This is a genomic window from Pseudoalteromonas sp. DY56-GL22 (assembly GCF_041414715.1).
GTDB lineage: Bacteria > Pseudomonadota > Gammaproteobacteria > Enterobacterales > Alteromonadaceae > Pseudoalteromonas > Pseudoalteromonas simplex.
In genome coordinates, this window is record NZ_JANHZR010000004.1 from 287347 (window position 1) to 345017 (window position 57671).

Here is a 57671-nt window from a genome sequence, read left to right on the forward strand (position 1 = left end):
TGATATTACCTCTGTTAAGCAAAAACCTTTAAAAGCACTTATGGCGGCTCATAGCGGCCCTGTAGTTGGCTTACACCCCATGTTTGGCCCAGATATTTCACATTGGGTAAAACAAACGGTGGTCGTGTGTGAAGGGCGAGATCATGAAGTAGCTAAAGGGTTAATGGCACAACTACAAGTTTGGGGCTGCCAAGTAGTTGAAATGGATGCTAAAAAACACGATGAAGCAATGCAGATCATTCAGGTTATGCGTCACTTAACAACTTTTGTATATGGCCAGTTTCTTGCCAAGCAAAGCCATACACTTGCAGAGCTTCGCAGCTGCTCATCACCCATTTATCAGTTAGAGTTAATGATGGTCGGGCGCTTATTTGCCCAATCGCCAGAGCTTTACTCTGACATCATGTTAGCACAATTCGACGATGTAGAAGCACTGCTTGCCAACTACCAAGGTACTTTTGCAGACACGCTAGAAAAGCTAAAAGCAGGGGATAAAGCATCATTGATTGCCGCATTTGCTGATGCAAAAGAATACTTCTCTGATGCAACTGCACATTTCTTAACGCAAAGCCGCAGCTTACTCAACAAAGCAAACGACGCGAAAGTGCTTGATTAAACAGCTAATCTAGCAAAAAAGAGCTCTATCAAAAAAGCCCGCATCAAGCGGGCTTTTTAGTTTCAAATGTTTTGTTTTAAATAATCGTTTTAATGACCACCTAATGAGCCAGGTAACGCACCGCTATGGTGATTGATTAAGCCCCATTGATACAGTAAGTCAGTCATATCTGAAAGGCTGAATAAGGTCATGCTCAAGCCAACAATCGTCAACACTATGGTATAAGGTAGCGCCATGTATACCATGCGTCCATAAGATAGTCTTAACACAGGGGCTAATGTTGATGTAAGCAAGAATAAGAAGGCAGCTTGTCCATTAGGCGTAGCAACACTTGGTAAATTAGTACCTGTGTTAATTGCCACAGCTAATAGGTCAAATTGATCACGGGTAATTTGACCTGCCTGTAACGCAGCAGCCACTTCATTGATATACACAGTACCCACGAACACGTTATCGCTGACCATCGACAGAATACCGTTGGCAATGAAGAACATCACCAGTTGCAGCTGACCTTCGAAAGTAAGTACCCATGCGATCACAGGTGTAAATAAATGCTGGTCGATAATAACTGCAACAATTGAGAAGAATACACAAAGTAACGCTGTGAATGGTAGAGCTTCTTCAAATGCTTTACCTAATTGGTGCTCTTCAATAATACCTGCACTGGCCGTGGCAAAAATAATAACAGACAAACCAATTAAACCAACAGTGGCTAAGTGAAGGGCTAAACCTATGATCAACCAAACAGCAATGAAAGCTTGAATCGCTAGGTTTACTTTGTCGCGTGTAGTGCGTTTTTTCTCTAGCTTTTTAGCATGATCCGATAAAATCGTGTGGATGGGGGCAGGGAGTTTTGCGCCGTAACCAAAGGTTTTGGTTTTTTCGAGTAAGAAAGTAGTGGCAATACCTGCAATCATAACGGGTAAAGTAATAGGCAACATTCGGAAGAAAAATTCGCCAAATAACCAGCCTGCACGCTCTGCAATGATCAAGTTTTGTGGCTCGCCTACCATAGTACAAACACCGCCTAAGGCAGTACCTATGGATGCATGCATTAATAAATTACGAAGAAAAGCACGAAACTCTTCAAGCTCTTGACGATTGACTGGGCGAACTTGGTTATCGTCATTAATATCATGCTCACTGCTGGAGTCTTTGCCTGATGCTACCTTGTGGTAAATACTGTAAAAGCCCATCGCGACGGCAATAACAACGGCCATCACCGTTAACGCATCTAAAAAGGCAGATAAAAATGCGGCAGCTATCGTAAACGACAGGGATAATACGGTTTTACTTCGTACCGAAACAACCAGCTTTGTAAAGATATATAAAAGTAAGTCTTTCATAAAATAGATACCAGCAACCATAAAGATAAGTAACAGGATCACATCGATATTCTGTACTATCTCATGTTCAACTTGACCTGCTGTTGTCATGCCGATAAACAAGGCTTCAATTGCCAGTAAACCACCCGGTTGTAGCGGGTAACATTTAAGTGCCATGGCGAGTGTAAAAATAAACTCTAACACTAATACCCATCCTGCCAGATAAGGGTTAAGTTGAAATAACACCGGGTTGATTAGTAAAAACGCAATAATGGTGTATTTATACCACTTTGGTGAAGTTCCTAAAAAATTTTTAAATAGAGCTGGTAAAACGCGCTGCTGCATGGCCATACCTATATCAGTGCTGGTTATTATTGTTAATAAATAGAAATTGATTATATCGATAGTATTGTTATTTGATGTACTTTTAATCCAAAAGGCCATTTATTTAACTAGATCTTATAGATTTTTATGTACTGCCGAGTTAGTTTACTTGTTAGTTGCTTATCATCTGGTACAATCAGTGAGTTGAACACCAAATGCGGTAAAAGTAGTTGCTAACTCAAGTGGAAAGTGAATGAGAATTTTTAAAGCGAAAAGCCCAGCAGGTTTTGCTGAAGAATACATTGTTGAATCTATTTGGAATGGTGACTTTCCGCCTGGCTCAATTCTTCCAGCTGAGCGTGAATTATCTGAGCTGATAGGTGTTACACGTACAACCTTACGTGAAGTACTTCAGCGTCTAGCCCGTGATGGCTGGCTAACGATTCAGCACGGTAAACCTACCCGTGTAAATAACTTCTGGGAAACCTCGGGCCTGAACATTTTAGAAACGCTAGCGCGACTAGATGAAGACAAAATGCCAGAGCTTACAGATCAATTACTTTCTGCACGCACAAATATCAGCGCAATTTATACCCGTGCGGCTATTAAGCTTGCTCCTGAGCGTGTAATTGAAATTTTATCGCAAAGTGAAGAGCTAGAAGACAGTGCGCAAGCATTTGCTGATTACGATTATAAAGTTCACCATGAATTAGCAGTTGCGGGTAATAACCGCATTTACGTTCTTATCCTAAATGGCTTTAAAGGTTTCTACTCAAAAATTGGCTGCCACTACTTCTCTGATTCTCGAACTCGTGAATTAGCGCGTCAATTTTATAAAGATTTAACAGAGCTGGCAGAGCGTCGTGAACACGACGGTGCGATTTCAATGATGCGTAAATATGGTCATCAAACAGGTGAAATTTGGCAACAAATTCGTGGTGATATGCCAGAAGATATCATGGACTAAGCGACCGTAATTAATATTCATTTAAGAACCCAGCTAAAAGCTGGGTTTTTTGTTAGTTACTTTTAAGCACCGGGAGTACTTCAGCGCTTTCATCATCAAGCATTGCTAAAACACTATTAAAATCATGTTTGGGATGCCAGCCAAGTTGCTGCTGCGCTCTAGTTGAATCGTATACTCGGTCTAAACTCGTTGGTAATAGCCAGCCTCGCTCCTTGAATGCATCTGCTAATGCTGGGATTTTTTCAATAATGACTTTATCTGCTTGCTTATAAAGCGACTGGCAATCTTTTTTTGAATAAGGCGTAACGCCTGAAATAATAAAGCGATTAAAACCACTTAGTTTTTTCTCGATTGCACATAAATGAGCATTGGCAACATCGCGAGCGTCGATGCCACGGCTATTACGAAATAGCGCCATCGTATCTGCAGGTTCAGGAAAACAGCGAGACATCTGTAATACTGTGATTGGTAATTTGTGCTTTACTGAAATAGCTTCAAGCTTGGCTTCGGCGGCAATTTTAGTTTTATGGTAAATGGATTTTGGCTTTGGAATAATATCCTCGTTTACCCAACCCGCTTGACCTAATGGCGTTGAAGCTGAACCATAGAGCGCTGTGGTGCTGGTAAAAATAAACTGTTTTACGCCTGCTTCTATACCTAACAGTGCCAGCTGTTCTGTCGCCTCCACATTTATAGTGTAAAAATCGTCGTCAGAGTGCAGGCCAACATGAGGGGCATGTAAAGCGGCTGTATGGATTATCACGTCGATGTCTTGAAGAGCTCGCTGAATTAAGTGTTGGTCACGAATATCACCCACAAAGTCAGCTGTAGAGCAGGGCGCTTTATCCATCCCAACGACATTATAATTGCTCATTAACTTGATATAAATTGCACGGCCAACCCGACCTGCTGAACCTGTGATCAAAACTTTCATTTTTCTACCTAGTTGCTTAGCTAGGCATATTTTATCAGATTTTAGCTGCTGATTTTGCAGCTCTGTGCGATTGTTTGCTTCAAGAGTTACGTAATATTTTAATAAATCAATTTTTCCGATTAGGCATATCGCTTTTTTCGATTGTTCATTTGTCTGTAACCTCATTACACTATCTTGCAATTTATCAATACTTACACTTGGTTTTTGCGTTTTAGTAACCATATCTATGTGAGTATTGCTTAGGCAATTGGAAATAAACTCAAATATTTGGAGATAAAAATGGGTGTATTAGTTGGCCGTCAGGCACCAGACTTTACTGCAGCAGCTGTTCTTGGTAACGGTGAAATCGTTGAAAACTTCAACCTAAAAGAAACTATCAAAGGTAAAAAAGCAGTTATCTTCTTTTACCCGTTAGACTTCACTTTCGTTTGTCCTTCAGAGTTAATCGCTTTCGACAAGCGTTTTGAAGAGTTCCAAAAGCGTGGCGTTGAAGTAATTGGTGTTTCTATCGATTCACAATTCTCACACAATGCATGGCGTAACACTGCCGTTGCTGACGGTGGTATTGGTCAAGTTAAATATGCACTAGTTGCAGACGTTAAACACGAAATCTGTCAAGCATACGATGTTGAGCACCCAGAAGCAGGTGTTGCTTTCCGTGGTTCTTTCCTTATCGACGAAGAAGGTAACGTACGTCACCAAGTAGTTAACGACCTTCCTCTAGGCCGTAACATCGACGAAATGATCCGCATGGTTGACGCGCTAGCGTTCCACAGCGAGCACGGTGAAGTATGTCCAGCTGGTTGGACTGAAGGCAAAAAAGGTATGGACGCAAGCCCTGAAGGTGTTGCTAAGTTCCTTTCTGAAAACGAAGGCGACCTATAATTTAGGCCTTAGTTAAAGAATTAAAAAACCCGCCAATTTGGCGGGTTTTTGTTTTTAAGCTCAATGAGATTTAGTTAAAGCGCATTGTTAGCTTAGTATAGAAATAACGACCACGTGGGTTATGTACGCTTGATACATAGCCATATAAGTCGCCATCACCATCACCGATTGCAAACGGAGGATCTTCATCAAACACGTTATTCACACCCACAGAAAGTTTAATTTTCTCTGAGAAGTTATACGCTGTTTGTAAATCAACCAGCGTTTGTGAATCAACCATACGTGATGTGTTGCTATCAAAGTCTAAATTACCGTCAAAGTCGATATCTGGCGTATCTTCAAACTCGCCCGTGTAACTAACGTTCACATTCGTGTTGAAGTCACCCATTTCCCAGTTTGTTGAGAAAATCCAACGGTTTTCAGGATAACGATACTCGCCAGTGTAATCGCGGCCATCTTTCTTAAATTCGTTTTGGTAAGCCCATTCTAAATTGAATTTTAAGAAGCCGTAATCGTTCATCGCATGTGTGTAGTTAGCCGATACATCGACACCTGATACTTCTTGTGATGAGACGTTTTCAAAGGTGCTATAAACTTTTTGGATCACACCTAAGCTTTGACCATTTTGTGGTGCTAAACGCACGCAGACTGTGCTGTTTTGATCATTACAGTTTTCATCATAGATAGGGCCGAACTCTTGCTCGTCAATCTTATTATCTTGTGTAATGCTCCATACATCGATTCCAAAACCAAATTCAGCGGTTGGTGCCCAGATAAAGCCAACATTCCATGACTCTGACTCCTCAGCTTCAAGGTTTGGGTTACCTGCAAATTGGATATTGTAATCTAGAGCGTTACAGTCAAGCCCTGTTGCCTGACAGCGGTAAGTATCTACAAAGAATTGACTTTCTTCCGACGGACCTAAACCAATTTGTGCCAGTGAAGGCGCGCGGAAACCTTGAGCCCACGAACCACGAACAGTGATTGAATCAGTTGGTGCCCAGCGAACAGCTACTTTAGGGTTTGTAGTTGAGCCAAAATCGCTGTAGTCATCGTATCGACCAGCTAGTTGCAGTTCTAGGTTATCAGCCAGCGGAATTGAAAACTCAATGTAAGCTGCGTATTGGTCGCGTTCAGCAGCGGCTGATACAGACTCAGTACCAAAAATTAAACCACGCTGGAATTGGTCGTCTGGAATATCGCTCACATCTTCTTCACGGTATTCAATACCTGCAGCCATCATTACTACATCATCGCCAAAGCTGAATGCTTCACCACTAATATTTGCATCAAATGAGGTCATATGAGACTCACCACGGCGCACTAAGCTTGTGGTGATACGGTCAATCACTGCCTGGTCATTATAGGTGCCACCAAATGGATTATAGTTACCTGCATCGATTTCTTGTTGTAGGAAATCAGTGCGCACCCAACCTTGGCTTCTATTACCTGTTTGCATTGATTCACTGCGACCTTTTTGAACAGCAGCTTCCCAGCTCCAGTCACTGATCTCACCTTTTAGACCGGCAACAAAGCGAAGCGTATCAGATTCAATATCCCATTGGCGAGGGCCGGCATCTACGGTTCTGTAGCGACCAATTTCGATATCTTGGCCAAATGGGTTGTTGGGGTGGCTTGCAGGTACTGTAAGGCCTGCATCTTCATCAAGCGGGGTCGGTGCACCTGCTGCTTGCGACGTATTATGTTGTACTGCAACCTCTAAGAAAGCTGAAATACCATTGTCGAAGTTATATTCAAATTGTGAGATAGCACCGACACGCTCAGATGCTGGGGTTACGTACCCATACGGGCCGTAGTCAAATAAGCAGCTGCCACTTGCGGTTGCATTTTCTGCTGGGCAGGCTGGATCAATGGTTTTTTCACCATCTACATAGAAGTAGCCCGGAAAGCCACGCGATGAGCGAAAATCCATACCACCGTATGGTTCTTGGTTGGCAGTGCCTAGGCGGCCCATTTCATCAGATGAGAGTGCTGTGTTGTTAAAGTAATCAATAATAATTGATGCGCTGCTTTTCTCTGTACTAGTACCCCATACTAAACTTGCTGTTTTTTCTTCGTAGTTAGGACCATCAGTACCGCCATATCCAAGGTTTACCTCTAGGCCGTTAATATCTTTCTTTAAGATAATATTAACTACACCAGCAACTGCATCAGAACCATAAATAGCTGATGCGCCATCTTTTAAAATATCAATACGTTCAATCGCAGAGACTGGAATCGAGTTGATATCAACAAATGAATTGGTAATGCTCTCAGCAAAAGCGCTAATAGATACACGACGGCCATTAATAAGTACCAATGTAGCGTCTGAGCCTAAACCTCTAAGGCTAACAGCTGCAGCACCATTGGCTGTAGAGTCTTGGTTATTACCGCGAGTAGAAAAAGTACCATTACCGGCAACAGGCATACGCTCTAATAGTTGTTGTAGGTTGTCGTAGCCCATGTTATCGATGTCTGCACGACTGATTGATTGAACCGGTGATGGCCCCTCAATGTCCGAGCGCTTGATGCGAGAACCTGTAACTTCAATACGCTCGACCTTTTCAGCTCCATCTTCTTGTGCAGCAACAGACATAAAACTGGTGCCTGCTAATGCGGCAACTGTAAATGCGTAGAGAGGTCGTTGTATAAAGCGATGGGTGTTCTTCATATATTTCAATCCTTGTATAATTGTGAAAGTGTTGTGAATTAATCACGACAAAGATTGATACCATGTAAATAGCGGTGAATGAAATAGCAAAAAAGTATGGGTTTGTTAAGGTGTCAAGGTTCTTAAGTGGTAAGAGTCAGGACTGGTAGGGGGTACGAGCCTAACAAAAAGGTTAGGCTCATTTCATAAATTAAGCTTTATGTTTCATTAGGCGCTCTTTTTCACGTGCCCAGTCTTTATTTTTTCCGTCTTCACGTTTGTCGTGCATCTTTTTACCTTTAGCAAGGTGGAACTCCAACTTCACCCAGCATTTTTTCCAGTACATTGCAGTTGCGATTAATGAAAAACCTTCGCGTTCTGTAGCACCGATAAGACGATCGATTTCGCGCTTATTTAAAAGTAACTTACGATACCTTAAAGGATCGCAAATTACGTGAGTAGAAGCACTGTTGAGAGGCTGAATTTGACTGCCAAGTAAAAATGCTTCGCCGTTTTTAATGTGAATATAAGTCTCAGAGATGTTTACTTTACCAGCTCGGATACTTTTTACTTCCCAGCCCTGTAGTTCAACCCCTGCTTCGAACTTATCGTGTAAAAAATACTCATGACGCGCTTTTTTGTTTAGCGCGATGGTATTACTTGTCGATTTAGATGATTTTTTCTTAGCCATAGTGGCTCATATTATACGTAAAAACAGCGTTTTTACATCGCTTTTTTAAGGCTTTGCAGAAATTTTCGCGTCACTAATATTTGGGTAAATAGTCAAAGCTTGCTAAAATTCGCCGACAAAGTTGGGAGTGAATATGCCGCAAATAGAAAAAAGTGCGCTGGTAATGTACAGCAGCAAAGAAATGTTTGATTTAGTGAATGATGTAGATGCATATCCAGAGTTTTTACCACATTGCTCTGATGCTAAAATCATTACACAACAAGCCAGTGGTATGACAGCTAGTCTAGAAATATCGAAAGCAGGTTTAAAAAAGTGGTTCACTACCGAAAATACCTTTATTGATGAGCAAACGGTTGCGCTACGCCTAGTTGATGGCCCATTCAAAAAGCTACAGGGTAAATGGCATTTCTTACCGCTGGACGATAAAGCTTGTAAAGTGCAACTGCATCTTGAGTTTGAATTTGCTAGTAAGCTTATTGAGCTGGCTTTCGGAAAAGTATTTAACGAAGTCGCTAAGAATATGGTTAATGCATTTACTCAACGCGCTAAAACTGTATATGGAGTTCGCCCATGATCACTGTTGAAGTGGTTTTCGCCTTACCAACAACAGCAACCAGTTTACTGGTCGAAGTGCCTGTAGGTACTACCGCTGAGCAAGCGGTGATTAAGTCGGGCATTATCGAGAAGTGCCCAGAAATAGACGCAAATAATTTAACGCTTGGGATTTGGAATCGTACTTGCAAACTGAATCAAGAAGTAAAAGATGGCGATCGTATTGAGATTTATCGACCGCTTATTGCTGATCCAAAGGATGCACGCAGGCGCCGTGCTGAAAAAGCCAAAGAAGAGGGCCGAGCTAATAAAATTACAGGCGGGCGTCCGCTTAATAAGGCATAAAAAAGGGTAGCCTAGGCTACCCTTAATAATTTGCGCTGCTATTACTCTTGTTCAAGCGGCGTATTAAATTCGCTAGGTTGTTCATAGTCACCCGATAACGAAACAAGCTTATCGTTTTCGAAGTTAATAGTGAGTGATTTACGTTGCTCGTTGCTACGACCAAGATTGAATACGTAAAGGTAGTGCCAGGTATTTTTATCAAATGAGTCTTCAGCGACTGGCTTGCCTAGTACATACAGTACTTGCTCGCGGGTCATATTAACACGTAGCTTATCTACATCTGATTGCTCTAAGAAGTTACCTTGAGGAATGTTGATTCGGTAAACCCAGCTTGAACACCCTGCTGTAGCACTTAAAGTAAGGGTAAGTACTAACCAAAAAGAAAAAGTTTTAAACGACTGCATTATTTGTTTGAATCCTTATTTTTTATACACTGCATGATACCGATTAGTCACTGAAGGTAAAACCCTTTTCAGTAATTGTTTTTACACAAATGCGATTAACAATCAAGAGGCACAAATTTGACCACAGCAAACCCAGAAAGTTTACAGCAGCCTATAAAAAACAATGATAATTCAGAGAGTCTGTGGCATTTGTACATAGTGCAAACACGTTTGGGTCATTGGTATACGGGGATCACCACCAATGTTGAAAAGCGATTTATGCAGCATCAAGCGGGAAAAGGGGCTAAAAACCTCAAAGGCAAGGGGCCTTTAACACTTATCTATCAACAGCAAGTGGGTAACCGTAGTGAAGCAACTAAACTTGAAATAAGCGTAAAAAAGCTTAGCAAAGCGCAAAAAAGGCAGTTTGTTTTAACCTCTGAGCTACCCAAATAGCTAACTTGCAAGCTTTTCAATAAATAGAGCTATTTTCTTCATCGCAGCTTCAAATAAAATAAAGTTGATATGTTCCGTTGTATCGGTAGTTTGATGATGATGTTTATCGTGCCCGATACCAAAGTAAATGTATGGGATCTTCGCTTTAGCGAATGAATAGTGGTCGCTTGCTCTGCGCCAATCAACTTTGAGATCAAATAATCGATTCAGCCTCGCCGACGAGCTAGTTGCCATAAAGGTTAGCTGCTCATCAGACAAAGCTTTAATGTCATCTTTATAGTGCGCTAATGATTGCTTATCTAAAAACGCATAGATACGCGGTTTTCGTGGATTCACAACAAGCATATCTAAATTTATGTTAAGTTTTATTTTGTCTGTATTAAGTGTCGATACCAAGTAATCGCTACCATGTAGGCCATTTTCTTCGGCATCGGTTGCAACAAAGACTAACTGATAGCGTTGAGGGCTTTGTGCAAAGTGGTCAGCTAAATAAAGTAAAGCTGCAACGCCGCTGGCGTTATCATTGGCACCCGGGTAAAGCCGACTGCCTTGTTGCCCAAGGTGGTCGTAATGGGCTGTAAAAATAATTTTTTTACACTTTTCACAAGGGCTATTTTTTATCGCAACAATGTTTCTCCCAACCGCCTCACTAAAGAAACCTGATTGATAAGTAAAAATTTGTTCATTTACTGAATAGCCAAGAGCGACAAAGCGCTCTGCTATGAAATCGGCGGCTAATTTAGCGCCCTCGGTATTCGTTTTTCGCCCAGCAAATTGAGGCGATGTTAGCGTTATAACGTCTTGTACTAAGTTTGTATGGGCAAAAGCGTGCCCTGTGCTTATCAGTGCAGCACTAGCGGTAATCAATAAGTTTTGCAGTATGCGAGCGAAGCGCTTGTAATTTACTTTCGTAACGCTGTTTATCATGATCAAAGTCAGCTTTATTGTTTGCCATAGTTAAATACTTTTTAGCCAGTTTTAAGTCACCCAATTGATAATAGGTTCTGGCTAAACCAAAATCAGTATCATGCAGGGTTGAATTTAAGTCACGGGCTTTTTTGTAGTGTTTTATGGCATCTTGGTAACGGCTGGTTGTATAGGCATCATTACCTAAAGAAATATGGTAATAAGGGTTTGCTTGGCGTTTCTTGTCAAGCATGGCTAATATAGCTTGGCCTTGCTCTTTACGATCGGTCAGGTTATAGAGTCTTGCTAAATTGCCTAGCGCGGTGTTGTTGTCAGGATCTAAACTAATCGCATACTGATAGGCTGTTTCAGCACTTTGGTAGTCACTCGTTAATCTGAATAATACCCCAAGGTTGCCCCATGCACCTGAGTAGTTGCTATCAATATCAACTGCTGCTTTGTAATAGCTAAAAGCAGTGTCGTAATCATGTTTTAACATCGCAGCTGCGCCCTTATTGTTATAAAACATCGCTGTGATGCGGGCTTTGTTGATGTTGCTGGTTTTAAACGCCTCTTGGCGACTGTTAGGGTCAAAGTCTATCACCAAAGAGCGCTCTTGAGGGTATATAACTTTACGATTTAACACTTGTTTTGTTGATTCACTCACTTTCAAATTGATATGCCCTGTGAGTAAGTTAAAACCATTATCCAGCGCCCAATACTCTGGGATATGCACTTTTTGAAATTGCCCTTCGAGGCCAAGATAGTCAGCGAGGCTGTAGGCTAAAATCGATAACGATAAACAGTTAGCATTTAAATTTTCGTAGGCTTGATTGGCCGTTAAGGTCGCACCAGATTGATAAGATAAAGACGCATCGCCATTTTGTAATAGAAACCTGAGTAAGCCTTTAGTACTTTGCAATGATCGACCATCTTTGGGAAAAGTACTGTCAAGTTGTTGTTTGACATGTTTGCTTAATGCAAAAATTTCTTGTTGGGTTTCAACTGAGGTTTGGGTAAACGTATTACTTTGCACCAAAGCAAGTGGTGGTGGGGCGGTGTTATTTTCTGTACTACTACACGCTGTTAATAAGCAAAAGGTTGAGGCGAAAACAATGCTAGGTAATTTCATTTGACCCTCTTAATTCTTGGCCTAATACCATTAAAGTATAGGCCGTGAATGAAAAAGGGTCAGGGTTAACTGTTACAAAACGTGTCAGCGTTTATCAAAAGTTGCAACAAGGTCATCAAGGGTTTGCGCACTGTTTGCTAAGTCTTTGATTGCTTGTTCACTATCAATTTGTTCACGCATAACGTTATCACTAATGTCACTTATTTGCTCAATGTTACGACCGACATCTGCCACTACATTACTTTGCTCTTCAGTTGCAGTTGCGATTAAGGTTGCCATATCGTTTATTTCATTGGCAGCATCGTTAATGGCATTAAGTAATTCAACAGAACTCTGCATTGCATCAACGCTCAATTGAGCTTGTGATTTCGAATGATTGATATGATTAACCACTAAATCAGACGTATTTGTTAGTTCACTGATCATGGTTTGAATTTCAGTTGTTGATTGCGACGTGCGATTTGCAAGCGCTCTTACTTCATCAGCTACAACAGCAAAGCCTCGACCATGCTCACCCGCACGAGCAGACTCAATCGCTGCGTTGAGCGCTAACAAGTTGGTTTGCTCCGAAATCCCTCTGATAGAGTCGACAATACTGGCAATCGCTTGTGTTTTGTTTGCCAGCTCGTTTACTTGCTCGGTGATATTATCGATATCACATGCCAATTCAATTATTGCTTCTTTACTTTGCGTTACCTGAGTATGGCTTTGTTCAGTGTTCTGCTTGCTATTCTCAGTGAGCTTAGCCGTGTTCGCTGCGCTTGAGGCAATTTCTTGCACTGTTGCACCCATTTCATTAATCGCCGCAGCAACCGAGATAGTTTGCTCTTTTTGATTATCAAGCGCCACTGAGTTCTTTTGTGCTTGCTGAAACACATGATCGGCGCTTTGTCTAATTTCACTACTTTCTTGAGCAACTTGGCTAATTGCAGTTTCAATCTTAGAGATAAATTGGTTAAAGCCCGCTGATAAGTTTGCAAGTTCAGGTTGCTCAGAGTCAGGAAGTCTATACGCTAAATTAGCATCACCAGAGCCTAAACGGGTGAACAACTCAGCCATTTTCGACAGCGGCGATGAAAGCGTACGTGCCAGTACTAAACCTGCAAAGCTTGCAATCAACGCAATCACAATCGCAAAGCTGATGATTTGCCATTGTAAAACTTGAATGCTCGAAAACACTTCGTGCTTTGGCACTTGGGCAATAACAAACAAATCAGTGTTTTTAATTGGGCTTGCCGCCACTAAGGTTGCTTCACCATTAAGGTTGATTTCTTGTAAATTGAAGTCGCTTTGCGTTAGTAGGGCCCGTGTGATGTCCGTTTTGTAAACGTCATCCAACTTAGCTTTAGCGACTTTGTTTTCGTCTTTATGCAGCTGAATTAGGCCGTTTTTATCTGCAACAAATACAAAACCGGTTTCTTCTATTTGAAAGCGTTTAAGCATGCCCTGCATATCGTCGATACTTTTTGCAAGGCCTGCTAAACCAATGCCATTAGTTTGCTGGTGGTTCACAAACATTTTTACATCAGTCGGTGACTCTTGATAGATACTGATCGAAAAGGGTTGTGCGGTGTTAGTAAACGCGAAAAACCAACCATCTTGCTCTTTAGTTAAAACGCGCAAGAAACCGTCTTGGTTCCAATATTGTGCTGTTTCACGGTTAGCCCAAGAAGCCGTTGCTAGATCGTACTGGGTAACAAGGCGGTTAAGCTCTTTTAGCAGTGTTTTATCATCTGTATTGCCAGAGTTAGCCCACTCTAATACAAACTCGTTACTGGAGAGTTGCTCAGCTGCACTGATCATTTGATTTATATCGTGAGTAATATAATTATCAATTGCTTGTAGTTTGCTCGGTAGTTCCGATTCAATCATTCGCTGTTCAATGATTTGTTTTGCACTGTATATCGCTGTTGCGCCGATTAACGCAGCAACAATGAGGGCGATAGAACTGCCAAGTAGGGTAATTTTTTTAGTGATGGTGAATTGATTTAACGCCATGAAAGTGTCTTAGTTTACAACATTTAAGTCAGTAATTTTAGCATACACTTTACAGATGACGAATCAATGTAGGGACAAAAAAAAAGCCCAAAGCATATAAGCAATTGGGCTTGGTTTCTAACAAGCGAAACTTACTTTCCAGGGTTAAACAATTTTCTTCATTGCTGACATGTAACCACGTAGTTTGCTACCAATGATTTCAACCGGGTGCTCGCGTAGTGCTTTATTCACGGCAATCAAGGTTTGGTTATCGACTTGGTTGCTTGCACTATCAAGACCTTTACCAATCACATCTGTATCGATGTCTTTCATAAAGTCTTGTAAAAGTGGTAAACACGCGTGGTTGTATAAGTAACAGCCATACTCTGCAGTATCTGAAATAGTTCGGTTCATTTCGAAAAGCTTCTTACGAGCAATAGTGTTTGCGATAAGCGGCGTTTCGTGTAGTGATTCATAGTAAGCAGATTCTGCGATGATACCTGCTGCAGTCATGGTTTCGAAGGCAAGCTCAACACCTGCTTTAACCATTGCAACCATTAAAATACCTTGGTCGAAGAATGCTTGCTCGCTGATTTCTTGGTCGGTATTTTGTTGCTTTTCGAATGCAGTTTCGGCAGTTTCTGCGCGCCATGCGAGTAATTTTGCGTCATCTTCAGCCCAATCAGCCATCATACCGCGTGAGAATTCGCCACTGATGATATCGTCCATATGCTTGTTATAAAGTGGGCGCATGATTGTTTTAAGCTCTTCACTTAATTCAAATGCTTTCACTTTTGCTGGGTTTGATAAGCGGTCAAGCATGTTAGTTACACCACCATACTTAAGTGCTTCAGTGATCACTTCCCAACCATATTGGATTAGTTTTGACGCGTAACTTGCATCAATGCCTTTTTCGACCATTTTATCGAAGCAAAGTAGTGAACCAGTTTGTAACATGCCACATAGAATCGTCTGCTCACCCATTAAGTCAGATTTAACTTCTGCAATGAATGATGATTTTAGTACACCCGCACGATGACCACCGGTACCTGCTGCATACGCTTTAGCTTGCGCTAAACCATGGCCTTGAGGGTCGTTTTCTGGGTGAACCGCGATTAATGTTGGTACGCCAAAGCCACGTTTGTACTCTTCACGTACTTCTGAACCAGGGCACTTAGGTGCAACCATAATAACAGTTAGATCTTCACGGATTTGCATGCCTTCTTCAACAATGTTGAAGCCGTGTGAATAAGCAAGTGTTGCACCTTGTTTCATTAATGGCATGATGGCATTAACAACAGCCGTATGTTGTTTATCAGGTGTTAAGTTTAAAACTACATCTGCTGTTGGAATAAGCTCTTCATACGTGCCTACAGTAAAACCGTTTTCAGATGCGTTTAAGAAAGATTGACGGCGCTCAGTAATTGCTGATTCACGTAATGTATAAGAAACATCTAAGCCTGAGTCACGTAAATTTAAACCTTGGTTAAGGCCTTGTGCGCCACAACCGACAATAACGAGTTTTTTCCCTTTTAAAGCGTCTACACCATCAGCAAACTCTGCTGGGTCCATAAATTCACACTGCGCTAATTGCGCTAACTGCTCTCTCAAAGGAAGAGTATTAAAATAATTCGCCATTGTTAGTGTCCTATAAATACAATTTTGTTAGAAAATCAAAGAACCGACGTGATGTTCTTTGTATGTATTAACACTATGCAATTTTTTACCTTGCGTAAAATGATATATTTGAATTAAAGTATTTCATAAAATGAAATGGTGGCGGTATGGATCACAAACATCTTAATTACTTTTTAGCGTTAGCCAAGACGCTACACTTTGCCAGAGCGAGTGAGCTTTGCCATATCAGTGCGCCAACTTTGAGCCGTAATATTAAACAGCTCGAAGAAGAGGTTGGGGTGGTACTGTTTAATCGGGATAATCGCACTGTCAAATTAACTCGCGAAGGTGAGTCATTCATTGAGTACGCAAATGCGACGCTGGCTAACTGGCATCGTTTTAAGGCTAATGTGCAAGAGCCGCAACAGCATGTTTATGGCAATGTCAGTATTTATTGCTCTGTAACTGCCTCATATAGTTTTTTACATCAAATACTCGAGCAATTGCGAATGCAACATCCATATATTGAAATTACCCTTAATACCGGTGATCCCGCTCTTGCAATAAACCGTGTTTTAGATGGCCATGAAGATATGGCAATTGCCGCAAAACCTTTAAAGCTACCTGGGCAAATTGCCTTTACCAGTGTCGGGTACTCACCATTAGTATTGATAGCACCAAAAATAACGTGCCCGATCAGCGAAAAGCTTTCTGCCAGTGAACAAATTGATTGGTCAGATTTAGAGTTTATTGTTGCTGAGCAAGGATTATCAAGGCAACGTCTTGAGCAGTGGTGGCGTAAAAAGAATATTCACGGCCGAATTTACGCTCAGGTTGCAGGCCATGAAGCGATGGTGTCTATGGTGAGCTTAGGTTTAGGTATTGCCATGGTGCCAAAGATAGTTTTGGACAACAGTCCGCTTAAAGATAAAGTGCAAATCGTAAGTGATGCTGAGCAGACTGTTGCTGGTTTCGAAATTGGTTTAGCTGTTTTGAATAAAGAGCGCCATGATCCTGCGCTCAATGCTATCTGGAGCATTGCTCAATCACTTACTCAGCAAGCTATTTAGCGTTAACGATTTGATGTTGGTATAAAAGGTTTAATTTTTAATAGTTATTTAGTATTGGTTTTTGCATTTATTTTTCGTGTTTTTTACTGGTTTTAAATGGATAAAATCCATTTTTATTGCTTTTTTTCAAGGTGTTGTTAACGTAATTTAAAATAATAAAATTTTCATGGCCTAGAATCATGATACTTTCTGCGCAAGCCGAGCATTCACTAAGTTATTCAAGTCACTGTTTAAAACAAGCTATTCCTCTCATGGTTAAGTACAAGATGCCAATAACACCGCTAAATTATGCGATTTGGTATGCGTATGTCAGCAATAAAACCCCCGAACTTAATGATGCTTTAGATAAAATTATTGATGAATTTAAAACGTGCAGCCACGAGCATGCTAAAGCGCTGTTCAACCAGTTTCTATCTAGTGATGATTTAGCATTGTTTTATCAGTTATCAGGTGGTTTTAATGATGTTGTTGGAAAGGTACATCAAGACATCAATGAAGCAATAAATTACTCAACAGAGTTTAACCAAACGCTTCAAGAATGCCATTTGAAACTAAAAAATGCAGATATCAGCCAAGAAACAGGCTTTGATGATGTACTTGATTGTGTAGAACGTCTAAGTGATGAGTCAGCGACCTTACAAAGTAGGGCACAGGACTTTCAAAATCAACTAGCACAAGCTTATGCAGAAATTACCGACTTAAAACAAGAGTTGATTAGATCGAAAGATAAAGCGCAAAGAGATCCATTAACAGGGTTATTGAATCGTGGCAAGTTTGATGAAGATATAAAGCGTTTTTGTAAAAACAATGAATTAGCTCAAGTATCAGTATTAACCATGATAGATATTGATCATTTCAAATCATTTAATGATAACTTTGGACATCAAAAAGGGGACCAAGTTTTACGAGCAGTGTCTGCTAAGCTATTAAAGCATGTTTCCAGTATTGGCCAAGTCTATCGTTACGGTGGTGAAGAGTTTTGCTTTACGGCCCAGTTTGCAAGTATTAGTGATATGACTAATTTCACACAGCTACTTCGCCAAACTATCGCTAAATTACAAATCAAGAAGCCAAATTCTGATAAGGTGTTGAGTCAAGTAACGGCTAGTTTTGGTATTGCGATAAAAGCTAAAAATAGTAACCCTGAACAGCTCATTGCTAAAGCTGATAAGGCGCTTTACTTAGCTAAAGAACATGGTCGCAATCGCATAGAGATTGTCGAGGAGTAACAAACTTAATCGAAATATGTATCAAATTTGTGAATACTTGTAACCTGCTGAGGACAGTTTGTTCACATCTTGATATTATGCTGACATTGCAAAATTTTCTTTGGTCGTAAAATAATAATGAAGTTTCTAACGATCAGGTTCTGCGTAGTTTTCTATGCTTTGGCGCTAGTATGTGTGGGTCAAGCGTATGCTGATGATTCTACTCGCACTGAACGTGAAAGCCGTATGGCAAATCAACAAATTGATACTGAGCAGTGGCACTTAAGTGTTAATACTGGGGCTGGGGTAATTACAAACCCATTGCATGGAGGTGACAATTTACCTTTAATACTGCTACCAGAGGTTGCTTTTTATGGTGAACAATGGTTTTTTGATAATGGTCGCTTAGGCTATTCCCTTCATGAAAGCGACACACATGTTGTTAACATTGTCACTGAATTTAACCCCGAGACCCGTTTTTTTATAGATTTTCATCCTAGTAATGTATTTGCCTTGCAAACGTCAAATAGCTTCGTTATTGAATCAACGAGTAGTGATGAATTAGTTGAAAAGTCTGTTGTCACAACAAATGACGTAAAAAAAAGACGCTGGGCTTTAGATGCGGGCTTGAGCTATCACTATATCCGCAGTAATCATGTATTCTCTGTTCAGGTTCTAGCTGATGTCTCCGGGGTTTATAAAGGGGCTCGCAGTGCCTTACAATGGCAATCTCACCATCAGTTAGGTCGTTTAAGTATCGCACCGAGCTTAGGTGTTTGGTATAAATCGAACGAATTAAATGATTATTTTTATGGTTTATCGGCCGAAGAATCATCATACGGAGAAATAGAGGTTGGCAGTAGCTGGCAACCTTATGCTAAAATCGACGCCCGTTGGCCTCTAGGTGAGACTAACTCTCTTCGTTTTCATTTAGCATATTATGACTACTCAGCCGTGGATGACAGTCCGCTTTTTGAACACACGTATTCGATGACTGCTTTTATAGGATTCAATCATATTTTTTAATATGAAGTATTTTGTTTTTAGTCTGTGTGTGTTTGTTGCTGTTATTTGGGCTCCCCCAAGCTATGCACAAGCGACTCAGTTTGATATCACACCAAAAGTGTGTGTTGTATTACAACAGCACGAATTTTGTGATCTTGAATTAAAAATTAGCTGGAAAACTGCTCAACCTCAAGATCTGTGTTTATACCAAAATAACCAGCAAATTCAATGCTGGACTGATAGTAATAATGGGCTTTATAGCCATAAAGCGCGGGTTCAGGTTGAAACAATATACTCCTTAGTCAATCCGCACACGGGGAGCAAAGTTGCGACCACAAAAGTCGAAGTGCAAAGCACTGAAGCAAAAACAACGAGGCGTAGGTTACGTTCACCGTGGAGCTTTTTTTAAATCAGGAGCAACCAATGGCAAAGATTTTACTTGTTGAAGATGATCTCGGCTTACAGCAGTTAACACGCGATTACCTTCAGCATAATGGATTGGATGTTGCGGTCCTTGAACGCGGCGATGAAGTTTTCGAATACCTTGAGAACAATCCAGTTGATTTAATGATTTTAGATGTCATGTTACCGGGTAAAGATGGCTTTAGTGTTTGCCGTCAGGTACGCGATAAATTCAACTTACCAATTCTAATGCTTACAGCAAAAGGTGAAGACTTTGATCAAGTAATTGGGCTTGAACTAGGTGCAGACGATTATGTTATTAAGCCTGCAGAACCACGCGTATTATTAGCGCGCATCAACGCATTGTTACGCCGTGGTCAAGCTACAAACAAAGCACCAGAAGAGCTTAGCTTTGGCGATTTAACCATTGATAAAACTAGCCGCATTGTTACACTTAAAGGCAGTGAAATTACACTGACTTCTCATGAATTTGAGCTGCTTTGGTTGCTTGCTTCAAATGCAGGTGAAGTATTAAGTCGTGAGCATGTTCATCAACATATGATTGGTCGTCAATATGATGGTTTAGACCGAACCGTTGACGTACGTGTATCGCGTATCCGTAAGAAATTAGGTGATAACAGTGATAAACCATACCGAATTAAAACAGTTTGGGGGCAAGGTTACCTGTTCGTTTCTGATGCATGGGATATGTAATCATTAATGGGGAAACTGTTTGCTAGCTTATATCTTTACATAATAGTTTCTCTGTTTCTTGTTAGTGGGGTCATAGAGCAGTTATGGCCCTATGAAGACACACAGCAACAAATCGCTCTAGATCAAGAGTTTGGTAAATCATTATGGCTATTAAGTCAAACTGACAATGGCTTAGCTAAATTACAGCAAGAGTTTAATAGCGAGCTAATTGATTTAACTGATCTCGCTCTACCAACAAACCTCAAAACACAATTACAAAATGATCACTATCTGTATCTTTTTAATCAGCAGCAGAAGGTAATTTGGTACATTACTATTAATGAGACTCAGCTATTACAAGTTGGTCCACTCTCAATATCAAATCCTAACTTTAGCTCTGTTTGGCCCTATTTTTTATTACTAGCCATTATTGGTCTTCCTATTGGTCTTTGGAGCTTGTTACTTTGGCGAGACTTTAACAAACTCACTTTAGCTTGTGAGGCGGTAGGCGGCTCGCAAGATTTCGAATTGCGTGATGCATCTAAATCATTTTTTTTGCCAATTACAGGCACGCTTAATGCTATGCAAGAGCGTATTCAGTACCTACTAGCTGCGCAGCAAGAACTGACTTCTTCTGTTTCTCATGAGTTTAGAACGCCGTTGGCGCGTTTAAAATTTGCCGTTGCTATGCTTGAAGAGCAAATTGAAAATGAGAAATCTTATAGTTATATAGATAATATGCAGGCTGATATTGCTGAGCTTGAAGCGCTAGTGTCTGAGATGCTTGAATACGCACGACTTGATTCGCATCAACCAAGCTTAAAGCCACGTTCGTGTGACCTTACAGCGCTTATTAACAGTGTCGTGAATAAGCTCGAATTTGCTACTGATATCGATGTAGCAGTGAGTGCGCCTAGGCAGCTTTACTATGAGTGTGACGAGCATTTTATGGCGCGTTGTATTCAAAATTTATTAGGCAATGCACAAAAATACGCAAACCATAAAATTCATGTCAGCCTTGAAGAGTTGGGTGATTCAATACAAATAAGTGTTGAAGACGACGGCCCAGGGATAGCTAAGTCTGAGTGGCAAAGTATTTTTAAGCCATTTACTCGTCTAGATAAAAGCCGTGACAAGAAAACCGGCGGCTTTGGCTTAGGCCTTGCGATTGTTGCTAAAATTGTTAGTTGGCATCAAGGGCAGTCTGAGGTGTGTGATTCACCATTAGGTGGAGCTAAATTTACTATTCATTTATTTAAAAGTAACTCGCTTTAAATTGCAGGCATAAAAAAAGCGCCTAGGGCGCTTTTTAAAGATTAAAACCAAAAATAAACAAGTAGCAAAGTAATAGACCGCACCAATTTATAAAAGTTCGTAAAAAGTTTAATTATTTTCATTTAATAATGGCATGAGCATTTTTTCTAGGCCATTTAGCTTCACTTCATACATCATCGCCAGTTGTGCTCCTAATTTAGAGTCTGGAAATCCTTGCTGTTTAAACCAAACTAAATAAGGCTCAGGGAGTAACAATAAAGGACGGCCAGCATACTTTCCAAATGGCATCTTAGTATTTATGGCACGTTTGAGTTCAGCTGTATCCATCTTTATCTCAAAGAAACTTTAAAGTTAGATGATACGGTAAAAATAAGAGAGAAAATAGGCTGTGACGGGCAAGAAACAGCCTATTTAGTGAGGGAGGTAGGCCCTCAGAATAGATACTACTAGAGTAATGCCTAGTAGTTAGTGTAATTGATATCGAGGTTTTTTTGAAAAACCGAGCTGTTGCAATTGCAATGCAATAGACGGATCATCAATTCTTTCTGGTGTTTCTGCATCTCTCAGAAAGTGATCATTAGGTACCTGATAGATATCGAGCATCTTGTTAAAAAGCACCGCCCTTATATCCATTGGGGTCATGCCATTTTGTTGTAATTCATCAAGCTGCTGCTGAATGTCTGAAAGTTTCCCAGAACGCGCATCATCCGTGTCTGCCAAAACTTCGTTGGTAAACTTATTCTTCATTTAAACAACCCTAATCAGTTTACAGTTACGCATATGCTAGTCGTAATATGCTTATACTGTGTCACTTCTTTGTGTTAAAAATAGATACTAAGCTATTAGTACTCTTAGGATTCTACTCTTTTTTTATTGGTGATTGCTAATCTACATGTAAAGCTTTGTAAATAGAGTTGACCTAATAAAGGGAACTAAAAAACAGGTGATTTTAACCTGACTATGCAACTTGCTGAAAATTTTAGAGATAATTATTGGCACCATCCTTAAGTACCAATAATTATTTTAGGTGCTAAGAAAAAAGTTTTTGCTTTACATGCTCTGCAAAACCACTTCCTGCCTCTAAATAAAAGTTATAAGTAGAGTCAACGCCCATATCTTCTAGTTCTTTTTGCTGATCTGGATAATTGGCAATTGCAGTAACTTGTCCTTGATAACCTGAGGCTCGTAGTTGCTCCAAAGCAAAAATATTCTGCATATGTTTAGGCATAGCGAGCATTACCATACCGACATGTGAATGATTTACACGTTGCCAAAAATCAGGGTCTGTTGCATCAGCGAGTAATACCCGACGACCGCGTTTGATGTGCTTTTCTACTACATCAGGTTTGATATCAATACCCGCGACAAGATTTGGATGGGTTTGGCTAATCGTTTCATAAGCACCCGTGCCAATACGGCCCATGCCAAATATCACGATTTTAGTATCATTTAAATTAACAGGTAGTTCCTCAGCAAGACGGCTGTCACTTTCAAATTTAAGTAGCCAATGTTCGATTTTGACATAAATCTCATTTGATCGTTTGTTAAGAGGCGAGGCTAAAACAAATGTGATTGAAACTGCAATAGCCATAACTGCCAGCCATTCAGAAGTAATTAAATTGCTGGTAGCTGCAACTGCGCAAACGATCAGGCCAAACTCACTGTAATTGGCTAAGCTAAATGCACTTAATAACGAAGTACGAGCACGTAACTTAAATGCGTTTGTCAGTACATAATAAAGTGCAACTTTTAGTGGCAAGACGAGTATAATGATAAGTGCAACAATCACTGCGTGACTTGTCAGTTCGGCATTCAAACCAATATTTAAGAAAAAGCCAACCAGTAACACATCTTTTAAATTCAGTAATGACTTTGATAACTCACCTGCTTTTTTGTGTGATGCGAACATCATACCGATAATCAACGCACCTAAATCACCTTTAAGACCTGCAAATTCAAATGCTTGGTAACCTAAAACTAGTGCAAAGAAAAACCCGAATAAAGGTAATAGTTCACCGTGTTTTGAGCGATTTAATACCCAAAACATCACTGGACGTAAAATAGGCAATCCCACTAATAATGCCAGTGCCCACATGTTCGGTGCTTTACCTGTACTGATGGCTAAGAAGATAACAGCGAAGATATCTTGCATAACTAGAATGCCAATGGCGATTTTACCATGCAGGCTTGCCATCTCACCGCGTTCTTCCAATACTTTTACGGCAAATACGGTACTTGAAAAGCTAAAAGCAAAGCCGACTAACAATGCACTTTGCCAAGTAAGTTCACTAAATAAAGGCAGTGCAAGGGCACCTAGCAGTAACATAAAACCACTAAACAGCGTGCTGCTCAGAACAATGTGCATTGAGGCAGGCGCCCACACTTGCGGTTTCATTAAATTAGACACTTTAAGTTTTAGACCTATGCTAAAAAGTAATAGTGTTACACCGAGGTTTGCTAATGTATTTAGTAGTTCGGTTGTTTTATAGCCATAAAGATTAAGCGCAAAGCCTGCTAATAAAAAGCCGATGAGAGGAGGTAGCTTTAATTGATAAATGGCAAAGCCAAACACGAAAGCGGTAGCAAAGTAGATAAGTTCCATAATTGTTCTTTTAGCTTCATTTGCTAGCAGTGTAGCGAAATATTCGTTATTGGAAAACAATATTGAGCAAGAAGAGTTCAAAAAATAAGCACTTATCCATGATTTATTGATTAATCCGCCAAAAGCAACATTTTTTCGCTGACAATAGCTTTTAATTGTGGTTAAGATGCATTAACAAAGGAATTTAAGCCATAACTAAGAAGCTGGCTTAAGGAGAATAGATGTTTAAGAAAATCCTTGCATCAGTAGGTATTGGTGCAGCAAAAGTTGACACTGTACTTGAGACAGAGCATTTACAACCTGGTCAAAAATTTAATGCCGTGATAGTCATCAAAGGTGGTGATGTTGATCAAGAAATTTCGGGTTTAGACCTAGCACTTATGACCCGTGTGAAAGTTGAAAGTGATGACGGTGAGTATTTTACAAACCATGTGATAGAAAAATGGCGAATTACAGATATTGGCATGATTGCAGCGGGCGCTGAAAAGCATATCCCATTTGAAGCTCGCCTACATTCTGAAACCCCGATCACTGAAATTAACGCTGGTTATAACCAATCGCATGTTTGGCTTGAAACAGGCTTAGACATTGATCTAGCCCTTGATCCAACTGACCGTGATGCATTACACATTTATCCTAATGACGCTGTAAGCACGTTAATGGAAGCGATGGATAGACTTGGTTTTAGCTTAGTGAAAGCAGATGTAGAAAAGGGTTATTTAAAAGCACCTACTTTTCAATCGCATTCAGGCTGTTATCAAGAACTTGAATATCGCCCAAATAGCCGAAGCCTATTTGGCTTACAAGAGATTGAGTTGTCGTTTGTGCCTGAAGCACATAAAACTCATGTATTAATCGAGCTTGACCGTGCCTTTAGGGGGGACGGTTATGTCGATTTAACGATTGAGCATGATCATGTAAACCTGTCGCAGCTGTGTGATCAGCTAGAGCGATTATTTGCTTAAAGATTAACGACTGAATAGCGAGTTAAAACCCAGCTACGGCTGGGTTTTTTGTCTTCATTAAGGAGCATTATGTTTTCTATTAAAAGTTATAACGAACTCAGTAAAGATGAGTTATTTGCCATTTTACGGGCGCGGGTTGATGTATTTGTGGTAGAGCAAACTTGCCCTTACCCAGAAATTGATGAAGTAGATAACAATGAACTGACCCAACATGTGTTCTTGTTCAAAGGCCTGAAGGTGGCAGCCTATGCACGATGCTATAAAAAGAATGAGCAATTTAGCGCATTTGGTCGTGTGCTGGTAGCAGAGCAATTTCGTGGTGAAGGTTTGGCGAGTAAGTTGGTGCAAACTGCGATAGACACATGTAAAGAGCATTGGCCTGACAAAGCGATTATGATTGGTGCTCAGTGTTATCTAACAGGGTTTTATCAGCAATTTGGTTTTGAAAATGTGGCCGATGATTACCTAGAAGATGGCATTCCACATCAAGATATGTGTTTGAAGTAGCCTAAATGGCCACTTCAAACATAAACATTTTTAGCTTAACAGAGAGTTAGCAAATACCAGTGAAATGGCTAGTGGGCAAATAAACTTGATATACCATGGCCATACTTTCCAGAAGAAGCTATTGGCAGCTTCAGGGCACCCTTGTTGAATTTCTTTTAGTAACGACGCGCGATGCCAAATCCAACCAACAAAAATACAACACATTAAGCCTAGAATCGGTTGACCAATCTTAGTGGTTAAGGTGATCACAAAGCCAAACAAGGTGCCTAAGTTAAAGACAATTGTAAAACTAATGAGCGCAATAATACCGCCAATGATCCATGTTGCTTGCACACGCTTTAACGCAAAGCGTTCAACAGCATAGGAAACAGGTGCTTCTAGCATCGAAATCGATGAGGTTAACGCTGCAATACTCATTAACGCGAAAAAAGCAAAGCCAACAAAAATACCCACATCACCCATGCTGGTGAAAAGTGCCGGCAGAACTTGGAATACTAAGGTATCTTCTGAAAGTAGTGCACCTTCTGCAGAGAAAATCTCAACACCTTGTGCCTGTGCTACATACATCGCAGGAATAATGAGTAAACCGGCAACAAATGCAATGAACACATCGATTAAAGTCACATAAGCGCCTAACGATACTAAGTTCTCTTTTTTGCTGATGTATGAGCCGTAGATGATCATTACGCTGGTACCAAGCGATAGTGAGAAAAATGCTTGCCCTAACGCATTCACTAATAACTCAGGGTTTAAAATCGATGAAAAGTCTGGCACTAAATACGCTTTTAGGCCTGCCATTGCGCCATCTTGAGTCATTACATAGATGATCAGCATAAACAAAATACCTAACAGGGCAGGCATTAAGCGCTTCGACCATTTTTCAATGCCGTTTTCGACGCCTTTAGAGATAATCGCAACGGTTAAAATAATAAATGTAGCAGTAAATATAAGGTTTCTTGATAGTGACTGCTCACTAAGCCAAGTGCTAGCTTGCTCTTGCCCCACTAATTGTGCTGCGGGTTCAAGTGTAGCGCTCAGCATCCAGCCAGCCACTATCGCATAGAAGCTTAGGATTAGGCCCGCACAAATAATACCGCCAAAGCCAACTATGAAGGCAAACTTTTTTTGCCATGCTTGATTTGTTACTTTTCGAAGTGAAGTAACTGCATTAGCTTGACCATGACGACCAATCACTAACTCAGCCATTAAAGCAGGATAAGCAAGACAAAATGCTAACACTAAATAAGCCACTAAAAATGCGGCACCGCCATTACTTGCAGTTTGTGTTGGGAAACCCCAAATATTTCCTAAGCCAACAGCAGAGCCTGCTGCAGCCATAATAAATCCAAAGCGGGAGCTGAACTCCCCACGTGATGCGCTCATATTGTTGTTACTTCTCTATTTGTGACGGCGCTGACAATCTACTTGAATTAACGCTAAATAAAAAGGGTTAATCATCCGCATTTTCGTTGTTCTTCGATATGTGCGAGTTGTCAGCTTAGATTTCGTGCAATTGATTCTAACAATAGAACCCCTATTACTTGCAATCAATGCCTTGCCTAAATCGCTTTTAATTCCAACTGAAACTCGCACCTTGAGGTGGTTTGGGTATACATAAAGTAAAGCACGCGCCACCTAGCTGCTTACTTTTTGATACTTCGACCGTGCCATGATGCCAATCAACCACTTTCGCAGCGATAGCAAGGCCAAGCCCATAGCTTTCTCCATCTCGGTTGCGGTGTGTCTGTTCTTGGAAAAATGGACTAAAAACTTTTTGCCAGTTTTGCTCGCTAACACCCGGGCCGTCATCTTCAATCTTAATGATAATGGATTCACTGATACTGGTTGCACTGAGTAAAATTTCAGATTCAGCAAAGTCGCAGGCATTACTTAATAGATTAACAATTGCGCGTGCTAACCAGTGTAAATCTGCAAAGATCTCACCCCCTTCAACGCGGTGATTAATGCGTAAGCCATGTTGTTCTACTTTAGGTTCAATTTGATGAATGAGTGTAAGGATGTAGGTTTCTAAATCAGAATGATTGAAGGTCAATTGATTCGCTTTTTGCTCAAGGGTAGCAAATGCCAGATAACTTTTTAGCATTGACTCCATTTGATCTAAGTCGTTTTCCATGCGAGCAAGATACTCAAGGCGCTTTTCTTCACTACTACAATCTTGCGCTGCTTCAAGACCAAACCGCAAGCAGGCGATAGGTGTGCGAATATCGTGAGATAAACTCGATGCCATCAACTTATTCTCATCAAGCAGTTTTTCGATTTGGCTAGCCATACGGTTGAATGTTAGCTCAACATCTTTGATATAGGTAAAATGAGATAAGTGAATACGACTTTTTAAATCGCCTTTGGCAAAGCGTTTTGCTGCTTCGTTTAAAACGGTTAAACGCTTAGCTAGTGGCGCAATGATAAAGCCCATAAATACGCATAACCCAGCGTAGAACAACAAGGTGAGTAACACATCGTTGCCTTGTTCGTGTGTTAAGTCTTTATCTAAACGCATTTTTAAGTGGTGCGTGCCTAAAGCGGCTTCACTATAAAGTAAATAGTAGCCTTGTTGATCTTCGAGGATCAGACCGCTAGGTTGGGTCATTTGTGCTAACAATGAATGAGGTAGCGCAAGCGATTGCGTCGGGCGATACTCAAGTTGCACTGCAAAGTCTTGATTAATATCCGTGATAGCTTGCTCGCGCTGTTTAGCGTCAAGCTTGGCGATTTGTTTTGCAAAACCTTTAATCATTTGTGTTTCGCTAGAAAACACATCTTGAGGAGCTTGGGTTTGCTGACTGAAAGCATCAATTAGCCAACCCAAAACAATGATTGAAAGTAAAGCACTACCAAGTAGCGAAAGATAAAACTTTTTCACAGGCGCTCAATGCTATTGCCATGCCGTGGCAACAAGTAAATAGCCTTTGCCCCAGATGGTTTTAATTTTTTCAGGGTGTTGTGGGTCATCATTAAATTTTTTACGTAACGATGAAATGAGCACATCCACACTTCTGTCTAAGCCATCATACTCTCGACCTTTCGTCGCTTTAAACACAGAGTCGCGGGATACAACTTGGCCTGCATTACTTGCTAAGTAATGGAGTAGAAGGTATTCAGCACTTGAAATATGAACTTCTTCATCTGCCAAGTAAACGGTACGTGATTCAGTATTAATTGATAACTTACCCACATTTATTAGTTCAGAGTTGGCTGTTGACTCTTGCGTATCAGTTTTAGAGCGCAGTGCCGCTTTAATACGTGCTAATAATGCACGGGGACGAACGGGCTTCATCATATAATCGCTTGCACCCACTTCAAGGCCAATCACTTCATCCATTTCATCATCACGAGCGGTTAGCATAATAATTGGGGCTTGATAAAACTGCCTTAAGTCTCGGCACACACTAATACCGTCTTGTCCTGGTAGCATAATATCTAACAAAACCAAGTCTGGGTTTGTTTTACGTACTTGCTCAACAACTTGGTCACCGCGTTGACATAGTGTTGCTTGGAAGCCTTGTTCGATTAAATATTCTGCAACCCAGTTGGCAAGAGATATATCATCTTCAACCAATAAGATGGTCCCATAATGTTCCATTATTCACTCCTAGTTAAAACAATCGCCAGCGTCGTTTCTTCTGACGATTTTTATAGACCCATTGCAATTGTATTTCGGTGCTTGCGACAACTTTACCGTTATTACTATTTATTAGCTCGAAACCAATACTTTCAGCAGAATCAAACTGGTATCTAAATAGCCCTTTTTGTTGCATTAACCAGCATTGCATGATGTGCTTACTTTGAGCGTTGCGTAAGCAGTAATTGCCAGTATTATGTTGTTGCCAGGTTATATCCACCTCGGCAAAGCAATTTCTACCTTCACGTAAGGCTACGCATGTATCAGGCAATGCAACTAACGCATTATCTGTATTTGCTTGATCTTGGGCAAACACGGGTTTTGCAAATAATATTGTTAACGTTACACAATACTTAAAAAACATAACGCACGCCTACCTTGGCTTTATGCTGATACTCTTGCGAAATAATTGGGCTTTGATGAATGTCTTTAGAAAACCAGGTTGAAAGCCAGCCAGTTAGAAACACCCAATGCCTATTTATAGGGTATTCAGCATGGAATTCAAAAATTAAACTGTACGAGGTATCAGGATCATAGACAGGGCGTGTTAATAAAGATTCTGATGGTGAAATTCCAAAGTAATAGTCAGTAAAATCATTAGAGTAAGCACTTAAGCCAACACCAGAGCGGAACTCCCAATTTCGCCAAGGGATAATCTGACTAAAAAATGAATTCATAACCCAGCCGTTGTGGGTACCAGAAACATCATGTAAATACTCAAATGAGATTTGTGAGTTTTCGAAACGGCGTGATAGGCGAAGGCCAACATCAAAATCATAATTACGGCTTTTTATACCTTCAAGTTCTGCGATGACTTCGTCACCGTAAAAAGTTAAGCCTGTATCATCAAAACCAGATTGAACATTTGTGCCTACTAGGTCTAAGCCCCATTCAAATTTGTCGATAACACTATAACCCAGAGTCAAACCACCACTAAGTTGGCTTTGATCATAATCAAGGTAAAAATTGTTGTAAGTAACGGCAAGGTGAATATCTGGTTCAAAGCCATCATTGTAAGAGTCCATGCCTATTAGATACGAGTCTTCAATGTAATACCCAGCGCCTATGCCCCAATCCCACGCGAACCCTTGGCTAGGCTCTAGTGTATTGTCGGCATAATAGCGATTACTTGCTAGGCTTGGGGTACTTAGCAAGGTTAAACATATTAAAAATAGGGTACTTTGAGCTCGCAACGTGGCTTCCTTGTCTGTCTGTAAGAAAGGGTAATAGCATATAGTATATTGTTAATGAGTTCCTGTAATCTGTAAAAAAATGTAGCAACAGACGAATGAAATGATGTTGAGGAGATAGTGAAGGGCGCTGTTTGCCTATGGGCAGACAAACAGCGAAAGTAACTTATTGAACTTTGATTTTATCGATTAAGATACTGCTAAGATAGTATTGCATCATAGGCGTAAGAGCACTAACTTCAGTACGGGTACACGGGCCTTGTTCTTTTTTTAACATGTCCATGCGTGTAATGGTCTGATACTCAGGTATCGTCACGTCTTTATTCACACGTGCCATACGTGCTTGCTCTGAATTTTGCTCATGCACAAAACTGGCTACTTCAAGTTCATTCTTTATTAGTTGTTGTTGCTCAAAGCTGTAGATTAGCGGCTCGCGGTGAAAGCTTGCGCTATCAATTGACGATTTTGCAAACCAGACAACGTCACCTGTTTTTTTATGAGTTAGGCGCATACTTACTTGGCCTAAAATAGTCGCACATTGTTGAACAGGGTATTGCTTGGCGACTTCATCGAATAAAGAAAGTGGCTTTTTGGGTTTCACCAATTGGTATTCTGTTTCTTCAATAAGCTCAAGATCAAGCTGATGGATAGATAGGGTATAATCTGCTTGTGCGCCTTCGGCTACGACTTTTAACTGCTTAGCTGTAAGTGCCTCAGTTAGTTGAGAGTACAGTGTATCTGTGACACTGGTTTTGTCGGCAACTATCATGACGGTTTGATTTTTACTTACTGTATGAGCTGGTAGCTGTACCGATTTTACTTTAGGTGATGCATGCTCTGTTTGATACTCAACTTGAAAACGCTGGCTCTGTAAGCTCGGTTTTTTTGGCATTGTAAGTAACGGCGCTGGCTCTGGTTTAAGGGCGCAACCGACTGAAATTAAAACAAAAAATAAAAGCACGAATAAGCGCATAAAAAATAATCTACCCATAAATAATTAAGATTAAGCGTATTGTACGTTAGTCGAGGCAAAAGTTCATGATATTATGTTATAAGAAACTTCCTAAACAGACTTAAAAAAATAAATAATGAAGTACAGCTTATTTTTAATTTCCTTTCTTTTTTCTTTAACACTGCTTTTTGTTAGTGGTGAAGCTGCTTCGAGTGATAAGCAATGGCAAACATTCGTTGCTGATTATAATAAACACCTCACCCGAAAACTAAAAAGTAAAGGGATCCCAGGTGGCTCATTGGCAATTGTAAATATTGGTCATGATGATTTTATTAACGGTATTGGTCGAACAAAAATAGAAAAAGGCCGCAGAGTCGATAAACATACCCGCTTTCGATTGGCATCCGTCTCAAAAACCTTTGCGGGTTCATTAACCGCAAAACTGGCAGCACAAGGGGAGTTTAATATTGATGACCCTATTAGTAAGTTTATTCCTGCTTTTGCTAATACTGCTTATAAAGATGACTTAAAAATTTATCACATATTGAGTCACTCTAGTGGCTTGGTACCTAACGCATACGATAACCTAATTGAGTCGCGTATGAGCTACCCAGATATTGTCGAGCGGCTATTGACTGTTGAGCCTATCTGCAAACCAAGTGAATGTTACGGTTATCAAAATGTGATGTTTAGCTTGATTGATTCTGTGATTTATCAATCAACACAGATGGATTACTCACACTGGATTTCGGAGTATATTTTTGCACCATTAAAAATGGCGGATGCGAGTGTTGGTTTTGAGGGGATGGTGAAAGATGATAATTATGCTCACCCTCATGTGCGCGGCAGAAAACGATGGTATACATCACGCTTGAAGAAAAACTATTATAAAGTGCCTGCGGCTGCAGGAGTGAACGCCAGCGCAAATGACATGGCGATTTGGTTGAATGCACAGTTAGGGCAATACCCTGACGTATTACCACTCGAGGCATTGATCAAACAAACCCGCCCTTACACACATACTAAAAAAGAAACTCGTCGTAGGGTTTGGCGTGAACATGTAAAAGATGCTTATTATGGATTAGGTTGGCGTGTTTATAATTATGATGATGAAGTGCTTTACTACCATAGCGGTTGGGTACAAGGTTATCGCAGCGATATTGTTGTATTTCCGCATCTAAACATCGGGTTTAGCTTAGTTCTTAATGCCGAAACTGGGTTAATTAACGAGCTTACTACCGAGTTTATCAATCGGGTTCTTAAATTCACGCGAGAGCAAAAATAGCTTAGGTAAAAAAGTTTAGTTACAAATTAATGGAAAATTATTTTTGCCTACAAAAAAGCCAGCAAATTTGCTGGCTTTTTCTGATTCGAAACTCCACAAGGCAGGATTAACCGCGCGGTAATTGAATCTTTTTCTCTTCGCTTTGACGATACAGTACAATTGTATGACCAATTGTTTGTAGTTTTGTTGCGCCTGTCTCGCGAACAATTGCATCAAAAATCAATGTTTTAGTTTCACGTTCATCTGTAGGAACTTTAACTTTGATTAACTCATGGATTTCAAGAGCGCTTTCGATTTCAACTAAAACGCCTTCGGTTAATCCGTTTGCACCAAGTAATACAACAGGTTTTAAACTGTGCGCTTGGCCTTTTAAAAACTGCTTTTGTTTGTTCGATAATTTCATCATGTTACAAATTTTGCTGAATATGGCTTGAATTAAGGGTATTCTAACGCCATCTAGAGAATATTACTAATTAGTTACGTATTAATTTTATGGCAAATAAAAAACATTCAGCCAGTTCTAAGCGTTGGTTGAAGGAACATTTCGACGATCCTTATGTTCACGAAGCGCAAAAGAAAGGTTGGCGCTCTCGTGCGGTATTCAAATTAGACGAAATTCAAAACAAAGATAAATTAATCAAACCATCGATGACGGTGGTTGATTTAGGTGCTGCGCCAGGAAGTTGGTCACAGTATTTAGCTGAAAAGGTTGGTGATAAAGGTCAGGTTATTGCTTGTGATATCTTGCCTATGGATTCCTTAGCAGGTGTTGATTTCTTGCAAGGTGACTTTCGTGAAGAAGCGGTACTTGATGCACTATTAACACGTATCGACGGAAAAAATGTTGATGTAGTTTTTTCTGATATGGCACCCAATATGAGTGGTAATACATCAGTGGACCAAGCGGGTAGTATGTATTTAGTCGAATTAGCATTAGATATGTGCCACCAAGTTTTAAAGAAAAATGGTGCGTTTTGTGTCAAAGTCTTCCAAGGTGAAGGGTTTGATCAATACTTACAAGAAGTACGTAATAGCTTTAAAGCAGTGAAAATTAGAAAGCCCGATGCGTCACGTGCCCGCTCTCGGGAAGTATATATAGTGGCGACAGGTTACAAACTGTAGTACAGTTGTGCTGCGTTAAGTTGAATTTAAATTAATTGGATACAAGAGGTTAACTCCTTGAGCGATATGGCGAAAAATCTAATACTCTGGCTGGTCATTGCAGTAGTGCTAATGTCAGTGTTCCAGAGCTTTAATGGTGGTGATCAGGCAGATCGCCAAACAAGTTACACTCAATTTGTTAGCGACGCTCGCAGTGGCGCTATCCAAGAAGTCTCAATTGAAAGCACCACAGGTACGATTACTGGTACTAAAACAAATGGTGAGCGCTTTCAAACCATCATGCCTATGTATGATAAAGACATCTTGAATGATCTTTTAAAAAGCAACGTTAATGTCAAAGGCGTTAAGCCAGAAGAGCAGTCATTCCTCGCCAGCATTTTAATCTCTTGGTTCCCGATGTTACTGCTTATTGGTGTGTGGATTTTCTTCATGCGTCAAATGCAAGGCGGTGGCGGTAAAGGCGCGATGTCTTTCGGTAAGAGTAAAGCGCGCCTGATGAGTGAAGACCAAGTTAAAACAACGTTTGCTGATGTTGCTGGTTGTGACGAAGCGAAAGAAGATGTCACTGAACTTGTAGACTTCTTACGTGACCCATCAAAATTCCAAAAGCTAGGTGGTAGCATCCCGAAAGGTGTGTTGATGGTTGGTCCTCCTGGTACAGGTAAAACATTACTAGCTAAAGCGGTAGCTGGTGAAGCTAAAGTGCCGTTTTTCACAATTTCAGGCTCTGATTTCGTAGAAATGTTTGTTGGTGTTGGTGCATCACGTGTACGTGACATGTTCGAACAAGCTAAAAAAGCAGCACCTTGTATCATCTTTATTGATGAAATCGATGCAGTAGGCCGTAAACGTGGCGCTGGCATGGGTGGTGGTCACGATGAGCGTGAGCAAACGCTAAATCAGATGCTTGTAGAAATGGACGGCTTTGAAGGTAATGAAGGTATTATCGTTATCGCTGCAACGAACCGCCCTGATGTATTAGACCCTGCGTTATTACGTCCTGGCCGTTTTGACCGTCAAGTTGTTGTTGGTCTTCCTGATATTCGAGGCCGTGAACAAATCCTTAAAGTTCACATGCGTAAAGTGCCATTAGGTGACAACGTTGAAGCTGCGGTAATTGCACGTGGTACACCTGGTTTCTCTGGTGCTGACCTTGCAAACTTAGTTAACGAAGCCGCTTTATATGCAGCTCGTGGTAACAAACGCGTTGTAAGCATGGCAGAGTTTGACGCTGCAAAAGATAAAATCATGATGGGTGCAGAGCGCAAGACCATGGTGATGAGTGAGCAGGAAAAAGAAATGACTGCTTACCATGAAGCGGGTCACGCGATTGTTGGTCGCATGGTGCCTGAACATGATCCAGTGTATAAAGTGTCTATCATTCCTCGTGGTCGTGCTTTAGGTGTCACTATGTACCTGCCTGAGCAAGATCGTGTAAGCCATTCAAAAGAGCTATTAGAGTCAATGATCTCGAGTCTTTACGGTGGTCGTATCGCTGAAGCACTTATCTACGGTGAAGATAAAGTGACAACTGGTGCAAGTAACGATATTGAACGTGCAACAGATATTGCTCGTAAAATGGTTACCCAATGGGGTCTAAGTGAAAAACTTGGTCCATTACTTTACGCTGAAGATCAAAACGAAATGTACATGGGTGGCGGCGGTAGCCGTGCTATGAGCATGTCTGATGAAACAGCAAAAGTTATCGACAGCGAAGTTCGTTTATTCTCAGACCGTAACTATCAACGTGCTGAGCAAATCCTTAAAGATAACATTGATATCTTACATGCGATGAAAGATGCACTCATGAAGTACGAGACGATCGATGCGGGTCAAATTGATGACTTAATGGCACGTCAGCCTGTACGTGAGCCACGTGATGTTCATGACCGCCGTTCAGATGATAAAAAGCCGAGTGCGAAAGCTGAGCCTGTAGTTAATGAAACTAAATCTGATGATTCAGTAAAAAAGGATGAAACAAGCCTTGATGACAAAGCTGAATAATCGCTAGAATATAAAAAGCAAAAGCCCCGGATGCCGGGGCTTTTTTGTAGCATAAAATTGGCTCACTATTCCAGTGGAGTCCAGTGAAGCAAACGCATGGAAGTTTAAGTAAAAATGACCGCTCTTAACTTACCGCGAGGTCGCATTTTACGCCTCGATTCCCCTGTTGTTATGGGGATTTTAAATGTCACTCCTGATTCATTCTCTGATGGTGGTAGTTATTGTCAACTCGACAGCGCTGTCAAACAAGCTAAAACGTTATTAAATCAAGGCGCAAAAATAATTGATATAGGTGGTGAGTCAACCCGCCCTGGGGCACCTGATGTATCTCTTGAGGATGAGCTTGAACGCGTTATCCCTTTAGTTAAAGCGCTAAGAGCATCCAGCGACTGTATTATTTCTATTGATACCAGCAAAAGTGAGGTAATGCGCCAAGCGATAATTGCAGGGGCTGATATCATTAATGATGTCAGAGCTTTGCAAGAGCCAGGGGCAATAGAGGTATTAGCACAATACCCTGAGGTGGCAATTTGTTTAATGCATATGCAAGGTCAGCCTCGTACGATGCAAAGTAACCCACATTATGATGATTTATTTGCTGATATTAACGAATTCTTTGCAGAGCGTTTAGCCGTGTGTGAGCAAGCGGGCATTCAGTCTGAACGTATTATTTTAGATCCAGGTTTTGGCTTTGGTAAAACACTGGCTCATAATTACCAAATCTTAAATAAGTTTGATCTATTTAACCAATTCAAATTACCGGTTCTTGCGGGATTATCTCGTAAATCAATGATCGGTAACTTATTAAATAGAGATACCAATGAACGCTTAGCGGGAAGCCTTGCAGGCGCGCTGATAGCAGCACAAAACGGTGCAAAAATCATTCGCGTTCATGACGTACAAGAAACAGTTGATGTGCTTAGCGTTTGGCAAGCATGTACTAAAGGAATTACAAATGAGTAAAACAAGAAAATATTTTGGCACGGACGGTGTACGTGGCATGGTGGGTGAATTCCCAATCACTCCAGAGTTTGCGCTTAAGCTTGGTTGGGCTGCAGGTCGCGTTTTATCAAAAATTGGTACCAAAAAAGTCATTATTGGTAAAGACACCCGTATTTCTGGCTATATGCTTGAAACATCACTTGAAGCTGGCTTAATCGCCGCTGGTATCGATGTTGTTTTGTTAGGCCCAATGCCAACGCCGGCGGTTGCTTATTTAACGCAAACGTTCCGTGCTGAAGCGGGTATTGTAATTAGTGCATCTCATAACCCTTACCATGATAACGGAATTAAATTCTTTTCAAGCAGAGGCTTAAAATTACCAGATGATGTTGAGCTTGAAATTGAAGCCATGATGGATGAGCCAATGACCTGCGTTGCCTCTGACAAACTTGGTAAAGCGCGTCGTTTAGAAACGGCTGATGGTCGTTACATTGAATTTTGTAAAAGCCAATTCCCACAAGGCTTATCGCTTGAAGGTTTAAAAATTGTACTCGATTGCGCAAATGGTGCTACATACCACATTGCACCGTCAGTAATGCGTGAGTTAGGTGCTGACGTTATCTGTCATGCTTGTGAGCCAAACGGGGTAAATATCAACCTAGAGTGTGGTGCAACCCATGTTGAAACGCTTAAACGCAAAGTATTAGAACACAATGCTGATGTTGGTATTGCCTACGATGGTGATGGTGACCGAGTAATGATGGTTGACCACAATGGTCGTGTATTTGATGGTGATGACATTGTTTATATCATTGCTTGCCAAGCCGCTAATGACGATATTTTAGGTGGGGGTGTTGTTGGCACTGTTATGTCTAACATGGGCCTTGAAAATGCATTAAAAGCGCGCGGTATTGGCTTTGCTCGTAGTAAAGTAGGCGACCGCTACGTGATGGAACTACTGCAAGAAAATGGCTGGAAAATCGGTGGTGAGAGCTCAGGCCATGTATTAAATCTTGATTTAATCAGCACGGGTGACGGCATTATCTCAAGCTTGCAAGTGTTAGCGGCAATGGTTGCACAGAATAAAACGTTGCAAGACTTAGGGGCAGGTTTTACAAAGTACCCAATGAAAATGATCAATGTTCGCTACCCACAAGGTACCGATCCAACGCAAGATCAAGCTGTAGTTGAGATGGTAGCGCATGTTGAAGAGCAATTAGGTGATACAGGCCGAGTATTACTTCGAAAATCAGGTACAGAGCCTGTTGTTCGAGTAATGGTTGAAGCTGAGCAAGAAAAAGTTGTACTTGATAGTGCTCGCAAAATAGCTGAAGTTGTCGAAACTGTGAGCAAACAAACCGAGGCATAACAATAACCTCTTGTAACTTCGGGCAAGTCGAGTTAGTATCTTGCCCGCTTTCAAATGTGGAGTGGAATAATGGCAACACGTAAGCCGATGGTCGCAGGTAATTGGAAAATGAACGGCTCTTTAGAGCTTGTTGAACAGTTATCAACTGCTATTAAAAATGTTCAAACGGATGAACTGGATATAGTGGTGTTTCCACCATTCCCATTGTTGAGTTCTTTGCAGCAACAAAACGTCACGTTTGGTTCGCAAACAGTCTCTGAAAATCAAGCAGGCGCATTTACGGGTGAAGTAGATGCTCAGCTAGTCAAAGACCTAGGCGCAGCTTATACGTTAGTTGGCCATTCTGAACGTCGTAGCATTTACGGTGAGTCAGATGACGTTGTTGCAGATAAGTTTGCGCGAGCGCAGCAAGTTGGCTTAACTCCTATCCTATGTGTGGGTGAAAGCGAGCAGCAACGTGAAGCAAACGAAACTGAATTAGTGGTTGCAGCTCAAATTGATGCTGTAATTAGCAAATTAGGTGTAGCAGCACTGAAGAATTCTGTGGTAGCATACGAGCCCGTTTGGGCCATTGGCACAGGTAAGACTGCCTCTCCTGAGCAAGCGCAAGCCGTGCACAAGTTTATCCGCGAGAAGATTGCTTCTTCGGATAGCGATGTAGCACAGCAATTAACCATCTTATATGGTGGTAGCGTGAATGAAAAAAATAGCGAATTATTATTTGCACAACCAGATATAGACGGCGGCCTTATTGGTGGTGCCAGTCTTAAAGCAGATTCATTTACTGCTATCTGTGAAAGTGCAAAAGGGACCGTATAAGATGTACGAAATTTTATTAGTAGTTTATTTAATTGTTGCTTTAGCATTAGTTGGTATGGTTTTAATCCAACAAGGTAAAGGCGCAGATATGGGTTCATCATTTGGTGCTGGCGCTTCTGGTACCGTGTTTGGCTCATCAGGTGCTGGTAACTTCATGACTAAAACAACAACAATCTTAGCAACGATCTTCTTCGTACTAAGTATTGTTCTAGGTAACCTTACTGCAGGTCAAATCAAAAAGACTGATGAGTGGGAAAACCTAGAAGCTGCGCCAGCTGTTGAAACTGTAACGCCAGCACAATCTGATGTGCCTGCGACAGAAGATAAAACGTCTGACGTACCTAACTAATTAGCTTTGCTAATTAGCGTTAAGCAGTTTTCATTCCTCAAGTAAACTTAAAGCTTAACAACATACAGAATTGCATGCGGATGTGGTGGAATTGGTAGACACGCCATCTTGAGGGGGTGGTGGCTTCGGCCGTGGGGGTTCAAGTCCCCCCATCCGCACCAAAATTAAAAAGCTGTAACTCACTGAGTTACAGCTTTTTTCGTTTTAGTGCTTCCTAAAACAAAATGCGCACCTTTATAGTGCTTTTATTCTAATGTCATTCCCGTGCACGAAATTAACTAATTGATTATTAATTGAAATAAAAATTGGAGTCTTCCTTGCTTAACTAGAGTTGATATCACTACTTTGAGGAAGCAAGATGGCCAGAATGAGTTATTTAAGTGCTATAGAACGCTATGAAGAGCAACAACAGCTCATTCATGAACTGCTTCTTTCTATACTTGCCAGTGTTCAGGCATCATTGACTAACAAGCAAGCGTATCAACAGCTTGTCAATCAATATCCATTTCTAGAATTGCAATATTGCTTGAATGAACAAGGCATTCAACAAGGTGACAATGTCTGCTTTAAGCGTCAGTACAACAAGAAACTGGGTCATATTGGGGCTGGGCAGGACTTAAGTGCTCGGCCTTATTTTTTACTCGCTTCGTCAACACCCGTGCCGCATTTTACTTCGCCATATATTTCGACTGCGACTAAGCACCTTTGTATCTCAGTGATCAAAACAATCCCTTCAAGCAACGATGAACAGCAGTTTTTGGTTATCGATGTGTGTTTAACAGAGCTGATTGAATTTATTATGGGAGACACCAAGCGAGCCAGAATGACCCCTTACTTTAAGGTAGGTTATGGCTTAATTGTCGCTTGCTTGTTCTGTTTGGTGCTTTACCTGTTATATAAAGTGTTTGCTGGAATGGTGGATTTAGTCATAAGCGAAGACACTCAGTCAGATCCGCTTAAACCATTTACCATTATTATCTTTGTTACTTTAGCGTTGGCCATTTTTGATTTAGGCAAAACCATTCTAGAAGAAGAAATCCTCATGCATAAGGATATTTTTCGCCACAGCTCAACAAGACGTACGATCACACGTTTTATTTCAACAATTTTGATTGCAGTATCGATAGAAGCCTTACTAACCATGTTTAAAGCTGCACTCGGGCAAACAGAGTACGTTATACCTGCTGTATTGATGATGTTTGCTGTGGTAGGTCTGTTGATTGCACTGGCAATTTACGTTTTCCTAGGCGCCAAGGCTGAAGATGTGCTGACACAGGTGCAACGCTTAAAAGTAAAACATTAATGAATAGGGCGCTTTGTTTAAAGCGCAGCGCCCTGAAATTGATTAAAGTGTACCGCCAATGCCAATACTCGGGTTAACGTACACAGGGCCTACTTTAAACGGCGCATTAATATCTAGGCTTGCATAGGGGGTGCAGGCATTTAAAGCTAACATTGCAGTTGCAAGAGCAACTAAGCGAATCATTTTTTTATTCATTACATTTGCTCCTGAATTACAATACCAGCACCCGCTGGATCACGAATAATGGCGACGCTGCCACTTCGTACTTTGTCATTTGGTGCCATTAGAACTATGCCGCCTGCCGAGGTTACTTTTAATAGGGTTGCATCAATATCGGCTACTTTAATGTAATTCACCCATGTATTACCAATCTCGGCATCTGGTTTTTTTACAAAGCCAATCGCAGGTGTGCCATTTAAGGCTAAGTAGCTGTAATTGCCATTTTTAAGCGGTTTACTTTGTGCTGAATAATTACCAAGTGATTGGTAAAAGGCTTTGCTCTGCTCTGGGTTATCACTCCATACTTCTTGCCAAATCCAGCCGTTATCAGTTTGCTGAGTTTCAGGGTCACCATTTACGGCATTGATCAGTGAAAAAACAGCTCCTTGTGGATCTTCTAATACAGCAATAGTGCCACGGCCTTTAATTTCGGTATTGCTTACTAAGACTTTACCTCCGGCTTTGATAGTTTTTTCACTAACGCCAGCGATGTCTTTACTACTGATAAGGCTCAGCCAATGGCTGGCATTTTGTTTATTATCGAGTTCTGCCATACCTGCAATTAATTTTCCATCTAATGATGCCAGCGTGTAGCTGTCGTTAACGGCTTGAAATTGCCATCCAAACACGCTGGCATAAAATGCTTGAGATTGTGCCAAATTAGGTGTGATCAAATCATGCCACACTACGTGACCTGAGTTCTTTGTTCCTGAATCACTGATTGCGGGTAGTTCGCTTGAAGAAAGCTGGCAACCGGTCAATGAGACCCCAGCGACTGCCATTAAAATTGCAGCACGTAAGGGGGTGTGTAATTTCAAAATTTGCTCCTTGCAAAATGGGATCAAATAAAAGCATAGACTATTACTTGTTTGAAATTCAATCAAATTGAAGTGTTACGATAGAATAATCTAACTACTACTAAATGCGTGGGAATAGGATAAATTTATACTGCTGTTATGTTACTCTTTGAATTTGCGCAATAATTTTAATTGCAATAGTCATTTAATTGAAGAGATTATTCAAATTGTCATACATTTAATTGTTTAAATTAATATAATCAGCATTAAATTAAAAAAATTATACATATTTTCACAAAACTGACATATAATACCCCTCCAGAGGAAAGATGCTTACACCTAAGCGTCTTTTTTTATGCCTGAAATTTACGGGTAAAAATACACACACACGGTATCCTTTGGAGTTTTAATTGAAATTACGTCACCTCTCACAGTTAACTGTAGCTATTGTTGCTGCATTATCTACTTCAGCCTTTGCTGAGCAAGAAAAAACCACTGCTAAACAAGATGCTTTCGAAAAAATCGAAGTAACAGCGCGTAAGCGTACAGAAAGCATTTTTGAGTCGCCAACAGCAGTGACATCAATCGGTGAAAACCTGATTGATAAAGCGAACATGAGTAACCTAGAAGACATCGGCAAATACGTACCTAACCTAAACATCACTCGTTACGGTGTAGGTAATGCGGCACATGCATCTGTATTCATTCGTGGTATTGGTTTACAAGACCATGTGATCACAACTGATCCGAGTGTAGGTGTTTACTTAGATGGCGTTTACCTTGGTCGCCAAATGGGCTCTAACTTATCATTACCAAATGTTGAGCGTGTAGAGGTATTACGTGGTCCACAAGGTACTTTGTACGGTCGCAACACATTAGGTGGTGCAGTAAATATTATTACTAAGCAACCGGGTGATGAAGGCATTGTGACTACAAATGCAAAAGTAGGTAGCCGTGGTCGTTTAGCCGGTGACGTTTACTTTAATAACAGCCTTACAGACACTGTAAGCATGTCGGCAAGCGTGTCTTATAAACAACGCGATGGTGTAGGTGAAGCGATTAACCTTGCTAACCCAGAGAAAGAAATTGGTGAAGAGCAAGAGTTAAGTGGTCGTATGGCGCTTAAATGGCAAGCAAACAGCGACTTATCTTTTGTGTTCTCAATTGATGGTGTTGATAACGAATCAGGCCAATCACCATACACAATTGAGCTAACGGCGCCACTTGACCCGAATGACCCATTCAATGGTGATTTCCCATTACTTACAGAAGACATGTTACCGAGCGATCCTGATGATTTAGCAACGACGGTAGCGAGTATTGAGTCGACGGCTTACTCAGGCTGGGGTACTTCATTAACAGCTGATTGGGATATCAATAACACCTATACAGCTAAGTTTATCACAAGCTACCGTAGCTCAGAATACGAAGGGGGTCTTGATGATGACGCTGTTGCCCTTAACTTATCAGAGTTCCCTGAAGAAGGCGGTGCAGATCAATATTCATTCGAAATCCAGTTAAATGGTAGCTTCGATAATATGGACTTTGTGTCTGGCTTATACTTCTTTAATGAAGATGGCTTCACAAGTTCTGGTCCGTTTGTATTTAGCCCATTCAACACACCAGATGGCCTTTTGAACGACGGTACTACTGCGTCTTTTGGTGATTACGGTTACTTTGATATCAACCAAGAGACTAACTCATACGCAGCTTATATCAATGCAAGCTATGACCTAAGCGACGATTTAACAGTGGGCGGTGGTCTTCGTTATTCGAAAGATAAAAAAGAAGCCGATGCCTTATTCCCAACGTTTGCAACACGCAAATACGTAAGTGCTGATTTTGATGCAGTAACATGGGATTTAAATGCGTCTTACCAGCTTAGCAATAACATGAACGTGTATGGCCAAATCCAAAAAGGTTATCAAACAGGTGGTTTCCCACCGCGTCCATTTGGTGGTCCTGATCAATTTGTTTCTTTCGATGAAACAAAAGCAATTAACTACGAGCTAGGCCTTAAAGGTCAAGTACACGAAGACGTATCTATGATGCTTGCAGTGTTTGTTACTGATTACACAGACCTAGCATTACCATTCTCAGATCCAACTGCAGGTGGCGGTTTCGTTACTATCGTAGAAAATGCGGGTGAGTCTAAAGCACAAGGTATCGAGCTTGAAACAACAATTGCATTTACAGATGACTTTACGCTACGTAGCGCGATTGGTTACCTAGATTCAGAAATCACAGAAGTAGATGACGGTGTATTAGGTATTGGTAAAGGCGACTCACCAGCACTAACACCACGTTGGACTGTGATGGTCGCTCCTTCTTATTTCATTGATTTAAGTAACGGTGGCACAGTGGCAGTAAACGCTAACTATTCATACCGTAGCGATATGCAAGGTCAATCAGTTTACAACCAAAGTGAACACATTGATTCTCGTGAATTAGTGGGTTTCAACATTTCTTACTTAAACCCGAACGGTGACTTTGAAGTGACTCTTTACGGTGAGAACGTGTTAAACGAAGTATACGATGTGGGTCGTTTACAACAATCTGGTTTTGTTGGCGTAATGCGCAGCAATGACCGCAGTGAATTTGGCTTAAAATTCAAAAAAGAATTTGAGCTTTAATTACTAACAAAAAAGGGCAAGTAAATACTTGCCCTTTCTTTTTAATTATTTTTCTCTTGCTCGCGTTTTTCGCGCGCTTCTCTTAATTCTTCAGCCAGTTCTTTTGCTTTTTGCTTGGTTTTCTCAGACAGTTCACCAGCCGCTTCTTTACTCTCAATCCATGCATCTAAGGCAATTTCTTTACCGTCATCATACATGCTTAAGCCCATCTTTTTACTTTCTTCGAGTAACTCTTGCAGTGAGTCGTCGTTAAACTCATTGGTGGCGTCTTTTACGTCGCTCCAAGCATCATTTAGCGCTTGCTTTACTTCCTCTTTTGCTTCGCTGGCATCTTTCTTGGCTTGCTCTGCGTCATCACAACCTGTTAAGGCAATACAGCCTAATAAAACTAAGCTTGCTAATTTGTTCATATTTTTCTCTAATGGTTAATTAACTATTAAGCAGTATAAGCAATAAAAAATGAATATAGCTAGAACAGCACGATTAAGTTTTCGGTTAATGGATGAAAATGATGCCGAGCTACTTTATGAGCTCGATAACGACCCAGAAGTAATGAAACATCTCACTCGCGGCAAAGTATCCACTATGCAGACCATTAAAGAGGTGTTTATTCCACGCTTGAATGCGTATCGAAATGAGCAAAAAGGCTGGGGGCTTTGGCAAGTAAACATCATAGAGAGCAATACCTTTATCGGTTGGGTATTAGTCAGGCCTATGGGCTTTTTTGAACAGCCTGATTTTAGTGATTTAGAAATTGGCTGGCGCTTTAAAAGAATGAGCTGGGGCAAAGGCTATGCGTCTGAGGCGGCACTTGCCATTGCTAAAGCCGTAAGCGAGCCAGAAGAAATAAAGTCGCTCAGTGCCACAGCACTTAAAGCTAACCTAGGCTCAATAAAGGTGATGGAAAAACTAGGCCTTAAGTTTGTAAAAAACTATACCCATCAAGATGAGCAAGGTGAATTACCTGCAGTACTTTATTCATGTCCTAAAGAGCAGCTTAGCTAAGTTAATCGTAACTAATTGACCTTAAGGGTTTCACATGTCTAAATGGTTAAAATAACATCAAGAAAAAGGAAGTACCATGGCAAGTTTACTCAAATACGCGGCACATCTATTTATCGTTACCGCGATATTTTTTCATCCATCAAGCTTTGCAAAGCAAGCGGCCGTCGCTATGCCAGATAGCTACAGCAGTGATACGGCGCGCGCTATTTTAGAGCAAGGCGGCAACGCCGTTGATGCGGCAATTGCAGCACAGTTTGTATTAGCGGTTACTTTACCAGAAGCTGGAAATATCGGTGGTGGTGGCTTTATGCTGATCCAAAAAGATGGCAAAGGTGATTTTATTGATTACCGCGAAACAGCCCCTGCTGCAGCTCATCGCGATATGTACCTTGATGATAAAGGCGATGTTATTGATAACATGTCTGTGTACGGTATTCACGCAAGTGGTGTTCCGGGCAGTGTTGCTGGTATGTGGCTTGCCCATCAAAAGCACGGCAGCTTAGAGTGGAAGACTCTACTAGAGCCCGCGGTTAAATTAGCCGAGCAGGGCTTTATTGTGCATCCTAAGCTAGCTGCGAGTATCGAGCGTTACATTGCGCGAATGGCCAAAAAGTCGGTAAACATTAACTTTGCTGATTACTTTGCCGATGCCAAAGCAAATAAGGTATTTAAGCAGCCGGAACTTGCAGCCACACTGAAACGTATTCGCGATCAAGGTAAAGCAGGTTTCTACGAAGGTGAGACAGCGAAGATCATTGCGACGTTTATGAAGCAACACGGCGGCATTATTACTGAGCAAGACTTAAAAGCTTATCAAGCTAAATCGCGTACACCGATTAAAGGTAATTGGCGCGGTTACGAAGTGCTCACATCGCCACCGCCAAGTTCAGGCGGTATTGCTATTTTACAATGGCTAAAAATGTACGACCTTGCAAAGCCAAAAGGAACGCTTGAGCACAACTCGACCACCTATGTTCATATTTTGGCTGAAGTAGGTAAACACGTATTTGCCGACAGAGCTGAATATTTAGGTGACCCAGATTTTTATGAGGTGCCAAAAATAGCTCTACTTGCAGATGATTATCTTAGTAATCGCGCAAGTACAATTCGCCCAGATGCCATTTCAACTACTGAGAACATCAAACCAGGTTTACACGAAAGTGAGCAAACAACGCATTTTTCTATTCTAGATAAGTGGGGCAATGCCGTTGCGAATACCACGACCATCAACTTAAGTTTTGGTAGCGGCGTGGTTGTATCGGGCGCAGGGTTCATTTTGAATGATGAAATGGATGACTTTAGTGCCAAACCCGGTGTGATGAATGTATTTGGTGCAATTGGTGGCAAAGCTAACGAAATCCAACCCCATAAACGCATGTTGAGCTCAATGACACCCACCATTCTACTTCAGGATAACCAAGTGAAAATGGTAACTGGTTCTCCGGGTGGCACCACGATTATTAGCTCTGTGTATGAGTCTATTTTAAATGCGGTTGAATTTGATATGACTGCAGAGCAAGTGGTAGACAGCCCACGCTTTCATCACCAGTTATGGCCTAAAAATGTGATTAGATACCACACAGGCCTTGAACCAAAGGTTGTTAAAGCGCTTGAGAAGATGGGTTATACACTTGATGAGCGCCATTTTGGTGATATGCATGTGATCATCAATAAAGACGGTAAATTAGATGCAGCTTCTGAAGCATCTGGCCGAGGTAAGGCGATGGTGTTTTAATTATACCAATCCGCAATAATACTTAATCATTTTGAGGGATTAAACCTGTCGCTACCTGCGTTAAAAATTTCTCATTTTGAACAACTAAATAACGAAATTTTTGCCTTGTTATCAACAAGGTTTTCTTGCCTCAAAATTGACTACTTAATTAAGCGAATTGGCATTACACCTTAAACACAGGTACAAAAAAGCACCCTCGGGTGCTTTTTTTGATGAGCTGTTTAACCAATCGCTGGAATAAGCCCCGCCATTTGTAAACCTTGAGCACTAATAATAAGCACACCAAACAGGGCGGCCAATGCTAAGCCAATATTACCGCCTTTAACTTGGTAACCCGCATCAGGTTTGCTGCTTCGTTGCTTATAGACCATAGCAACCGGTAAAAACACTGCTAAAATAACCAGCGCAATGGCGGCGTAGCCAAGTGCCATAATAAACCCTTGTGGATAGAATAGCGCAAAACCTAGTGGTGGAATAAAGGTGATCAAGGCTGTTTTGATACGATCTTTACTGCCATCACCTTTTTTAAATGCATCAGCAAAAAAGTCGAATAAACCTAAACTCACCCCTAAGAAAGACGTGGCCAGCGCTAAATCAGCAAAAATGTTCACAGCGGTGGCAACATGTGGGCTGTGAGCAATGCTAGCAATACTGCTTACAAAACCGGGTAACCCTTGGCTTTGTAGTAAGTCGCTTTGACTCATCATGCCTTGGCTAAGTAATTGCCAAAAAATGTAAATCACTAAAGGCAGAGCTGCACCGGCCACCATTACTTTACGAAGTGTTTTGATATCTAAACCCACGTATTTCACTATCGACGGAATAGAGCCATGAAAACCAAACGAGGTAAACACCACCGGGATTGCAGATAAAATCAGACCTTGTTCAATCGGCATTTCAAGTAAGTGTTGGCCATGAACATAAGGTGTCAGCATATAAAATAAGCTGGCTAGTACGCATACTTTAATAGTGAACAGTACGCGGTTAAGCTTATCGACTTTGCTGGTACCGAGTGTTACCACAGTACCAATCACAACAGCCAGAATAACTGAGCCAACTTGCGGCGCTAAAGAAAGCGATAAACCATTGTTGAGCTTTTCTTGTAATTGCGCACCACCACCTGCGATATACGCAGCGCATAATGCGTAAAACAAAAACATCACTGAAAAGTTAGCAACCCATTGGCCACGTTTACCTAACCATGACTTAGCTAACGTATTGAGGGTTGCATCTCTGTCGGCATATTGATGTAGCTCTAGCATCAGTAATGCTGTGTAGGTCATTAAAACCCATGTAAGTAAGATAAGTGATAACGCTGTTGTGAAACCAAGCCCTGCGGAGGCGATAGGCAATGCCAGCATCCCTGCACCTATGGTGGTGCCAGCAACAATTAACATGCTACCTATTGTTTTATTTTTAAGCACTTTTTGCCCCTTAAACTTCGTGAGAGGCAAGCAAGATATAACTTGTTTAACAAAACTTAAATAGTTTTGTTATAAATCAAAGAAATTAAATGTAACCTATGATTTACATGTGCAAACAGGCTGTTGAAATCAGCAAAAAACTTTTTGCCAAATAGCATGAGTATTCGTGTTGACAAAATCACCATTTAGGCGGTTTCTTAAGCTTCTTCAACTTACTTTATTAAATACCATGATGCAGCTAAACCAACGACCAACAAACAATTGTATGCGCCTGACCTCATCAGTCGTATGGTCTGTTATTTGCTGCGGTTAATTAAGTAAGTTTTACTAACCGCGTTCTAAGCGGTTGGTTATTTCCCTTTTAAATTCTCTTCCGCTTTTTTCGCCTTTTTAAAGGAATAAGCTTGTGCCTGTTAAAGCCTCATATTTTTTAATGGTGGTGATTTGGTCAACAACCCCACTGGGTATTGTTTGGAGTAGTGAAACGGTAGCACCAACCCTGGCTGTATTTTTACGCATGCTGGTGGGGCTGGTGTTGGCTTCGTTTGTCGTTGCTGTTGCCAATATCCGAGTGCCCTGGCATCGCCGTGCTTTATTCCTTTATGGCTATTCAAGCATAGGTATTTTTGGCGGCATGTTATTAAGCTACATGGCCGCTAAAACAGTGCCTTCTGGGTTAATATCATTGATGTTTGGTCTTGCGCCAATTTTATCGGGCTTACTTGCGCAAAAGATCTTGAACGAACCTAAGTTCAGCGCCATTAAGCTTGGCGCACTTGGCTGTGCCTTAATTGGTTTATTTTTAGTAAGCCAGCGCCATATTCAAGGGGGAGTAGAGCAGCTTAGTGGCCTGTTATATGTATTTATGGCAGTGTGCTTTTTTAGTTTGAGCGGTGTGATGATCAAACGGGTAAGAATTGCTATTCATCCAATGGCCACCACATTTGGTGCGTTGGTTTTTGTAACCCCACTGTTTTTTATTACTTGGTTGCTGGTAGATGGCCAACTTAATAGCCAGATGTGGAGTGCAAAATCACTGTACTCAATTGTTTACTTAGGCGTGTTTGGTTCATTAATTGGTGCGCTGGCGTATTTTCATGTATTGCAGAAGTTGAACGCAAGCACGGTCGCATTAACAACCCTGATCACACCAAGTTTTGCAATTGCGATTGGTGGTTTGCTTAATGATGAGCCCATTGACCAAGCTCTGATTGTTGGCGCGACCATCATTATGATTAGTCTCGCGTTTTTTCAGTTTGGCGATAAGTGGCTTAAGCGCTTTAAGCGTGTGAAGTCAATAGAAATGAGTTAAAGCTAGTAGCCGCTTCGGCGGCTACATTTTTGCAATTTGAATGACTAAACGACGGTTTTTGTTTCTGTCCAAAATGTTGTCATTACTGGCAACATGGCGCTTTTCACCGTAACCATCGGTATCTACTTTGCTTTCATCAACCCCTAAGCTAACAATGTAATCTTTAATCGCTTTAGCACGCTTTTTTGATAATTCGAGGTTATTCCAGCGACCACCGTAGCTATCGGTGTAAGAAGATATTGAAATAGATTCGATGTTGGTGTCGTACTTTAAGTATTCGCCAATTTTATCTAAGCGTTTTTGTGATGATTTAGTCAGTTTGCTGGTATTAGGCTCATAGTTCATCACTGTGAACGAAATATCTTCAAAGCTGTAAGGCAGCATCGCATCTCGGCACTGTAAAAACGCCCAATAAGCTTGCTTAAAGTTGACACTCGATAAACCAACGGCAATTTTATCGGCACTGTTTTGCCAGTCTTGGTAATAAAATGTCGGTTGGTAACCTTTTTCAAGTTCGGTGAGCATTTCCCAAGCGGTTTTGTTGCCAAGCTCGCCGTCAAACTTACGTAATAGCTTCATATTTGCTAAGTCGCGAGCAGGCATACCTGCACGCCAGCTAGGTGGTACGGCTTTTAGGCCAGCAATACTGTAATTGTCTGGGCGTACGACCATATCAAGGTTGAAGTTTACGTCTTTATTTTTACTGGCAGTGGTGCTGAAAATTGCTTCACCATAGTAAGGAACTTCATGATTTAATTGGCATTCTAAGCGAGAAGTTTTAACCATTTGCCAGTTCGACATATCAGCATTAGCGGTATACTCACGCATGGCTGCATGCGCATTTATACTTGCAACTGAGGTTAATAGGCCTAGGCTTAAAGGAAGTAATGAAAGCTTCATCACGGTAATTCTCCAACAAATCATCAATGCCAAATAATTGGCAATTTTTGTGTTTAATTGCTTCAGCATACTAAACACAGGGCTAGCTGATTAATATAAAGCAAGTAATGTGCCTAAAAACTCAGTAAGAATCTGCGATTTCACACTATTTACTCTAGCAGAGTAGCCGTGGTTTTTGACATAATAGCCAGCTTACACTGGCAAACCAAGAAGACTATGGAAAATACTGAACAAACTCTTTTCGCAAAACGCTTTCGTGGCTTTTTTCCTGTTGTGATTGATGTTGAAACCGCAGGTTTTAATAAAGAAACCGATGCGTTATTAGAAATTGCTGCATCTGTCCTTAAAATGGATGAAGACGGCGTGTTAAGTATTGATCATACTGTGCATTTTCATGTTGAGCCATTTGAAGGCGCGAATATTGAACAAGCGGCCATTGAGTTTAATGGTATTGATCCTTTTTCTGCGCTGCGTGGTGCGGTGCCTGAAGAAGAAGCGATTAAAGAAATTTGTAAAGTCGTGCGCAAGGCACAAAAAGCGGCGGGTTGTCAGCGTTCAGTGGTAGTAGCACATAATGCAGCGTTTGATCACGGCTTTTTAAATGCCGCCATTGAGCGTTGTAAAATTAAGCGCACGCCATTTCATCCATTTGTTAGCTTTGATACCACATCATTGGCAGGCCTTGCACTAGGGCAAACAGTATTAGCTAAAGCGTGTAGGGCGGCAGGGATTGAGTTTGATAATAAACAAGCTCACTCAGCACTTTATGATACCGAACGCACAGCAGAACTGTTTTGTTTAATCGTTAATCGCTGGCAACAACTTGGCGGTTGGCCATTGCCTGAAACTGAAGCAAGTGAAGAAGAGCAAGACTCAGCCGCTAAAACGACTGAGTAATTTTGCCTTCAAAAAAACGCACCATGTTAGGAGGGTAAATACGTGAGAACTGTTTACTCTCTTGCGCTATCTTAAGCTCCACCCCAGGATGCATTAATTCATTCACTTTTAAGCGGCTTGTTGCTAATAAGCGCGCAATCTTAATTTTCACTAAGTGTTTCTTTTTCTTCGTGCTGGCTGTTTTAATTTTAATTTGCTGTTCGCTGGCAGTTATCTTTTTAATATAATGCGCACGTTGAGCTGGGTCGGGTATTTTATTGGCCTTTTTGCGTGCTTGCTGTAAAGCTGCTGCTTTCGTCATTAATAGTTTTTCAAAGTCATTAATTTGCTGCTGCTTTTGGCGTAAATCATGCCAGTATTGAGCAATGAAAACCCGTGTTTTAGTGCCTGACGGCGCACCAAGCTCACCGGTTTCAATTCGCATCGCATCTAAAATATTGCCACCAATGATTTTGCCTCGCGGGTTATTAGCTTTGCCGACTCGAATAAGGCGGCGAGCACTTAAATCACAATGCAAAGCCTGACGTTCAATGAATAAATCCTGCTCTGTTTTTATATGGCAGTACTGAGCATAACCAACAGAGATAGTGCGCGAAGCCGTGATGTTACAGGTAAAGTTTTCAACGTTTTCACGTTTTCTGCCAACAGCCCCAAGCATCACGGTGACTTCACTTTTACTTTCAATTGTGGCTGATTCAACAAAGCCTAATACTGTGATATCACCCGTTGCTTTGACGCGCATTCCATCTTTTACATCACCACTGATAATGACACTACCATCAAATTCGACATGGCCCGTACTTACATCAACATGATGAAAGCACAATACATCGTCCACGCGCATACCGCGGGGTAGGGCAACAGGCACGCCTTTAGCATCGGCAATTAACATATTGCTATTGTTTGGATCGATACGCGTTCCTTCAAATGGCTCAAGAGGTAAGTCTTTACCGGACTTAGCTGGCATCACATCACCAAACACCGTAAAGCCATCTTCGCCGGGTGTTGCAGGCACTCGTTGCATTAATGGCGTGCCGGGTTTAACGGTAATAATGGCACCTAAATTACGCATGTCGACTTTACCGCCAGAGGTCGCTTGCGGGCTAAGAACGCGGTCTTGTGCTGTAGAGCATAAGCGTACAAATTTAGCATCAGTGCCTTCTTTAGGCATTCTGCCATGGGCAACAATTGCGGTGTAATGGGCGCCGGGTGGTTGCTTAAATTGTTGGCCTAAAAAGGTATCAAGGGCACGTAAACTAATGCCTTTAATCACGCCCGCCTCTGCAAGCACCTCTTGCGCCATATCCATGCTAACAATTTTACCGCCACGGGCTGTTGTTAAGCTTGCTTCAACCACCATGTTTTTAGCATCGACTTTTACTTCAAGGTGAGCATCAACGGCTTTAGCAACCACTAAAGATTGGTTTTGATATTGGCTGCTAGGGATGAACAGCTTACCTATATTGGCATCAATATATTCGTAGTTGGCATAAGGCGACTGCTCAAGTAATTCAATTAATTGAGAACTCGTAGTAGGAAAACCCGCATCCCTAGGATGCTCACACAAAGAGACATAGCCACTTTGTTCATCGAATGAAAACATCGACATCTGAAAAGCCCTGTAAAAAACTGCCTGTTATTATAGTTATGTGTTGTTACAGGTTATTTTTGGAGAAGGGTAACAACGTTTCCTATTTCAGCACAACTTTTGTACTATGTTAAGGATTTGTATGATTAAAATGTGAAAATATGTATAAAACTGACTTTTCCTGCTTGAAATTTCAGCAGTCAAAGGCACTTAGCAAAAATTTCCCGATTAATGCCTTGAGTCTGAACAGGCTACTCAGTTATACTGCACAGACACTCTGAATGAGATACCAAATTCAGGGGCTGATTAGGATTCGACGGAATTCAAGACGCCCGAGGTGCATGTCGAGGTGCGGTTGGCCTCGTAAAAAAGCCGCAATTTAAAGTAATCGCAAACGACGATAACTACGCTCTAGCGGCATAATAGCCCGCTAGCACTTCTCCGGTGTATGTCTGTGGACCCGGTTCTGAAGTGTCACCCTACACGGACTCGCTACGGAAACCCTGGCCGGGGTTGAAGGGCTAAAACTAAGCGGCCTCGCCTTTGCAGATCGTGTTCGTCCGAGCTGTATAAGGTTAACTAAAAGACGATACTAAGCATGTAGTACCAAAGGTCGAGGCTTTTCGGACGGGGGTTCAAATCCCCCCAGCTCCACCAATACAGTGTTCGGTTACCATCGAAGACGACCTGAAACCCCTTAAATCTTCTAGGTTTGAGGGGTTTTTTGTATCTGTACTGTTCGACGTTGTTTTGCACTTTTCGGGTAACGATGTACCATAGAGTGGCCCACCAAATTGATAGGCCAAAAGCCATGGGCCATAAATTCAAAGTGACCACATTCAGCAGGTGCAGACAATGCCTAAAGTAGCAACTCGATTAAATGATACTCAAATAAAAAGAGCTAAAGCATCAGATAAAAATTATGAGTTATCAGATGGCGAAGGTTTAATTTTAAGAGTTCTTACATCAGGAACTAAATCTTGGATCTTTCGATATAGTCCTCCCTATACCAAAAAAAGAACAAATATTAGCTTTGGTACTTACCCACTAATTACGCTAAAAGAAGCAAGGCAATTAAGAGAAGAAGCTCGCACATTACTTGCAAAAAACATTGATCCAAAAGAGCACAAAAAACAGGCTGAGGCATTTGAAATAAGCGAAGCTCAAAACACTTTTAGGCTGGTGGCTCAAAAGTGGTTCGAAATAAAAAAGACTACTGTGACAGAAGGGTATGCTGAGGATTTATGGAGCTCGTTAGAAAACCACTTATTTCCTCGACTAGGAGATAGAGCAATAAGAGACCTATCAGCGCCTTTAGTTATTGAAGTGATGCAACCTTTAGCAGCGCGAGGAGTGTATGAGCAAATAAGACGTCTTTGCCAACGTGTAAATGAAATCATGACGTATGCCGTTAATACGGGAATTATCCATGCAAATCCATTAGCTGGAATTAAAAGTGCCTTTCAGTCTCCTAAACGTAATCACATGAATACCATTGAGCCAGAAAGATTACCTGAATTATTAGAGCGATTAAATCGTGCAAGTATAAAATATACAACGCGATGCCTCATCGAGTGGCAATTACACACATTGTGCAGGCCATCAGAAGCAGCTTGTGCTAAATGGTCTGAAATAGATTTTGGAAATGAAATTTGGACTATTCCTGCAGAAAGAATGAAAGCAAGGAAGGAGCATAAAATTCCTTTAACTAAGCAGTCGCTACACTTACTTGAGCTTATGAAACCAATAAGTGCTCATTTAGAATATATATTTCCTGCGGACCGAAATCCTAGAACTCATACCAATCCACAAACGGCAAATGCAGCATTAAAAAGAATGGGCTTTCAAAACATTCTAGTCGCTCATGGCTTAAGAGCTTTAGGTAGTACAATTCTGAATGAAAAGGGCTTCGACCCTGATTTGATTGAAAGCGCATTGGCCCATACTGATAAAAATGAGGTTAGACGAGCATATAACCGAGCTCAATATTTGGCTCGTAGAAAGGAAATGATGGAGTGGTGGAGTGAGCATTTGATGGATTGTATTTGAGTTGAAGCGTATTTTCGGTACTTGAAAATATTTACAATCTAAATTTAGGAAATATTTTCAAGTATCTAAGTTGAATTAAATAATTGAAGATAATAAATGAAGAACTAAGCATTAAACATTTTGGCGCTCAATTATTTCATCCACTATGGATAGTCCAGCATTGCTTAACACATATTTATCTCTATTAGTCTTTATTAAAAAGTTTCGTTCAGCTAAAAACTCAATAGCTTTATGAAGGGTTTCATGTTTGCCTTTTTCTAATATCAAAAGATACTCTTCAGGTAATTTAATTTCGTTTAACTCTTTAATTTCAATGCCATAATTAACATTCTTAATGGATTCATAAAGCCTAGACTGTAGATGTGTAACACACCTAACTAGCACGATAATTGAACTATATACTTTTGTTTTAATGAGTTGATTGTTATTGTTTTCTAACTTTTTATGTATCAAATAGAAGTATTCACCATCATCAATTAATTGATGACCAGACATTTGATATTGAATAGTATAAATATCTAAGTTCTCACGTAGCTCTTGAAATAGAGGGTTATCAACTAAACTATGAGTACTGGAGCTATAAAGATGTCTATTAATAACTCGTCCTTTAGTCAGCTCGTCATATATTTGGATACTTCTCTTTAAATTTATTTGTTCGATATTCATGTTAGGTCCTGAATCAATATAGGGCGATATTTATAGCTGTTGCTTTTGTAAACAAAGGTTTTTCTTTGGTCGTAACCAACGCTTACTCTAATCAGCCCTTGTTTTTCAAAAGCTAGTAGTTTTTTACGTATGTTTGTATAGGCATATAGCGTATAAAAAGGGCGGTAGTCATCAATATTTGCAGACAATATTTGATGGATATTACCTATTATATCAATAGGTTCCTCAAACTTGTTAAATGAGGAAAAATGCTGTTTTATCAGCTTAGAAATTTTCATAATGAGTTGTTTATTCTTTTTATTTCTAGCTCTTAATAAAGCTGCGGACTCTTTGTCTAATGCTAACCGTTCTAGATTAATTTCTTGCGATAACGTTGAGCTTTGAGAACTCCCCTTAAATGAAAACACTATGTCTTTCTCAATATTCGAAAAGTGCTCTATAAAGTCAGTGTAGTTAATTGAAACATTGCCGTGCTTTTCATTATCAGCCTTAGCATTGTCAAATTTCTTATAAGTACTTATGAATTCTTGGTTATTATATAAATAATTTCTAACTAAAAGACCATCTTGCATTCCCATGACTATTTCAGATAAGTGGTTAAATGCTTTTTCGAAACCATTAAATACAATTAAATCTTGCTGTCCTTTTCTGCGGTAGTCATTTATTCGATCGTAAACGTGCTGAATGTCTTTTGTATATGAGGAAAAATTTAAAATAAAGCGTCCAACTTCAGCCTCTTCGTCGAGCATTTCTTGTTCTGCAAAAAAATCCCTTAATCGCACCATCGTAGGTATGAAACCATTTTTATCTTGCGTATGACTAATAAATTGGAAAAAAGGCTCTACGTACCTTTCACATAGCTCTACAATTTTTGTATATATTAACCGCTGAGCTCCTTGAGATTCGGAACTATTCAAAAGTTTGCTTAAATTATCTGTTTTTACCGTAATTGCACGTTTATTGGATTCAAAGTCTTGCTTTACTTCAGAAAGAAAGTCCTGCAAATATTCTCTGAAATTAACTTTGTCTGTTGCTGTTTTAGAGGCATAGCTGTTCGCTTCACTTAATATATCGTCAAGTTGAGATGCGTGCGCTTTAAAGCGTTTGTCTGTAATAGGTTTAACACGCATTTTTTCAGACATATTTCGAACAAACACTTCTATAAACTTTGTCAAAGTGATACTTTCATTGCTTTCATCGTGTGTGACAAAATTATGTTGCTTCAAGTTCCTCAAGGCATAAGCTTTTGAAATAGCGTCTACTATTTGTCTATCCGTTCCTTTTTTAACTTTATCGATCAACTGTTTGACTTGTAATTCAAAAAAGACAACTGGGACTCTAGTTACACTTTGCTGATCCATATACTCCACCAGAGCGGAAATTGGCTCGTCATAATCGATTATGTACTTGATAGTTGATTTATAATTAATCATCAAATTAAGTCCTAAACTTCAATAGCTTGCTCAAGCTGATAATGATATGTTGAGCGAAACTCATCTGAAACAAGCTTTGTTTCATCGAAAACATCTGTATCATCAAGGTTTATAAAGCATTCAAAAATTTCATCTGCGCAAAGTGGAATATCAGGCGACGCAGAAAATAATATTAAATTTCTGTCTTGTATAAATTGATAAATATTTTCTAAGTTAGAAAAGTCTAAGTTGCTGGTCTCATCGATATTGAGCGGTATTGTTAGTGAATAGTCTTTACCCATCATTTCCTGAATGAACAAGCTTAATAGCATTGCGCTAGAGGTTAAAGAGGTTCCAGTAGAGCCGCTTTTTTTCTCCCATTTACCATTCATTTGATACTCAAGACGCACACTTTTTACTAGTTTTAATCCTGTTAGCACAAACTCATCTTTGTTTTGAATTTCCATTGAGGTGAGAAATTTGCGCACTTGGTTAAATAGTCCTTTTTCTATTACATTAAGGGCATCATCAGCACCAACACCAAGGGAGTTTACGCTTTCAATAAAGGCTGT

The 57671-nt window shown here is 40.7% G+C and carries 56 protein-coding genes, 1 tRNA gene and 1 other RNA gene (2 of these 58 only partly in view); 30 read left to right on the top strand and 28 right to left on the bottom strand.

Translation table 11 applies throughout. The features are described from left to right. Positions 1-616, top strand: the 3' portion of a protein-coding gene (tyrA, locus tag NO991_RS11520) for a bifunctional chorismate mutase/prephenate dehydrogenase (RefSeq protein ID WP_300544110.1). 518 nt of this gene lie to the left of the window's left edge; the window shows 616 of its 1134 coding nt (coding positions 519-1134); its start codon lies off the left edge, out of view; the stop codon is at positions 614-616. 89 nt (positions 617-705) lie between these two features. On the opposite strand, the gene nhaB is transcribed toward tyrA, so the two are convergent. Next, complete coding sequence (gene nhaB, locus NO991_RS11525; RefSeq protein WP_054551954.1) at positions 706-2286, bottom strand: sodium/proton antiporter NhaB; 1581 nt, start codon at positions 2284-2286, stop codon at positions 706-708. 232 nt (positions 2287-2518) lie between these two features. On the opposite strand from nhaB, the gene fadR reads away from it, so the two are divergent. Beyond that, a complete protein-coding gene (fadR, locus tag NO991_RS11530; RefSeq protein ID WP_054561887.1) occupies positions 2519-3232 on the top strand; it encodes a fatty acid metabolism transcriptional regulator FadR in 714 nt (237 codons plus the stop codon). 52 nt (positions 3233-3284) lie between these two features. On the opposite strand, the gene NO991_RS11535 is transcribed toward fadR, so the two are convergent. Continuing rightward, positions 3285-4166, bottom strand: coding sequence for an NAD(P)-dependent oxidoreductase (locus tag NO991_RS11535; protein ID WP_166339233.1), 882 nt, complete (start codon positions 4164-4166; stop codon positions 3285-3287). A gap of 279 nt (positions 4167-4445) precedes the next feature. Here NO991_RS11535 and NO991_RS11540 point away from each other — a divergent pair, with 279 nt between their 5' ends. Then, positions 4446-5051 (top strand): peroxiredoxin C, encoded by a 606-nt coding sequence (locus NO991_RS11540; RefSeq protein WP_054551729.1) that lies wholly within the window; start codon positions 4446-4448, stop codon positions 5049-5051. A 70-nt stretch (positions 5052-5121) separates the two neighbouring features. Here the strand turns inward: NO991_RS11540 and NO991_RS11545 are convergent, their stop codons facing one another. Both NO991_RS11545 and smpB read right to left on the bottom strand, forming a co-directional pair. Continuing rightward, positions 5122-7647: a TonB-dependent receptor gene (locus NO991_RS11545; RefSeq protein WP_300361097.1), complete on the bottom strand. Its 2526-nt coding sequence runs from the start codon at positions 7645-7647 to the stop codon at positions 5122-5124. Positions 7648-7912: 265 nt separating this feature from the next. Beyond that, positions 7913-8392, bottom strand: coding sequence for an SsrA-binding protein SmpB (smpB, locus tag NO991_RS11550; protein ID WP_054551727.1), 480 nt, complete (start codon positions 8390-8392; stop codon positions 7913-7915). Between the two features lie 133 nt (positions 8393-8525). On the opposite strand from smpB, the gene NO991_RS11555 reads away from it, so the two are divergent. Further along, positions 8526-8966, top strand: coding sequence for a type II toxin-antitoxin system RatA family toxin (locus NO991_RS11555; protein ID WP_054551726.1), 441 nt, complete (start codon positions 8526-8528; stop codon positions 8964-8966). Further along, positions 8963-9289: an RnfH family protein gene (locus NO991_RS11560; RefSeq protein WP_138601550.1), complete on the top strand. Its 327-nt coding sequence runs from the start codon at positions 8963-8965 to the stop codon at positions 9287-9289. The genes NO991_RS11555 and NO991_RS11560 overlap by 4 nt, the downstream gene beginning before the upstream one ends. Positions 9290-9330: 41 nt before the next feature. On the opposite strand, the gene NO991_RS11565 is transcribed toward NO991_RS11560, so the two are convergent. Continuing rightward, positions 9331-9693 carry an outer membrane protein assembly factor BamE gene (locus tag NO991_RS11565; protein WP_054551724.1) on the bottom strand — a complete coding sequence of 121 codons (363 nt, stop codon included), beginning with the start codon at positions 9691-9693 and terminating at the stop codon, positions 9331-9333. 117 nt (positions 9694-9810) lie between these two features. On the opposite strand from NO991_RS11565, the gene NO991_RS11570 reads away from it, so the two are divergent. Further along, positions 9811-10128, top strand: coding sequence for a GIY-YIG nuclease family protein (locus NO991_RS11570; RefSeq protein WP_054551723.1), 318 nt, complete (start codon positions 9811-9813; stop codon positions 10126-10128). On the opposite strand, the gene NO991_RS11575 is transcribed toward NO991_RS11570, so the two are convergent. The 4 genes from NO991_RS11575 to ilvC form a co-directional block, all read right to left on the bottom strand. Next, a complete protein-coding gene (locus NO991_RS11575) occupies positions 10129-10995 on the bottom strand; it encodes a M20/M25/M40 family metallo-hydrolase (RefSeq protein WP_300361088.1) in 867 nt (288 codons plus the stop codon). Then, positions 10982-12166, bottom strand: a complete 1185-nt coding sequence (locus NO991_RS11580; protein ID WP_300361091.1) for a tetratricopeptide repeat protein — start codon at positions 12164-12166, stop codon at positions 10982-10984. Before NO991_RS11580 ends, NO991_RS11575 begins: the two co-directional genes overlap by 14 nt. A gap of 84 nt (positions 12167-12250) precedes the next feature. Further along, positions 12251-14164 (bottom strand): methyl-accepting chemotaxis protein, encoded by a 1914-nt coding sequence (locus NO991_RS11585; RefSeq protein WP_166339001.1) that lies wholly within the window; start codon positions 14162-14164, stop codon positions 12251-12253. A gap of 144 nt (positions 14165-14308) precedes the next feature. Further along, on the bottom strand, positions 14309-15781 hold the full coding sequence (gene ilvC / locus NO991_RS11590) for a ketol-acid reductoisomerase (protein WP_209326569.1): 1473 nt from the start codon (positions 15779-15781) through the stop codon (positions 14309-14311). A gap of 146 nt (positions 15782-15927) precedes the next feature. On the opposite strand from ilvC, the gene ilvY reads away from it, so the two are divergent. The 6 genes from ilvY (at position 15928) to NO991_RS11620 (ending at position 21413) form a co-directional block, all read left to right on the top strand. Next, positions 15928-16830, top strand: coding sequence for an HTH-type transcriptional activator IlvY (gene ilvY / locus NO991_RS11595; protein ID WP_187490115.1), 903 nt, complete (start codon positions 15928-15930; stop codon positions 16828-16830). Positions 16831-17009: 179 nt separating this feature from the next. After that, entirely contained in the window at positions 17010-18059 is a 1050-nt protein-coding gene (locus tag NO991_RS11600; protein WP_054551717.1) for a GGDEF domain-containing protein, read from the top strand. 225 nt (positions 18060-18284) lie between these two features. Then, entirely contained in the window at positions 18285-19064 is a 780-nt protein-coding gene (locus tag NO991_RS11605; protein WP_371352057.1) for a MipA/OmpV family protein, read from the top strand. 1 nt (position 19065) lies between these two features. Then, the gene (locus NO991_RS11610; protein WP_054551716.1) at positions 19066-19452 is read left to right on the top strand and encodes a DUF3019 domain-containing protein; all 387 of its coding nucleotides are present in this window, start codon (positions 19066-19068) and stop codon (positions 19450-19452) included. 14 nt (positions 19453-19466) lie between these two features. After that, positions 19467-20159, top strand: a complete 693-nt coding sequence (locus NO991_RS11615) for a response regulator (RefSeq protein ID WP_054551952.1) — start codon at positions 19467-19469, stop codon at positions 20157-20159. Between the two features lie 6 nt (positions 20160-20165). Next, positions 20166-21413 (top strand): ATP-binding protein, encoded by a 1248-nt coding sequence (locus NO991_RS11620; protein ID WP_054551715.1) that lies wholly within the window; start codon positions 20166-20168, stop codon positions 21411-21413. A gap of 108 nt (positions 21414-21521) precedes the next feature. On the opposite strand, the gene NO991_RS11625 is transcribed toward NO991_RS11620, so the two are convergent. The 3 genes from NO991_RS11625 to NO991_RS11635 form a co-directional block, all read right to left on the bottom strand. Beyond that, positions 21522-21740 carry a DUF3820 family protein gene (locus NO991_RS11625; RefSeq protein ID WP_054551714.1) on the bottom strand — a complete coding sequence of 73 codons (219 nt, stop codon included), beginning with the start codon at positions 21738-21740 and terminating at the stop codon, positions 21522-21524. A 138-nt stretch (positions 21741-21878) separates the two neighbouring features. After that, a complete protein-coding gene (locus NO991_RS11630) occupies positions 21879-22160 on the bottom strand; it encodes a hypothetical protein (protein WP_054551713.1) in 282 nt (93 codons plus the stop codon). Positions 22161-22443: 283 nt separating this feature from the next. After that, entirely contained in the window at positions 22444-24015 is a 1572-nt protein-coding gene (locus NO991_RS11635) for a cation:proton antiporter family protein (RefSeq protein ID WP_054551712.1), read from the bottom strand. A 221-nt stretch (positions 24016-24236) separates the two neighbouring features. On the opposite strand from NO991_RS11635, the gene NO991_RS11640 reads away from it, so the two are divergent. Further along, positions 24237-24980, top strand: coding sequence for a sporulation protein (locus NO991_RS11640; protein WP_054551711.1), 744 nt, complete (start codon positions 24237-24239; stop codon positions 24978-24980). 66 nt (positions 24981-25046) lie between these two features. Continuing rightward, complete coding sequence (locus NO991_RS11645) at positions 25047-25487, top strand: GNAT family N-acetyltransferase (protein WP_371352058.1); 441 nt, start codon at positions 25047-25049, stop codon at positions 25485-25487. Positions 25488-25517: 30 nt separating this feature from the next. On the opposite strand, the gene NO991_RS11650 is transcribed toward NO991_RS11645, so the two are convergent. The 6 genes from NO991_RS11650 to NO991_RS11675 form a co-directional block, all read right to left on the bottom strand. Continuing rightward, positions 25518-26870 carry a sodium-dependent transporter gene (locus NO991_RS11650; protein WP_300544091.1) on the bottom strand — a complete coding sequence of 451 codons (1353 nt, stop codon included), beginning with the start codon at positions 26868-26870 and terminating at the stop codon, positions 25518-25520. Positions 26871-27057: 187 nt separating this feature from the next. Next, on the bottom strand, positions 27058-28368 hold the full coding sequence (locus tag NO991_RS11655; protein ID WP_235376895.1) for an ATP-binding protein: 1311 nt from the start codon (positions 28366-28368) through the stop codon (positions 27058-27060). A 12-nt stretch (positions 28369-28380) separates the two neighbouring features. Next, positions 28381-29088 carry a response regulator transcription factor gene (locus tag NO991_RS11660; RefSeq protein ID WP_300361487.1) on the bottom strand — a complete coding sequence of 236 codons (708 nt, stop codon included), beginning with the start codon at positions 29086-29088 and terminating at the stop codon, positions 28381-28383. Between the two features lie 13 nt (positions 29089-29101). Further along, positions 29102-29491 carry a DUF3019 domain-containing protein gene (locus tag NO991_RS11665; protein ID WP_054551707.1) on the bottom strand — a complete coding sequence of 130 codons (390 nt, stop codon included), beginning with the start codon at positions 29489-29491 and terminating at the stop codon, positions 29102-29104. Next, complete coding sequence (locus NO991_RS11670; RefSeq protein ID WP_166338989.1) at positions 29481-30320, bottom strand: MipA/OmpV family protein; 840 nt, start codon at positions 30318-30320, stop codon at positions 29481-29483. The genes NO991_RS11665 and NO991_RS11670 overlap by 11 nt, the downstream gene beginning before the upstream one ends. A 163-nt stretch (positions 30321-30483) precedes the next feature. After that, complete coding sequence (locus NO991_RS11675; RefSeq protein ID WP_166338987.1) at positions 30484-31290, bottom strand: hypothetical protein; 807 nt, start codon at positions 31288-31290, stop codon at positions 30484-30486. A gap of 115 nt (positions 31291-31405) precedes the next feature. Here NO991_RS11675 and NO991_RS11680 point away from each other — a divergent pair, with 115 nt between their 5' ends. Then, positions 31406-32554 carry a serine hydrolase gene (locus NO991_RS11680; protein ID WP_138601574.1) on the top strand — a complete coding sequence of 383 codons (1149 nt, stop codon included), beginning with the start codon at positions 31406-31408 and terminating at the stop codon, positions 32552-32554. Positions 32555-32660: 106 nt separating this feature from the next. Here NO991_RS11680 and yhbY read toward each other — a convergent pair whose 3' ends face one another. Then, positions 32661-32957, bottom strand: a complete 297-nt coding sequence (gene yhbY / locus NO991_RS11685; protein ID WP_054551950.1) for a ribosome assembly RNA-binding protein YhbY — start codon at positions 32955-32957, stop codon at positions 32661-32663. Between the two features lie 89 nt (positions 32958-33046). Here yhbY and rlmE point away from each other — a divergent pair, with 89 nt between their 5' ends. The 8 genes from rlmE to NO991_RS11725 all read left to right on the top strand — a co-directional run bounded on the left by rlmE (position 33047) and on the right by NO991_RS11725 (position 40462). Further along, positions 33047-33676 carry a 23S rRNA (uridine(2552)-2'-O)-methyltransferase RlmE gene (gene rlmE, locus NO991_RS11690; RefSeq protein ID WP_054551703.1) on the top strand — a complete coding sequence of 210 codons (630 nt, stop codon included), beginning with the start codon at positions 33047-33049 and terminating at the stop codon, positions 33674-33676. Positions 33677-33742: 66 nt separating this feature from the next. Next, the gene (gene ftsH, locus NO991_RS11695) at positions 33743-35680 is read left to right on the top strand and encodes an ATP-dependent zinc metalloprotease FtsH (protein ID WP_054551702.1); all 1938 of its coding nucleotides are present in this window, start codon (positions 33743-33745) and stop codon (positions 35678-35680) included. 114 nt (positions 35681-35794) lie between these two features. Further along, the gene (gene folP, locus NO991_RS11700) at positions 35795-36643 is read left to right on the top strand and encodes a dihydropteroate synthase (RefSeq protein WP_300361476.1); all 849 of its coding nucleotides are present in this window, start codon (positions 35795-35797) and stop codon (positions 36641-36643) included. Next, a complete protein-coding gene (glmM, locus tag NO991_RS11705; protein WP_054551700.1) occupies positions 36636-37991 on the top strand; it encodes a phosphoglucosamine mutase in 1356 nt (451 codons plus the stop codon). The genes folP and glmM overlap by 8 nt, the downstream gene beginning before the upstream one ends. 69 nt (positions 37992-38060) lie before the next feature. Then, positions 38061-38810, top strand: a complete 750-nt coding sequence (gene tpiA / locus NO991_RS11710; protein ID WP_054551699.1) for a triose-phosphate isomerase — start codon at positions 38061-38063, stop codon at positions 38808-38810. Position 38811: 1 nt separating this feature from the next. Continuing rightward, complete coding sequence (gene secG / locus NO991_RS11715; protein WP_054551698.1) at positions 38812-39159, top strand: preprotein translocase subunit SecG; 348 nt, start codon at positions 38812-38814, stop codon at positions 39157-39159. 76 nt (positions 39160-39235) lie between these two features. Continuing rightward, positions 39236-39320 (top strand) — tRNA-Leu (locus tag NO991_RS11720). 197 nt (positions 39321-39517) lie between these two features. Beyond that, positions 39518-40462 (top strand): general glycosylation pathway protein, encoded by a 945-nt coding sequence (locus NO991_RS11725; RefSeq protein ID WP_199528689.1) that lies wholly within the window; start codon positions 39518-39520, stop codon positions 40460-40462. Between the two features lie 42 nt (positions 40463-40504). Here NO991_RS11725 and NO991_RS11730 read toward each other — a convergent pair whose 3' ends face one another. Next, the gene (locus NO991_RS11730; RefSeq protein ID WP_199528688.1) at positions 40505-40657 is read right to left on the bottom strand and encodes a hypothetical protein; all 153 of its coding nucleotides are present in this window, start codon (positions 40655-40657) and stop codon (positions 40505-40507) included. After that, entirely contained in the window at positions 40657-41499 is an 843-nt protein-coding gene (locus NO991_RS11735; RefSeq protein ID WP_371352021.1) for a VOC family protein, read from the bottom strand. The genes NO991_RS11730 and NO991_RS11735 overlap by 1 nt, the downstream gene beginning before the upstream one ends. A 389-nt stretch (positions 41500-41888) precedes the next feature. Here NO991_RS11735 and NO991_RS11740 point away from each other — a divergent pair, with 389 nt between their 5' ends. Next, complete coding sequence (locus tag NO991_RS11740; RefSeq protein ID WP_371352022.1) at positions 41889-44111, top strand: TonB-dependent receptor; 2223 nt, start codon at positions 41889-41891, stop codon at positions 44109-44111. Between the two features lie 41 nt (positions 44112-44152). On the opposite strand, the gene NO991_RS11745 is transcribed toward NO991_RS11740, so the two are convergent. Further along, positions 44153-44521 (bottom strand): hypothetical protein, encoded by a 369-nt coding sequence (locus tag NO991_RS11745; RefSeq protein WP_054551695.1) that lies wholly within the window; start codon positions 44519-44521, stop codon positions 44153-44155. A 49-nt stretch (positions 44522-44570) separates the two neighbouring features. Between NO991_RS11745 and NO991_RS11750 the strand changes: the two genes are divergently transcribed. Both NO991_RS11750 and ggt read left to right on the top strand, forming a co-directional pair. Beyond that, positions 44571-45116 carry a GNAT family N-acetyltransferase gene (locus tag NO991_RS11750; RefSeq protein WP_166338967.1) on the top strand — a complete coding sequence of 182 codons (546 nt, stop codon included), beginning with the start codon at positions 44571-44573 and terminating at the stop codon, positions 45114-45116. 76 nt (positions 45117-45192) lie between these two features. Then, complete coding sequence (ggt, locus tag NO991_RS11755; protein ID WP_300542555.1) at positions 45193-46851, top strand: gamma-glutamyltransferase; 1659 nt, start codon at positions 45193-45195, stop codon at positions 46849-46851. Positions 46852-47072: 221 nt separating this feature from the next. Here ggt and NO991_RS11760 read toward each other — a convergent pair whose 3' ends face one another. Continuing rightward, entirely contained in the window at positions 47073-48275 is a 1203-nt protein-coding gene (locus NO991_RS11760; protein WP_300359756.1) for an aromatic amino acid transport family protein, read from the bottom strand. Positions 48276-48681: 406 nt separating this feature from the next. Between NO991_RS11760 and NO991_RS11765 the strand changes: the two genes are divergently transcribed. Then, a complete protein-coding gene (locus tag NO991_RS11765) occupies positions 48682-49587 on the top strand; it encodes a DMT family transporter (protein WP_300359759.1) in 906 nt (301 codons plus the stop codon). 21 nt (positions 49588-49608) lie between these two features. Here the strand turns inward: NO991_RS11765 and NO991_RS11770 are convergent, their stop codons facing one another. Beyond that, positions 49609-50487, bottom strand: coding sequence for an OmpA family protein (locus NO991_RS11770; RefSeq protein WP_054561850.1), 879 nt, complete (start codon positions 50485-50487; stop codon positions 49609-49611). A 216-nt stretch (positions 50488-50703) separates the two neighbouring features. Between NO991_RS11770 and rnt the strand changes: the two genes are divergently transcribed. Then, positions 50704-51384 (top strand): ribonuclease T, encoded by a 681-nt coding sequence (rnt, locus tag NO991_RS11775; protein WP_294408671.1) that lies wholly within the window; start codon positions 50704-50706, stop codon positions 51382-51384. Here the strand turns inward: rnt and NO991_RS11780 are convergent. After that, positions 51368-52993, bottom strand: coding sequence for a FapA family protein (locus tag NO991_RS11780; RefSeq protein WP_371352024.1), 1626 nt, complete (start codon positions 52991-52993; stop codon positions 51368-51370). The two genes, rnt and NO991_RS11780, sit on opposite strands and share 17 nt — an antisense overlap. A gap of 277 nt (positions 52994-53270) precedes the next feature. Here NO991_RS11780 and ssrA point away from each other — a divergent pair. Together ssrA and NO991_RS11790 are read left to right on the top strand one after the other, a co-directional pair. Beyond that, positions 53271-53629, top strand: a transfer-messenger RNA (tmRNA) gene (ssrA, locus tag NO991_RS11785). 198 nt (positions 53630-53827) lie between these two features. Beyond that, positions 53828-55021 (top strand): integrase domain-containing protein, encoded by a 1194-nt coding sequence (locus tag NO991_RS11790; protein WP_371352026.1) that lies wholly within the window; start codon positions 53828-53830, stop codon positions 55019-55021. A gap of 111 nt (positions 55022-55132) precedes the next feature. Here the strand turns inward: NO991_RS11790 and NO991_RS11795 are convergent, their stop codons facing one another. From NO991_RS11795 to NO991_RS11805, 3 genes are all read right to left on the bottom strand, one after another. Beyond that, complete coding sequence (locus tag NO991_RS11795) at positions 55133-55687, bottom strand: hypothetical protein (RefSeq protein ID WP_371352027.1); 555 nt, start codon at positions 55685-55687, stop codon at positions 55133-55135. Then, the gene (locus NO991_RS11800; protein ID WP_371352028.1) at positions 55684-57048 is read right to left on the bottom strand and encodes a hypothetical protein; all 1365 of its coding nucleotides are present in this window, start codon (positions 57046-57048) and stop codon (positions 55684-55686) included. The genes NO991_RS11795 and NO991_RS11800 overlap by 4 nt, the downstream gene beginning before the upstream one ends. A gap of 83 nt (positions 57049-57131) precedes the next feature. After that, a protein-coding gene (locus NO991_RS11805; RefSeq protein ID WP_371352029.1) for a hypothetical protein crosses the window boundary here: on the bottom strand, positions 57132-57671 show its 3' end. 2388 nt of this gene lie beyond the right edge of the window; the window shows 540 of its 2928 coding nt (coding positions 2389-2928); its start codon lies off the right edge, out of view; it ends in the stop codon at positions 57132-57134.

Bases quoted from the DNA above. Each gene is read 5' to 3' on its own strand.
- NO991_RS11650 (WP_300544091.1), bottom strand. From the start codon at position 26,870: ATGAGCGCATCACGTGGGGAGTTCAGCTCCCGCTTTGGATTTATTATG.
- NO991_RS11565 (WP_054551724.1), bottom strand. From the start codon at position 9,693: ATGCAGTCGTTTAAAACTTTTTCTTTTTGGTTAGTACTTACCCTTACT.
- rnt (WP_294408671.1), top strand. From the start codon at position 50,704: ATGGAAAATACTGAACAAACTCTTTTCGCAAAACGCTTTCGTGGCTTT.
- secG (WP_054551698.1), top strand. From the start codon at position 38,812: ATGTACGAAATTTTATTAGTAGTTTATTTAATTGTTGCTTTAGCATTA.
- ilvY (WP_187490115.1), top strand. From the start codon at position 15,928: ATGGATCACAAACATCTTAATTACTTTTTAGCGTTAGCCAAGACGCTA.
- NO991_RS11675 (WP_166338987.1), bottom strand. From the start codon at position 31,290: ATGCGCTTATTCGTGCTTTTATTTTTTGTTTTAATTTCAGTCGGTTGC.
- NO991_RS11780 (WP_371352024.1), bottom strand. From the start codon at position 52,993: ATGTCGATGTTTTCATTCGATGAACAAAGTGGCTATGTCTCTTTGTGT.
- NO991_RS11605 (WP_371352057.1), top strand. From the start codon at position 18,285: ATGGCAAATCAACAAATTGATACTGAGCAGTGGCACTTAAGTGTTAAT.
- NO991_RS11665 (WP_054551707.1), bottom strand. From the start codon at position 29,491: ATGTTTTTTAAGTATTGTGTAACGTTAACAATATTATTTGCAAAACCC.
- glmM (WP_054551700.1), top strand. From the start codon at position 36,636: ATGAGTAAAACAAGAAAATATTTTGGCACGGACGGTGTACGTGGCATG.
- folP (WP_300361476.1), top strand. From the start codon at position 35,795: ATGACCGCTCTTAACTTACCGCGAGGTCGCATTTTACGCCTCGATTCC.
- NO991_RS11800 (WP_371352028.1), bottom strand. From the start codon at position 57,048: ATGGATCAGCAAAGTGTAACTAGAGTCCCAGTTGTCTTTTTTGAATTA.
- NO991_RS11560 (WP_138601550.1), top strand. From the start codon at position 8,963: ATGATCACTGTTGAAGTGGTTTTCGCCTTACCAACAACAGCAACCAGT.
- nhaB (WP_054551954.1), bottom strand. From the start codon at position 2,286: ATGCAGCAGCGCGTTTTACCAGCTCTATTTAAAAATTTTTTAGGAACT.
- smpB (WP_054551727.1), bottom strand. From the start codon at position 8,392: ATGGCTAAGAAAAAATCATCTAAATCGACAAGTAATACCATCGCGCTA.
- ilvC (WP_209326569.1), bottom strand. From the start codon at position 15,781: ATGGCGAATTATTTTAATACTCTTCCTTTGAGAGAGCAGTTAGCGCAA.
- NO991_RS11580 (WP_300361091.1), bottom strand. From the start codon at position 12,166: ATGAAATTACCTAGCATTGTTTTCGCCTCAACCTTTTGCTTATTAACA.
- NO991_RS11600 (WP_054551717.1), top strand. From the start codon at position 17,010: ATGATACTTTCTGCGCAAGCCGAGCATTCACTAAGTTATTCAAGTCAC.
- ftsH (WP_054551702.1), top strand. From the start codon at position 33,743: ATGGCGAAAAATCTAATACTCTGGCTGGTCATTGCAGTAGTGCTAATG.
- NO991_RS11635 (WP_054551712.1), bottom strand. From the start codon at position 24,015: ATGGAACTTATCTACTTTGCTACCGCTTTCGTGTTTGGCTTTGCCATT.
- NO991_RS11680 (WP_138601574.1), top strand. From the start codon at position 31,406: ATGAAGTACAGCTTATTTTTAATTTCCTTTCTTTTTTCTTTAACACTG.
- NO991_RS11730 (WP_199528688.1), bottom strand. From the start codon at position 40,657: ATGAATAAAAAAATGATTCGCTTAGTTGCTCTTGCAACTGCAATGTTA.
- NO991_RS11630 (WP_054551713.1), bottom strand. From the start codon at position 22,160: ATGAAGAATAAGTTTACCAACGAAGTTTTGGCAGACACGGATGATGCG.
- NO991_RS11790 (WP_371352026.1), top strand. From the start codon at position 53,828: ATGCCTAAAGTAGCAACTCGATTAAATGATACTCAAATAAAAAGAGCT.
- NO991_RS11725 (WP_199528689.1), top strand. From the start codon at position 39,518: ATGGCCAGAATGAGTTATTTAAGTGCTATAGAACGCTATGAAGAGCAA.
- tpiA (WP_054551699.1), top strand. From the start codon at position 38,061: ATGGCAACACGTAAGCCGATGGTCGCAGGTAATTGGAAAATGAACGGC.
- NO991_RS11540 (WP_054551729.1), top strand. From the start codon at position 4,446: ATGGGTGTATTAGTTGGCCGTCAGGCACCAGACTTTACTGCAGCAGCT.
- yhbY (WP_054551950.1), bottom strand. From the start codon at position 32,957: ATGAAATTATCGAACAAACAAAAGCAGTTTTTAAAAGGCCAAGCGCAC.
- NO991_RS11545 (WP_300361097.1), bottom strand. From the start codon at position 7,647: ATGTCTGTTGCTGCACAAGAAGATGGAGCTGAAAAGGTCGAGCGTATT.
- NO991_RS11770 (WP_054561850.1), bottom strand. From the start codon at position 50,487: ATGAAGCTTTCATTACTTCCTTTAAGCCTAGGCCTATTAACCTCAGTT.
- NO991_RS11615 (WP_054551952.1), top strand. From the start codon at position 19,467: ATGGCAAAGATTTTACTTGTTGAAGATGATCTCGGCTTACAGCAGTTA.
- NO991_RS11555 (WP_054551726.1), top strand. From the start codon at position 8,526: ATGCCGCAAATAGAAAAAAGTGCGCTGGTAATGTACAGCAGCAAAGAA.
- ggt (WP_300542555.1), top strand. From the start codon at position 45,193: ATGGCAAGTTTACTCAAATACGCGGCACATCTATTTATCGTTACCGCG.
- NO991_RS11535 (WP_166339233.1), bottom strand. From the start codon at position 4,166: ATGAAAGTTTTGATCACAGGTTCAGCAGGTCGGGTTGGCCGTGCAATT.
- rlmE (WP_054551703.1), top strand. From the start codon at position 33,047: ATGGCAAATAAAAAACATTCAGCCAGTTCTAAGCGTTGGTTGAAGGAA.
- fadR (WP_054561887.1), top strand. From the start codon at position 2,519: ATGAGAATTTTTAAAGCGAAAAGCCCAGCAGGTTTTGCTGAAGAATAC.
- NO991_RS11610 (WP_054551716.1), top strand. From the start codon at position 19,066: ATGAAGTATTTTGTTTTTAGTCTGTGTGTGTTTGTTGCTGTTATTTGG.
- NO991_RS11795 (WP_371352027.1), bottom strand. From the start codon at position 55,687: ATGAATATCGAACAAATAAATTTAAAGAGAAGTATCCAAATATATGAC.
- NO991_RS11750 (WP_166338967.1), top strand. From the start codon at position 44,571: ATGAATATAGCTAGAACAGCACGATTAAGTTTTCGGTTAATGGATGAA.
- NO991_RS11620 (WP_054551715.1), top strand. From the start codon at position 20,166: ATGGGGAAACTGTTTGCTAGCTTATATCTTTACATAATAGTTTCTCTG.
- NO991_RS11625 (WP_054551714.1), bottom strand. From the start codon at position 21,740: ATGGATACAGCTGAACTCAAACGTGCCATAAATACTAAGATGCCATTT.
- NO991_RS11585 (WP_166339001.1), bottom strand. From the start codon at position 14,164: ATGGCGTTAAATCAATTCACCATCACTAAAAAAATTACCCTACTTGGC.
- NO991_RS11640 (WP_054551711.1), top strand. From the start codon at position 24,237: ATGTTTAAGAAAATCCTTGCATCAGTAGGTATTGGTGCAGCAAAAGTT.
- NO991_RS11660 (WP_300361487.1), bottom strand. From the start codon at position 29,088: ATGGAACATTATGGGACCATCTTATTGGTTGAAGATGATATATCTCTT.
- NO991_RS11745 (WP_054551695.1), bottom strand. From the start codon at position 44,521: ATGAACAAATTAGCAAGCTTAGTTTTATTAGGCTGTATTGCCTTAACA.